General features: G+C 72.4%; 45 protein-coding genes and 1 pseudogene (1 of these 46 running past the window's edge). 29 read left to right on the top strand and 17 right to left on the bottom strand.

All coding sequences use genetic code 11. The annotated features are described in order from the left end of the window. Positions 1-348: 348 nt before the first annotated feature. Genes CU044_RS39995 through CU044_RS04730 form a run of 4 tightly spaced genes read right to left on the bottom strand, consistent with a single transcriptional unit; the run spans position 349 to position 3,002 of the window. Complete coding sequence (locus CU044_RS39995; protein WP_345790117.1) at positions 349-519, bottom strand: DUF6760 family protein; 171 nt, start codon at positions 517-519, stop codon at positions 349-351. Beyond that, entirely contained in the window at positions 516-920 is a 405-nt protein-coding gene (locus tag CU044_RS04720; protein WP_129767172.1) for a hypothetical protein, read from the bottom strand. Before CU044_RS04720 ends, CU044_RS39995 begins: the two co-directional genes overlap by 4 nt. Then, positions 920-1,378 carry a phage tail protein gene (locus CU044_RS04725; RefSeq protein ID WP_129767173.1) on the bottom strand — a complete coding sequence of 153 codons (459 nt, stop codon included), beginning with the start codon at positions 1,376-1,378 and terminating at the stop codon, positions 920-922. Before CU044_RS04725 ends, CU044_RS04720 begins: the two co-directional genes overlap by 1 nt. Before the next feature lie 28 nt (positions 1,379-1,406). Next, on the bottom strand, positions 1,407-3,002 hold the full coding sequence (locus CU044_RS04730; RefSeq protein WP_129767174.1) for a phage tail sheath subtilisin-like domain-containing protein: 1,596 nt from the start codon (positions 3,000-3,002) through the stop codon (positions 1,407-1,409). Positions 3,003-3,177: 175 nt separating this feature from the next. Here CU044_RS04730 and CU044_RS04735 point away from each other — a divergent pair, with 175 nt between their 5' ends. Continuing rightward, on the top strand, positions 3,178-3,918 hold the full coding sequence (locus CU044_RS04735; protein WP_129767175.1) for a Pvc16 family protein: 741 nt from the start codon (positions 3,178-3,180) through the stop codon (positions 3,916-3,918). Here CU044_RS04735 and CU044_RS04740 read toward each other — a convergent pair. Then, complete coding sequence (locus CU044_RS04740) at positions 3,911-4,540, bottom strand: response regulator transcription factor (protein ID WP_129767176.1); 630 nt, start codon at positions 4,538-4,540, stop codon at positions 3,911-3,913. The genes CU044_RS04735 and CU044_RS04740 overlap by 8 nt on opposite strands. Positions 4,541-4,920: 380 nt before the next feature. Here CU044_RS04740 and CU044_RS04745 point away from each other — a divergent pair, with 380 nt between their 5' ends. Continuing rightward, positions 4,921-5,805: an AraC family transcriptional regulator gene (locus CU044_RS04745; RefSeq protein WP_165371778.1), complete on the top strand. Its 885-nt coding sequence runs from the start codon at positions 4,921-4,923 to the stop codon at positions 5,803-5,805. A 23-nt stretch (positions 5,806-5,828) separates the two neighbouring features. After that, complete coding sequence (locus tag CU044_RS04750; protein ID WP_129767178.1) at positions 5,829-6,722, top strand: hypothetical protein; 894 nt, start codon at positions 5,829-5,831, stop codon at positions 6,720-6,722. Between the two features lie 174 nt (positions 6,723-6,896). Here CU044_RS04750 and CU044_RS04755 read toward each other — a convergent pair whose 3' ends face one another. Then, the gene (locus CU044_RS04755) at positions 6,897-10,094 is read right to left on the bottom strand and encodes a choice-of-anchor D domain-containing protein (RefSeq protein WP_129767179.1); all 3,198 of its coding nucleotides are present in this window, start codon (positions 10,092-10,094) and stop codon (positions 6,897-6,899) included. 217 nt (positions 10,095-10,311) lie between these two features. Further along, positions 10,312-12,636 carry an AAA family ATPase gene (locus CU044_RS04760; RefSeq protein ID WP_165371779.1) on the bottom strand — a complete coding sequence of 775 codons (2,325 nt, stop codon included), beginning with the start codon at positions 12,634-12,636 and terminating at the stop codon, positions 10,312-10,314. 566 nt (positions 12,637-13,202) lie between these two features. Between CU044_RS04760 and CU044_RS04765 the strand changes: the two genes are divergently transcribed. From CU044_RS04765 to CU044_RS04775, 3 genes are all read left to right on the top strand, one after another. Then, on the top strand, positions 13,203-14,657 hold the full coding sequence (locus CU044_RS04765; RefSeq protein WP_129767181.1) for a hypothetical protein: 1,455 nt from the start codon (positions 13,203-13,205) through the stop codon (positions 14,655-14,657). Between the two features lie 150 nt (positions 14,658-14,807). Further along, on the top strand, positions 14,808-15,209 hold the full coding sequence (locus CU044_RS04770; protein WP_129767182.1) for a PAAR domain-containing protein: 402 nt from the start codon (positions 14,808-14,810) through the stop codon (positions 15,207-15,209). Positions 15,210-15,308: 99 nt separating this feature from the next. Beyond that, the gene (locus CU044_RS04775; protein WP_129767183.1) at positions 15,309-16,568 is read left to right on the top strand and encodes a cytochrome P450; all 1,260 of its coding nucleotides are present in this window, start codon (positions 15,309-15,311) and stop codon (positions 16,566-16,568) included. A gap of 168 nt (positions 16,569-16,736) precedes the next feature. Here the strand turns inward: CU044_RS04775 and CU044_RS04780 are convergent, their stop codons facing one another. After that, positions 16,737-17,513 (bottom strand): SDR family oxidoreductase, encoded by a 777-nt coding sequence (locus CU044_RS04780; protein WP_129767184.1) that lies wholly within the window; start codon positions 17,511-17,513, stop codon positions 16,737-16,739. A 353-nt stretch (positions 17,514-17,866) separates the two neighbouring features. On the opposite strand from CU044_RS04780, the gene CU044_RS04785 reads away from it, so the two are divergent. The 7 genes from CU044_RS04785 to CU044_RS04815 all read left to right on the top strand — a co-directional run bounded on the left by CU044_RS04785 (position 17,867) and on the right by CU044_RS04815 (position 26,613). Next, positions 17,867-18,805 (top strand): helix-turn-helix transcriptional regulator, encoded by a 939-nt coding sequence (locus CU044_RS04785; protein WP_129767185.1) that lies wholly within the window; start codon positions 17,867-17,869, stop codon positions 18,803-18,805. A gap of 110 nt (positions 18,806-18,915) precedes the next feature. Beyond that, positions 18,916-20,445: an alpha/beta hydrolase gene (locus CU044_RS04790; protein WP_129767186.1), complete on the top strand. Its 1,530-nt coding sequence runs from the start codon at positions 18,916-18,918 to the stop codon at positions 20,443-20,445. A 185-nt stretch (positions 20,446-20,630) separates the two neighbouring features. Then, positions 20,631-22,994, top strand: a complete 2,364-nt coding sequence (locus CU044_RS04795) for a Tox-REase-5 domain-containing protein (protein ID WP_240045344.1) — start codon at positions 20,631-20,633, stop codon at positions 22,992-22,994. Positions 22,995-23,079: 85 nt separating this feature from the next. Next, positions 23,080-23,880, top strand: a complete 801-nt coding sequence (locus CU044_RS04800; RefSeq protein WP_129767188.1) for a hypothetical protein — start codon at positions 23,080-23,082, stop codon at positions 23,878-23,880. Continuing rightward, entirely contained in the window at positions 23,877-24,416 is a 540-nt protein-coding gene (locus tag CU044_RS04805; protein ID WP_129767189.1) for a hypothetical protein, read from the top strand. The genes CU044_RS04800 and CU044_RS04805 overlap by 4 nt, the downstream gene beginning before the upstream one ends. A gap of 251 nt (positions 24,417-24,667) precedes the next feature. Then, the gene (locus CU044_RS04810; protein ID WP_129767190.1) at positions 24,668-25,534 is read left to right on the top strand and encodes an NAD-dependent epimerase/dehydratase family protein; all 867 of its coding nucleotides are present in this window, start codon (positions 24,668-24,670) and stop codon (positions 25,532-25,534) included. 182 nt (positions 25,535-25,716) lie between these two features. Further along, positions 25,717-26,613: a LysR substrate-binding domain-containing protein gene (locus CU044_RS04815; RefSeq protein WP_129767191.1), complete on the top strand. Its 897-nt coding sequence runs from the start codon at positions 25,717-25,719 to the stop codon at positions 26,611-26,613. A 225-nt stretch (positions 26,614-26,838) separates the two neighbouring features. On the opposite strand, the gene CU044_RS40000 is transcribed toward CU044_RS04815, so the two are convergent. Genes CU044_RS40000 through CU044_RS38355 form a run of 3 tightly spaced genes read right to left on the bottom strand, consistent with a single transcriptional unit; the run spans position 26,839 to position 27,571 of the window. Continuing rightward, positions 26,839-26,973, bottom strand: coding sequence for a hypothetical protein (locus CU044_RS40000; protein ID WP_275670174.1), 135 nt, complete (start codon positions 26,971-26,973; stop codon positions 26,839-26,841). Then, on the bottom strand, positions 26,970-27,257 hold the full coding sequence (locus tag CU044_RS04820; RefSeq protein WP_240045345.1) for an SUKH-4 family immunity protein: 288 nt from the start codon (positions 27,255-27,257) through the stop codon (positions 26,970-26,972). The genes CU044_RS40000 and CU044_RS04820 overlap by 4 nt, the downstream gene beginning before the upstream one ends. A gap of 2 nt (positions 27,258-27,259) precedes the next feature. Beyond that, on the bottom strand, positions 27,260-27,571 hold the full coding sequence (locus CU044_RS38355; protein WP_165371781.1) for a hypothetical protein: 312 nt from the start codon (positions 27,569-27,571) through the stop codon (positions 27,260-27,262). 243 nt (positions 27,572-27,814) lie between these two features. Here CU044_RS38355 and CU044_RS04825 point away from each other — a divergent pair. The 5 genes and pseudogenes from CU044_RS04825 (at position 27,815) to CU044_RS04845 (ending at position 36,403) form a co-directional block, all read left to right on the top strand. Continuing rightward, positions 27,815-28,950 (top strand): annotated as a pseudogene (locus tag CU044_RS04825) (abortive phage infection protein). Between the two features lie 904 nt (positions 28,951-29,854). Further along, a complete protein-coding gene (locus CU044_RS04830) occupies positions 29,855-31,333 on the top strand; it encodes an MFS transporter (RefSeq protein WP_129767193.1) in 1,479 nt (492 codons plus the stop codon). Positions 31,334-31,398: 65 nt separating this feature from the next. Further along, positions 31,399-33,384, top strand: coding sequence for an alpha/beta fold hydrolase (locus tag CU044_RS04835; protein ID WP_129767254.1), 1,986 nt, complete (start codon positions 31,399-31,401; stop codon positions 33,382-33,384). 208 nt (positions 33,385-33,592) lie between these two features. Next, on the top strand, positions 33,593-35,566 hold the full coding sequence (locus CU044_RS04840; RefSeq protein ID WP_129767194.1) for a RiPP maturation radical SAM C-methyltransferase: 1,974 nt from the start codon (positions 33,593-33,595) through the stop codon (positions 35,564-35,566). Between the two features lie 138 nt (positions 35,567-35,704). Further along, complete coding sequence (locus CU044_RS04845; protein WP_129767195.1) at positions 35,705-36,403, top strand: DUF5825 family protein; 699 nt, start codon at positions 35,705-35,707, stop codon at positions 36,401-36,403. Positions 36,404-36,539: 136 nt separating this feature from the next. Here CU044_RS04845 and CU044_RS04850 read toward each other — a convergent pair whose 3' ends face one another. After that, positions 36,540-38,639 (bottom strand): VCBS repeat-containing protein, encoded by a 2,100-nt coding sequence (locus tag CU044_RS04850; protein ID WP_240045346.1) that lies wholly within the window; start codon positions 38,637-38,639, stop codon positions 36,540-36,542. A 305-nt stretch (positions 38,640-38,944) separates the two neighbouring features. On the opposite strand from CU044_RS04850, the gene CU044_RS04855 reads away from it, so the two are divergent. From CU044_RS04855 to CU044_RS04880, 6 genes are all read left to right on the top strand, one after another. Continuing rightward, positions 38,945-40,717 carry a hypothetical protein gene (locus tag CU044_RS04855; RefSeq protein ID WP_129767196.1) on the top strand — a complete coding sequence of 591 codons (1,773 nt, stop codon included), beginning with the start codon at positions 38,945-38,947 and terminating at the stop codon, positions 40,715-40,717. Between the two features lie 564 nt (positions 40,718-41,281). Next, positions 41,282-41,674, top strand: a complete 393-nt coding sequence (locus CU044_RS04860; RefSeq protein ID WP_165371782.1) for a helix-turn-helix transcriptional regulator — start codon at positions 41,282-41,284, stop codon at positions 41,672-41,674. 59 nt (positions 41,675-41,733) lie between these two features. Beyond that, entirely contained in the window at positions 41,734-42,240 is a 507-nt protein-coding gene (locus tag CU044_RS04865) for a hypothetical protein (RefSeq protein ID WP_129767198.1), read from the top strand. Continuing rightward, positions 42,233-43,495 (top strand): MAB_1171c family putative transporter, encoded by a 1,263-nt coding sequence (locus tag CU044_RS04870; RefSeq protein ID WP_129767199.1) that lies wholly within the window; start codon positions 42,233-42,235, stop codon positions 43,493-43,495. The genes CU044_RS04865 and CU044_RS04870 overlap by 8 nt, the downstream gene beginning before the upstream one ends. After that, positions 43,492-44,277, top strand: coding sequence for an oxygenase MpaB family protein (locus CU044_RS04875; protein ID WP_129767200.1), 786 nt, complete (start codon positions 43,492-43,494; stop codon positions 44,275-44,277). The genes CU044_RS04870 and CU044_RS04875 overlap by 4 nt, the downstream gene beginning before the upstream one ends. A 76-nt stretch (positions 44,278-44,353) precedes the next feature. Continuing rightward, entirely contained in the window at positions 44,354-44,599 is a 246-nt protein-coding gene (locus tag CU044_RS04880; protein ID WP_240045347.1) for a hypothetical protein, read from the top strand. 69 nt (positions 44,600-44,668) lie between these two features. On the opposite strand, the gene CU044_RS04885 is transcribed toward CU044_RS04880, so the two are convergent. Then, positions 44,669-45,907 (bottom strand): serine hydrolase domain-containing protein, encoded by a 1,239-nt coding sequence (locus CU044_RS04885; RefSeq protein WP_129767202.1) that lies wholly within the window; start codon positions 45,905-45,907, stop codon positions 44,669-44,671. A 270-nt stretch (positions 45,908-46,177) separates the two neighbouring features. Beyond that, positions 46,178-46,999 (bottom strand): hypothetical protein, encoded by an 822-nt coding sequence (locus tag CU044_RS38360; RefSeq protein WP_165371783.1) that lies wholly within the window; start codon positions 46,997-46,999, stop codon positions 46,178-46,180. A gap of 454 nt (positions 47,000-47,453) precedes the next feature. Between CU044_RS38360 and CU044_RS04900 the strand changes: the two genes are divergently transcribed. From CU044_RS04900 to CU044_RS04910, 3 genes are all read left to right on the top strand, one after another. After that, a complete protein-coding gene (locus CU044_RS04900) occupies positions 47,454-49,802 on the top strand; it encodes an esterase-like activity of phytase family protein (protein WP_129767204.1) in 2,349 nt (782 codons plus the stop codon). A 292-nt stretch (positions 49,803-50,094) separates the two neighbouring features. Next, positions 50,095-51,780: an NAD-dependent malic enzyme gene (locus CU044_RS04905; RefSeq protein WP_129767205.1), complete on the top strand. Its 1,686-nt coding sequence runs from the start codon at positions 50,095-50,097 to the stop codon at positions 51,778-51,780. Positions 51,781-51,900: 120 nt separating this feature from the next. Continuing rightward, entirely contained in the window at positions 51,901-52,080 is a 180-nt protein-coding gene (locus CU044_RS04910) for a hypothetical protein (protein WP_165371777.1), read from the top strand. Between the two features lie 162 nt (positions 52,081-52,242). On the opposite strand, the gene CU044_RS39320 is transcribed toward CU044_RS04910, so the two are convergent. Beyond that, positions 52,243-52,677 carry a hypothetical protein gene (locus CU044_RS39320; protein ID WP_240045349.1) on the bottom strand — a complete coding sequence of 145 codons (435 nt, stop codon included), beginning with the start codon at positions 52,675-52,677 and terminating at the stop codon, positions 52,243-52,245. Positions 52,678-53,405: 728 nt separating this feature from the next. Here CU044_RS39320 and CU044_RS04920 point away from each other — a divergent pair. Together CU044_RS04920 and CU044_RS04925 are read left to right on the top strand one after the other, a co-directional pair. Continuing rightward, positions 53,406-54,005 (top strand): hypothetical protein, encoded by a 600-nt coding sequence (locus CU044_RS04920; RefSeq protein WP_129767208.1) that lies wholly within the window; start codon positions 53,406-53,408, stop codon positions 54,003-54,005. 502 nt (positions 54,006-54,507) lie between these two features. Further along, complete coding sequence (locus tag CU044_RS04925) at positions 54,508-55,821, top strand: peptidase (protein ID WP_129767209.1); 1,314 nt, start codon at positions 54,508-54,510, stop codon at positions 55,819-55,821. A gap of 117 nt (positions 55,822-55,938) precedes the next feature. Here the strand turns inward: CU044_RS04925 and CU044_RS04930 are convergent, their stop codons facing one another. Both CU044_RS04930 and CU044_RS04935 read right to left on the bottom strand, forming a co-directional pair. Beyond that, a complete protein-coding gene (locus tag CU044_RS04930) occupies positions 55,939-56,883 on the bottom strand; it encodes a type II CAAX endopeptidase family protein (RefSeq protein WP_129767210.1) in 945 nt (314 codons plus the stop codon). Positions 56,884-57,097: 214 nt separating this feature from the next. Next, positions 57,098-57,671, bottom strand: partial view of a DUF916 domain-containing protein gene (locus CU044_RS04935; RefSeq protein ID WP_129767211.1) — the 3' portion only. Its footprint extends 509 nt past the window's final position; the window shows 574 of its 1,083 coding nt (coding positions 510-1,083); its start codon lies off the right edge, out of view; it ends in the stop codon at positions 57,098-57,100.

The raw sequence follows: 57,671 nt of genomic DNA on the forward strand, positions 1-57,671 counted from the left end.
TCACCACCTTCGGCGGCAAGGGCGCCTTCCCCTGGGAGCATCCGCTCTCGCTCCAGTCCTGGCTGGAGGACCGGCACACCACGGACTTCCTCGAAGACTCACCAGGGGCCGCGTCCCAGCTCGGGCGACGGCGCCGGGGGCGGTGGCCGCGACCGTCCACGGCGTGACCCGCGCCGTGGTGCCGAGCGCGGGCAGCCGCCGCCACGCCCCGGCGGCTCGGAGCGTCGGCGGAGCGTCCCGCGGCGACGCGCCCCGGACCGGGGTGCGGAACCAGGAACGCGCGAACTGCCACGGCCACCGCATGATCGGTCGCCTCCTTCTCGTGTGGGCGTCGGACGCGGACGGCGCTCAGCCGTCCGCCGCGTCGGGATCGGAGATTCTCTTGTTGATCCGGCCGATCTCCTCGATCACCCGCTGACGCGCGGGGTGCTCCAGGTCGAGGACCGAGTCGGCGGACCAGTGCAGGTAGTAGGCGACGTACACGACCTCCTCCCAGAGACGGTCGGACGCGTACGTCAGGATTCCCCCGCGGCCTCCCCGGCCTCCCCGGCCACATCGACCAGGAAGGCGTGGGCGCAGGACGGGCAGGAGACCTCGGTCTCGGTGCGGCCCTCCTGGTTGATCCGCCGGTACAGGTCCTGGAGGAACGCCAGGTCCGACGCGAAGAGGTTCTCGACCGTGTCGGTCCCGACGTCCGTGACAGCGCCCAGGCGCGTGACGGTCCGGCTGAGGAGCTGGATCGTGAGGTAGGCCGGGTTCTGCTGGACCCTGGGGTCGGCCTGCGGGGCGATCTCGTCCCGCGCCGTGGCGAGCCGCATCGACCCCTCGCGGTGCACCCGGCCCGACGCGTCGACGTAGCCGCGCGGCAGGACGAACGGGTACTCCGTCCGCATGGTCTGCCCCGTCGTCTCGCCGCCCATCAGGAGACCAGCGGGATCATCTCGACCCGCTCGCAGGTGAAGGTGACGGTCTCCAGGACGATCTCGGACGCGCCCGCCTTGAGGTTGCCCACCTCGATCTTGCTGGGCCAGGCGCCGAACATCGTGTACGTGGCCTGCACGGCGCCCTCGGCGTTCTGGAGCTGGAGGGTGCCGCTCATGCGGGCCGCCCCCAGCCCCTCGCGGCACATCACGTGCCAGGCGAAGATGGCCCCCGAACCGTCCACGCCCCGCTTGAGGGTGACGGTGGGCGGCTTGGTCTTGCCGAACTGCTTGGTGTGGACGATGGCGCCCGTCCTGGCGTCGGCGGCGATGTACTCGGCCGGCTCCACCTCGGTGGTGATGCCGCTCAGTTCCGAGAAGTACGCGGGGGCGGTGTGGTCGAACGAGACGACGAACCGCGCCGCGGAGATGGCCGAGGGCGCTCCGGTGTTGGACATGAGGGTGCTTCCTTAGGGGTGTGGGTGACTATTCGTCGAGCGCGGAGCCCTGGGAGAACTGCGACAGCCGGAAGACGACGAACTCCGCCGGCTTGACGGGGGCGATGCCGATGTCGATCGTGAGGATCCCGGCGTCCCGGTTCTCGGGCGGGTTGTTCTCCTCGTCGCAGTGCACGAAGAAGGCCTCGGCGGGGCTGCGGCCGAACAGCGCTCCGCTGCGCCAGACCCGGGTGAGGAACATGGTGATGGTCCGGCGCACGCCCTCCCAGAGGTACGGGTCGTTGGGCTCGAAGACCACCCAGTTCGTCCCGTCGAGGATCGACTTCTCCACGAAGTTGAAGAGCCGCCGGACGTTGAGGTAGCGCCACTCGGGATCGCTGGAGAGGGTGCGCGCGCCCCAGACCCGGACGCCCTGGCCGGGGAAGGTCCGCAGGCAGTTGACGCCGACCGGGTTGAGGAGGGCCTGCTCGCCCTTGGTCACCGCGAGGGCGGGGGAGAGCACGCCCCGGATGACCTCGTTGGCCGGGGCCTTGTGCACGCCCCGGGTGTCGTCGTTGCGGGCCCACACGCCGGCGACGTGACCGCTCGGGGGCAGCAGTTCCGCCCTCTTCTCCACCGTGTTCATGACCTTGATCCAGGGCCAGTACAGCGCGGCGTACTTCGAGTCGAAGGCCGAGAACTCCTGCCGCCACTCGTGGACCCGCTGGGCGTTGAGGTCGGGCAGCGGGTCGAGCACCGCGACCCGGTCGCCCATCAGCTCGCAGTGCGCGATGAGGGAGGTCTGCACGGCCTTGACGCCCTCGGCGTCGATGGCGCCGCGCTGATAGGCCGCCATCAGGTCGGGCACAGCGACCATGGTCACGTCGTCCAGCGCCTCCAGGCCCGCGAGCCCCGTACGGGCCGCCGTGTCGCCGATGTACAGACCGGGCGACAAGCCGGGCGACAGGCTGTCCTCCACCGCGGCCGGCGCGTTCGCGGACCGGGCGGGGGCCAGGGACGCCTTCGCGCCCTTGGCGGGGCGGGTCGGGCCGGCGCCCTTGATCTCCTCCAAGGTGATCAGGGATGACTGCCGGACGAGGGTGGCGGCGTGTGCCGGGCCCTTCCTCATGGAGAGGTTGTCGTGGACCTCGGCCACCTTGCCGTCGCGGCGCACGACCAGTTTGAAGGTCTCCTCGCCGCCGTCGGTGGCGTCCTCCACCTCGACGGTGACCGGTGTGCCGCCCTCCCCGGCGGCGTCCGGGACGAGGCCGACGGCCAGGGCCGGGCGGGCGCCTTTGTGGCCCGCCAGCTCGACGCGGTCCGCGGCGGGCGCGGCGGGCTCGGCGGGGGTGTTCCCGGCCGCCGGCTCCGCCTCGGTCGCCCCGGTGCCGAGGCTCACGATGTAGGCGTTGCCGCCCCCGTTGAGGAAGTAGCCGTAGACCGCCTGGGGCAGGTAGGCGCCGCTGACGAACTCCCCGAAGACGTTGGTGTACTGCGTCCAACTGGTCACCAGGAAGGCCGTGTTGAAGGGCCCCTTCGCGGTGAACCCGACGAAGGCCGCGGTCGCCGTCCCCACGCCCTGGATCGGCTTGATTCCCGAGGAGGTCTCCTCGACGTAGACGCCCGGAGTCAGATAACTGGGCACGCGTTCCTCACTTTCCTGTGTGACGCCTCATCGTTGTCGGACTCCACCGCCCGCCGGAGTCGCGTCGAGACAGCGGTTCAGCCCTCCGGCGCTGCCTCTTGGGGCACCGGACGGGGGATCTTCGCCCCGCTGCACGGCCGTTCGCGGCGCCCGCCGCCGTTGCGACGATGGGCGCATGCTGGACGCCGTCACGCTCTCCCTGGAGTCCTGGCTGCGGCACTGCCTCCCGGGAACGAGGCTGTGTGCCGAGGCCCCCGACGACCCTCCCGACGACCCCCCCGCCGCCCCCGGTGCCCCGCCCGCGTCACCCGCCCCGGAGGGCTCCGGGGCGGGCGGGGGCGGGCTGCTGCGCATCCGTCTGTACGACGTCCGTGAGGAGGAGCGGAGCCGCAGCGGGCAGATGGTGGCGCGTGGCCCCGACCGCGCCGTCGTCGCCCGGATGCAGCCGGTGCGGGTGTTCCAGTTCTCCTACCGTCTGACCGCGCACGGCGCCGGCTGGCGGGAGGGGCAGCGCCTGCTGGGGGAGGTGCTGCGAGCCGGTGCCGAACACCCGGCGCTGCCCGCCCGCTTCGTCCACGCCTCCCTGTCGGGCGTGGGCGGTGATGTCCCGGTCCCGCTCGTCGTCGCCCCGCCCGACCCGGTGCCGTTCCCCTGGACCGGTCTCGGGCCGCAGCCTCTGCCGGCCCTGCACCTGGTGCTGCTGGCCCCGCTGCACCCGTCCGCCGACACGGAGCTGGAGAAGGCCCCCGGCCGTATCGATCTCGGCGCCTCGCGCACCGACGGGTCCCGGGGGACGTCGCGGCGGTCCGCGGCGCCGCCGCGGAACCGCATCGAGGAGCGGACGCGCGCGGAGAGCGGGGGAGCGACGGGCGGGGGGAGCGGGGGAGCGACGGGCGGGGAGGCGGGGTTCAGATGAGGCCCTCGCGGATCGCGTAGGCCACCGCGTGCGAGCGGTTGCGCAGGTGGAAGCGGTGGGTGACATCGTGCAGCACGTTCTTCACGGTCCGCTCCGAGTACGCGAGCCGGCCGGCGATCTCCCTGGTTCCCAGGCCGGCGGCCACCAGCTTCAGCACCTCGCCCTCGCGGTCGGTCAGCCCGCTGAAGTGCAGGCCCCGGGGGGCGAGGACGTCCCGCTGCACCTGCGAGACCTGCTTGAGCAGCCGTCCCAGCAGATCCGGCGGCACCACGCCGGCTCCCCGCTGCACCGACCCGATGACCTGGACCAGGCGGTCGGCCGTGGCCTCCCGTCGGCGCACCAGCCCCGCGACGCCGGACTCCACGGCGGTCATCAGGCCGGCGTCGTCCAGCTCCGACACCACGGCGACGGCCTGCCGCGCCCCCTTGCTCCGCGCCGCCCGGAGCAGCCGCAGAGCCTCCTCGTCCATCTCGTCGGCGACGACGAGGGCCACCGTGGTGGGCGTTACCTGGTTCTCGTCCGCGATCCACACCCCTGCCCGGGACTTGAGGGCCGCCACGATCCCCGCTTCGGAGATGGGGTCGGACGCGCTCACGTGCACGAACGTGCGGTCAGCTGACATGCTCTTCTCTTCTCGCCTTCATGGCCCCGCTCCCCTCCGACCACGTTGTCGTCGAAGGGCGGTGCGAACATCTGTGCCATAGGTAAGTTTCCGTATCCCGCAGTGGCCGGGCCATGGTCCGGAGCGGCTACTTGCTGTACCGAACCGGTGTTACTGGCCGTAATCAATGCCCGTCTTTGGTGAGATTTGAGCTTACCGAGCGGTAGGCGGCTGCCCGTGCTCCTTCGATTCGCCGGGCCCTTGACGCCGGGTGGCACTCCCCGGCACCATCGCCACCGTCACATTCGGTGATCGGTCATCACCCTTCGGCGGGGCCGCCGGCCTTCCGCCGGTGCTTCTAGGGATTTTCCCTTATGCGCCGCCGCGCCCGGCCTCGCACCATGTCCGCTGAGATGTTGACGAAGATCCCGAAGCCGCCGTCGCCCGTCGTCACGGACCCGGACCACGGGCCGCCCGGATGCGGCGAGGAGGCGGACGCCGCGCGGTGGCTCGGCCGGCTGACGGCGCGCCGGATGCTCGCGCCGGAGCGGCCGGGGCCGTACACCCTGGGGGCGGGCCGGAGCATCGACGTCCCGGCCGGTTCGGCCGAGCACCTGCTCTATCTGGTGGTCAGCGGCGGTTGCGCAGTCGACACCGGGCCCAGGCGCCTGACGCTGGACCCGGGGACCCTGCTGTGGGTCAGGCCGGGCACCCTCTTCTCCCTGACCGCGCCGAGCGGACGACCGACCGTCCTCCACCCGTTACGACTGGCCGGCGACCCGGAGACCGACCGCGACCTCGCCCCCGTCGTGCTGGTCCGGGACGCGTGGGAGCTGCGCTGGCTCGTCGAGGCGCTGCCCGCGGAGCTCGCCTCGGCCCTGCCTCACCGGAAGGAGCGGTTACGGGGCATGCTGCTCGTGCTCTTCTCCTCACTGCTGCGCAGGGCGGAGATGGGTGACGAACCCGGTGTCCTCGGCGCGTCGGCGCGCCGGGCCGTCGAGCGGTTCGTCGACGAGCACATCTCCGGACGTCCGCGCGCGGCGGACCTCGCCCGGGTCGCCGGCCTGTCGCCCGACTACTTCACCCGGATGTTCCGCCGGACCTACGGCATGCCGCCGCGGGAGTGGATCATCCACCGCAGGATCCAGCACGCGGCGACCCACCTGGACCGCACCACGTCGATCGGGCAGGTCGCGGCCCGCTACGGCTACGCGGACGGCTTCCTGTTCAGCAGGCAGTTCAAGGCCGTCATGGGCGTCTCGCCCCAGCTCTACCGTTCCCGCTGAAACCGTTCCGGAGTGTGGTGCACGTGGCAGTCGAAGAAGAAGCGTTCCCCGCGGCCGAGGAGTTCCGCGCCGGCCTGCTCCGGGCGGTCGAACGGACCGCCGTCTCGTGCCGGAGCGCCGGCGACGAGAGCGAGGAGACCATGGCCAGGCTGCTGGCCGAGGCACTGGCGGCCGAGCCCGTATGGGGGAGCGGGAGCGGCCGGCGGGTGATCGAGGAGCACGGACCGCTGATCCGCGAGGCGGTGACCGTACTGCTGCGCGCCGGCGTCGGCGGCGTCGACCGGGGGACGGCCGAGGAGTGGGTGCGCCGGGCGGCCGGCTTCCTCGCCGGGGCGGCGGCCGGCCCGGCGGCGGTCGGGTCGGCGGCGGCCCGCCCGGCGGCGGGGCACGGATATGTGTCCCCCGCGCTGGGCGGTCCTGCGCACACCGGTTCCGGCCTGGTCGTCCACCGGGACGCGGCGGACCGGCTCCCCGCCGGTCCTGTGCGCGACGGCGACCCCCGGGCAGCCGCCCACCGGCGGGCCCGGCGCTCCGAACGCGCCCTGCGGGACGCCCGGCGCATCCTCGACGGCCTCGACCGCACGGCGATCGACGCGGCCAACGCCCGCCTGATGAGATCGCTGGGCGCGGGCGAACGGGTCCGGCTGGTCTGGGTCGGCTCCCGGGAGCTGCTGCTGCTCGGCGGGCGCGGTCCCGCCTTCGCGGATGTCGCCGCCCTGCACGGGATGCCGGAGGCGCGGATCTCGGTCGGCTTCCTGCAACTGCTGCGGCGGCCGGGGCCGTTCGGCAGGTTCGGACGCCCCGGCCAGGTGGAGGTCATGGGGGTGCCGGAGGACGAGGAGGAACCGCTCCGCGACGCGTTCCGGCGCCACCGGACCGGCGTCGCCCTCGTCCCGGCCTCCCGCTGGGCGGACTGAGCCGGACCGGGTCCGCCTTGCCCCCGGCCCGGGTCCGCCTTGCCCCCGGGCCGGTGGTCGCCGTACCCACCCGTCCCCAGGGCCAGCCGCGTCCGGCTCCTTCCCGGGTCGCGGCGGCGGTCCCTCGGCGTGCCCGATCGGCGGCCGGCCGCCGCCCGCCCGGAGCCCGGCGGCTCAGGAGCGCCGTTCGAGGAACGGCGGTTGCACGGACGGCAGTCCGACCAGGAACCGGGCGGCGGCCAGGAGCCGGCCGCCCGCGGTGGCGGTGATCTCACCGCGGCCCTGCCCGGCGCCGTCGGCGACCGGCAGGTACGCCGTGAACGTCCCCCGCGCGGAGGCGGTGACCTGCCGGACCGGTCCCGTGGTGCCCCAGGTGAGATGGATCCGCGCCCCGGCGGCGAAGCCGCTGCCGTACACCTGGGAGACCCTGCCGGGGTGGGCGACGGTGGGCGACAGCCGCAGCACCCCGCCCGCGCCCGGCGGTGGCAGCTCCGGCGCGGGGGAGGGACCCGGCGGGGGCTCCGGTGCGCCGGAGGGGCGCGGCGGGGGCTCCCGGTGCCCTCCGCCGTTCCCGCCACCGGAGGGCGACGGCCCCGGCCCGTCCGCGTCGGTGGGCGGCCGTGAGGGGCCGGGCGCGGGGCCGCCGGACGGCGAGTCGGACGGCGGGTCGGACGGCGCGGACGGGCCGGGTTCCGGCGCGGCGGGACGGTCCACGACGGCCCGCAGTCCGGCGGCCCCGCGCTGCTGCCGCCGGTCGGACCCGGTGGCCGCCACCACGTCCACGGTGCCCTCGTACCGGCCCGCGGCGGACGGAGTGAAGGAGACCACGCCGGTGCAGCTCTCACCGGCGTCCAGCGTCCTGCCCACGCAGGCGCTCCGGAAGCCGAACGAGGCGGAGGGCGTCGCACCGGTGACGGTGAGCGGGCCCGGTCCGGAGTTGCCGACGGTCAGCGGCATGCCCCGGCCGGTGCCCGACGGCCGGTCGAAGGTGCCGAAGTCGATCCGCGCGGGGGTGACGGTCAGCCGCCCCGGCAGCGCCCAGGTGTAGACGTCGGGCTGCTGGTTGTGGTCGTCCCGGTGCAGCGACTCCGGCGTGCTGAGGGCGACGCGGACCCCGCGGGCGTCGAACGACACGGCGGGCCCGGACGCGCGCTCCGCGGGGTCCAGGGCGGCGAGCCGGGTCGGGTACGCGCCGGAGGCCACCGTCCGCGCGTACAGCTGCGGTCCGGCCGGCGGCGGATCGGCCGTCAGATCGGTGGCGGTCGAGGCGAAGCCGACCACTCGGCCGTCGGGGGACAGCGCGGGCCGGCCGCTGTCCCCGTTCCCCGGGCGCCCCGACGCGCCGGCGGACACCGTCCTCGGCTCGCCGCCCCGTCTGTCGGCGACCACGACCTGGGCGGGCCGGCGGGGCGCCGACGGGCCGGGGGCGCTGACGTACGCCACCGTGCTGCCGTCCGCCGACACCGCCGGAGCGGACGCGGCCGTCTCCCCACCGGACGCGCCGGGGACCGCGGTCGCGGGGCCGTACCGTCCGCCCGTGCCCGTGCCCGTGCCGGTGCCGGTGCCGGTGCCGGTATCGGTGCCTGTGCCTGTGCCCGTGCCGGTGCCGGTATCGGTATCGGCGGAGGCAGCCAGGACCGTGCTGGAGTGCGGCGGGGTTCCCGGCAGTCCGCGGGAGGTGAAGACCAGGGTCCGGCCGTCCTCGGAGAGGGCGGGCTGCCCTCCGTCGACGACGACCGGCGCCGCGCCGCCCGCGCCGCCCCGCCGGCCGGCGATCCCGGCGGGCCCGGGTTCGAACCCGCCCCCCGGCCGCAGATCGCGCCGTACCTCGACCACCTGGCGCTCGGCGCGGACGGTGACGGAGAAGCCGCCCTGTGGATCGCCCGTACCGGCGGCGCGGTCGAGCGTGACCTGGGCGGCATAGGCCTGGGCGCCGCCCGGGGGGAACGGCCGGTCAGGACCCGTCGGCTGCCGGTCCGGTCCCGGTGCCGGGTTGACCAGGAAGTACAGGGTGTCCGCGCCGGACGTCCCGTCGAGCACGTCCCCGGGACGTCCCGGAAGGAGCGCCCCGGGGTGCGACGCGCCCTGCCGACGGGCCGCTTCGCGGACCTCCGGCCCCGGGTCCACCAGGCTGATCGCCGCGCAGTCCTGAGTGAACAGGCCCAGCCGGCCGCGCATTCCGTCGGCGGGCACCCAGACCAGGAGGGGCCGGCCCGGCTGGACCGGCGGCAGATCCAGGCGCGTTCCGACGACGCCGCCGGCCGCGGGCACCCCGCGGCGCAGCGGGAGTTCCGCCATCTCCCGCTCGGACGGACCGGAAGCCCGTTCGCAGGTGGCCTCGGGCGCGGGACGGGCGCAGGACGCCAGCAGCACGACGCTCGCCTGCCCGTAACTGGTGGGGCCATTGGTGGACAACCGGTCGGTGACGGCCGGTTGTCCGGCGCACCCGGCCGGCCGGAAGGTGACGGCGACCCGGCAGAAGCCCTCGGCCGTGCACTGCTTGGGCGCGATGGAGAAGTCCCCGCCCTCCTGGGTCCCGGTGCTCTGGAGGACGGGCTGACCCGTGATATCGGCGTCCCGGAGCTCCGGGACCAGGGATTTGGTCCCGAGGGTGACGGTGACCGGTGCGTCCGTCGCCGAGAACCCCTCCGGCCGGTTCCCGAAGACGCCGAAGTCGATCGTGGCGCCGACCAGGATGTCGAAGGTCGCGTTGGTGCCCGCCGTGAGCACGAGGCCGGGGGACACCGGCGACAGCACACTGGGGTAGGCGACCACCGAACCGTCCCCCGAGATCCGAGGACCGCAGTCCTCTCCGCACCGGCCCGGGAAGGACGACGGGACGGGGCCGGGCGCGGCGCCGAGGTCGGACGCCTTCGTGGTGCCGGGCCGGTCCAGCGCACCGACGCCGGTGGTGTCCCGGTCCACGGCCACGATGGAGGTGCGGCGGGACTGGTCCAGCAGCCGGCCGCCGCTGCGGTACACCACCGTCCGCCCGTCCCGGGAGACCTGCGGCTCGGTCGCGTCCACGTCCGGGTCGCTCAGCAGGGTGAGCGCCCCCGTCTCCAGGTCTCGGCCGTAGACCCGCCAGGAGGAGCCGCCCGACCGTGGGAACAGCGGTGTCGCCGCCGACAGGTCCCGCCGGCTCTGGAAGACCACGTGCCGGCCGTCGGCGGAGACCTGGGCGCCGCTGCCGCCGGCCGCCTCGTCCTCGCCCCGGCCGATCGAGACCAGCTCGGCGCCGGTGTCCGGCGCGGCGTCGGCGGCCCACCAGGTGGACGCCAGGCCGCCGGCGACCACCGGCACCACCAGGGCCAGGACGATGAGCAAGGACAGCGGTCCCGCACGCCTCTTGTGCTTCCTCCCGTACGTCATGACCCGATCGAAACAGTCCGGGGCTCCCGTGCGACCCGCCGCGGGGGAGCCCTTTCGGGGCCTGCCGCCTGCCCGTTGGGGCGCGCCCGACCCGCCGGGCGCCCGGCGGGAGTCCGGCGGGAGTCCGCCCGTCTCGGGGCCGCGCGCTTCAAAATCACGTGTCAGGGCCGTGTGCCAGGACCGTGTGTGTCAGGACCGTATGCGTCAGGGCCGTGTGTCAGGACCACCCGTGGATGTGCGACTGGACCAGGTCGCGCAGTCTGCGCCGGTCCGCGACGCCCAGCTTGGCGTAAACGTTGGCCAAGTGGTACTCCACCGTCTTCACGCTCAGGTACTGCTCGGCGGCGATCTCACGGTTGGTCCAGCCCCGCGCCACCAGCCCGGCGATGTTCCGTTCCCGTTCGGACAGGGTGCCCCAGATCTCCCGCACGGTCTCCCTCGGGCACGCCGGCTGGGGTGCCTCGCTCAGCAGCGAGCGGCACCGCTCCCGGAACGGCTCGGCGCCCATCCCCGCGAACCGGCGCTCCGCCGCCCGCAGATGCCGGCGCGCCCGGACGGTGTCGCCGGTGGCGAGGTGAAGAGCCCCCAGGTCCTGCTCGACCAGCGCCTTGTGCAGGACGGGCTCGCCGCCGTCGGGCGGCACGGCCAGCGCGGCCCGGTAGGCGCCCACCGCGCCCTGGGTGTCCCCGGAGCGTGCCGCCATCGCTCCCCTGAGCCACAGCACCGAGACCGGTAACAGCGCGCCCAGCTCCTCGAAGGACTCCAGCACACGCAGCGCCGAGCGTGCCCCGGCGAGGTCGCCGAGCCGCACGTGGGAGACGCCGAGCAGGGGCACGTAACGGGAGGCGTAGAGCCGGCTCCGGACATCGCGGGCCGGCGCGTTGGCGCCGTCCAGCAGCTCCACCACGCGCGCGTGGTCCCCCGCCGGGAACTCCACCAGCGCCTCCGCGACGGCGAGGAACAGCTGCGGACTGCTGGAGTCCGCCCACGAGCCCAGCCCGTGCGCCGCCGCGAACTCGGCCCGCGCGTCGCCGAACCGGCCGCCGAAGGCGTGCAGCGCCGCCCCGGCACAGTGCAGCGCGAAGGCGTCGGCAGGCCGGCCCATCGTGCGGGCGGTGTCGTGTGCGACGGCGAGCGTACGGAAGGCGCGCTGCCGGTCACCGAGGAAGAAGTGGCACCACACGCTGTGCGCCAGGGCGGAGACGGTGCCCATGCGCGGCGCCCCCGACATGCGCCGCCTGGCGGCGGCGTCGAGATCGGTGAGCGCTCCGGTCAGGTCGCCCGCCAGGCTGCGCAGCATGCCGCGCTGGATCAGCAGGTCGGTGTACGCCGCGGGCGCCGACGCGGGGGTGCGGGGCAGCTCGTCGAGGTGCCGCAGTCCCTTCGCCGGGCCGCCGTCGAGCGCGTGCCCGTGGGCCAGGTTGGCCAGTGCTCGGGCCCTCTTGGCCTCGTCGCCCGCGTGCCGCATGGCGAACAGGGAGGAGTCGACCGCCTCCCGCGCCAGCCCGAGCGCCGACTCCACGACACCCACATCGCAGGCCACGTCGCCGGCGCGGTGCAGTTCCCCGGCGGCCTCGAAGCCCTCGCGGGCGCGCCGCAGATACACCCGTGCGCGCTCGTCGCGCGCCTCGGCGAGACTGAGCAGCCCCAGCGCCTCGTCCCGGTCCGGCCCGTAGGGCAGCAGCAGCGCCTGCCCGAACAGCCGCAGGGCCTCGCGCCCCCGGCCGTCCGCGACCAGCCGCCGGATCTCCCCGGCCACGCTGCACGGCTCCCGGGGCTCGGCGCCGGGTTCGGTCCTGGGCTCGGTCCTGGGTCCGGCGCCGGGTTCGGCGCCGGGTTCGGCGCTGGGTTCGGCCCTGGGTTCGGTCCTGGGTCCGGCAAGACGCCCGCGGCCCGGCGCCGGGCGTTCCTGCGCACCCGCGGGGGGCCGCTCACCCTGCCGCGCGTGCGGCGCCGGGCACCCGTAGGCGCCTGCCGCGCGGAGGGCGGACGTTGGCCGTGCCGCCAGCTCGACGCGTTCGACCTCCGGTGCCAGGAACGCCAGCCCGGTGTCCCACACCGTCCGCTCCGCGTCCCTGGTGCAGATCACCGTCAGGACGCGCTCGGTGTACTGGCGCAGCAGCGTGAAACCGAGGGCGCGCAGCGACTCCAGGTCCGCCGCGTGGGCGTCGTCGATCCACAGCAGCACCGGGCGCTCGTCCTGGAGGCGGCCGAGCAGCGAGGCCAGCTCCGCCCCGGCGGCCAGCGTGGACCTCGTACGGTCGCCGAAGGGCCGGTCGGTCGGCCCGCTCGCACCGGCGGCCAGTACCTGCCCGGTCAGGGCGAACGGACGCGGGGGAGGCGACGGGGCGACGCGCAGCACGGTGAACGCGTCCCGGACCGTCCTCGCCAGGTGGTCGACCAGCACCGTCTTGCCCGCCCCCGCCGGACCGGAGACCAGCACGACCCGGGACACCCCGCGGCCCGCGGCGTGCACCGCGCTGCGGAGGGTGGCCAGTTCCGCGCTCCGCCCCGGCAGGGGCGGGTCGGGTAAGCCGGGCACGCCCGTCCTCGTCACGGTCGCGGGCGGCGGGCACCGGCGTACGACCGCCGCCCGGCCCGCCGCATCGCGGCGCCATCCGCCGGACGGCCGGGGTACGTGACCGGTCGGCCGGGGCACATGGCCGGACGGCCGGGGTACGTGACCGGACGGCCGGGGCACAGGGGACGCGGGCGTCCGGACCGTCGGTCCGGCGGGTCACCCGCCCGTTCCTCGGGGAACTCCATCGATGCGCCGCCCCACAACCCGCCTGCACTGGATCGAATACTTCCGGCCCGCGGCCGGGCCGCGCCGGCCGCGGAGCCCACCGGCCCCGGACAGGACCCGGGCCCTGTCCGGCACATCCCGCCCGGAGGGCGGCCCTGGGCATCGCGGTGGTGACGCGCCTTGACACCGACCCTAAGCGGGCGGCTCCGCACCCGGACGCCGTCGGGGCCAATCGCTCAGGGGCGATAAGCGGTCGGACGGCCGGTTGCCCGACCTGCGGGCCGTTCGCGCAGTGCGCCCGGCACCGATCGCCGGCCCGGTGACCCTGCGGGAGGCGGGTCCCGCGCGCCGATGCTGGCCGGGTGGGAGCAACCGTAGTGATACCGGACACCGACACCCTTGCCGTTCCCGGTGAGGAGGTGCGGCGGACCGTGCAGGTCCGGAACACCGGGACGGTCGTCGACCGTTTCGAGCTGGACGTCCTCGGCGAGGCCAAGGACTGGATCGCGGTGGAGCCCGCCCAGGTCAACGTCTTCCCCGACCAGTCGGTCGAAGTGCGGCTGGTGTTCACGCCGCCGCGCTCCCCCGACCTGTCGGCCGGCGAGGTGGTCTACGGGCTGCGCGTGATGTCCCACGAGGACATCGAGGGCTCCGTCGTGGAGGAGTCCACGGTCACGGTCGGCGCCTTCACCGACCACGGCGTCACCCTGCTGCCCACCACCCGGCGGGCCAGGCTCTCCGGTCGCTTCAACGCGATCGTCGACAACCGCGGCAACGCGCCCCTGCGGGCACAGCTCTTCGCCTCCGACCCCGACGCCAAGCTGGACTTCGCCTTCCGCTACGACGAGGTGGAGGTGGCGCACGGCAAGAGCGCCGTCGTCCCCCTCAAGGTCAAGCCCAAGGCGCGGATGTGGCGCGGCCCCGACGCCCCGCTGCCGTTCCAGGTGCTCTGCGTGGACGAGGCGGATGAAGCGGACGAGACGGAGCAGACGGCGGACGGGGCGCTGGTCCAGGCGGCGATCGTCTCCGACGGGGTGGCGAAGTTCGCGCTGGCGGTCGCCGCGGCCGTGGCCGCCCTGCTGGCCCTGTGGTTCTTCGTGCTCCAGCCCAGTGTCGAGTCGGAGGCCCGCAAGCAGGTCGCCGCGGCGACCGGTCAGGACCCCGACGCGCCCGGTGCCGGGGGCGGGGCGGGCGCCGGAAAGGGCGGCGGCGCGACGGCCGGAGCCGGCGAACCGGGCGCCACCGCCGGAGCCGGGACGTCCGCCGGCACGGGGGGCTCGGACCAGAGCCGCTTCCCCGCCCTCGGCGGCCCGGCCGGCGGCACCGGCGGTGAAGACGGCACGGGCGGCGAAGACGGCGCCGACGGTGAGGACGACAGCGGCGGCAAGGGCGGCAAGGGCGGCGAGGACGCGAAGAGCGGCCAGGACGGCACCGGCCGGGGCGGCATCGCCGGTCAAGTGCGGGCGGTGGACTTCCGTATCCCGGTGGACGCCGAGAAGTCGGACGCTTTCGTCACCGCGAGGTTCACCGTCCCCGAGGACCAGACGTACTACGTCACCGACATCATGTTCGAGAACACCTCGGGTGACATGGGGGTCCTGCGCCTCCAGCGCGGCGATTCCGTCCTGCGGGAGATGAGCCTGGACACCTTCCGGGACCGCGACGACCACTACGCCGAGCCCATCGAGTTCGGTCCGGGCACGGACGTGGTGCTCGCCGTCCGCTGCGACATGCCCGGCGGCCTGACGACGGGCACCGCGGCCTCCTGCACTCCCGCGGCCTTCTTCTCCGCCCGCGCCGTGACCACCCGGAGCTGACACCTGGCATCGACCGCGACTGCGCGGCGACTCCGCGACTCCGAAGTACCGCAGCATCGAAGCACCGCGACTTCGAAGTACCGCAGCACCGAAGCCCTGCGATATCGAGGCCCTGTGGCACAGGACCACCGGAACACCGAAAGGACGGTCATGGCCGGAGCACCCGCCGCGGCGATGGGCGACAAGGTCGTGGGTGTGGACACCCACGTCGTGATGGTCCCCTCCCCCACCGGCCCCGTGGAGACGCCCACGGCGCTGCCCTTCAACGGCGTCATCACCGACGGCTGCTGCCGCACGGTCCTCATCGGCGGCAAGCCCGCGGCCACCGTCGACAGCACCGCCGTCAACACCCCGCCCCACCTGCCGGTACCGCCGGTCGGCGTCTTCAAGTCGCCACCGGGCAACAAGGGGACCGTCTCCCGCGGCAGCACGTCCGTCCTCATCGGCGGCAAGGCCGCCGCCCGCACCGGCGACCCCGCCACCACCTGCAACGAACCCGCCGTACAACACACCGCTCAGGTGGTCGCGGTGTCCAACGTCCTCATCGGCTAAACCCTGCACGGGGGTCGAAGCGTGGAGCTGTCCCCGGTTCTTGGTAGGCTCGGTGGGAGAGGAAACGGGGAGTTGTCCCCGATTATCCAGGGAGTCACCATGCGCGCAGACCACCTCACCGAACTCACCTCCGCCGCCCCGGACTTCTTCGCCGACCCCTATCCCGCCTATCAGGCGCTCCGCGCCGAAGGCCACGTCCGCCGCATACGGATGCCCGGCGGCGAGGCGGTCTGGCTGGTCCTCGGGTACGACGCCGTCCGCGCCGCGCTCGGGGACGCGCGGCTGCGCAACGACATCCGGCATTCCTCGGAGTTCGACAGCGACGGCGGTTACGCGATCGGCCGCAACATGCTCCAGGTCGACCCGCCCGACCACACCCGGCTCCGCGCGCTCGTGTCACGGCAGTTCACCGCTCGCCGCATCGCCGGGCTGGAACCGCGCGTCCGGCACATCTCCGCCGAGCTTCTCGACGCCATGGCCCCGGCCGGCGGCGGCGATCTCGTCGACGCGTACGCCTTTCCGCTGCCGATCACCGTCATCTGCGAACTCCTCGGCGTCCCGGCCGCCGACCGCGACGCGTTCCACCGCTGGTCGAGCGCGATCGTCGCCGTCACCGACGCCGAGGCGGCGATGGCCGGTGCGACCGCGATGACCGAGTACCTCACCGGGCTCATCGAGGAGAAGCGTCACCTCGCCCCGGGGGAGGACGCCGACCTCCTGCACGCCCTCGTCCGTACGCACGACTCGGGTGGTGGGGACGATGGCGACGGCGGTGACGGCCGTGACGGCGGCGACGGCGGCGACGGCGGCGACCATCTCGCGCCCGACGAACTCCTCGGCATGGCCTTCCTGCTGCTCGTCGCCGGGCACGAGACGACCGTCAACCTCATCTCCAGCGCCATCCATCTGCTGCTCCGTCACCCGGACCAGCTGGCCGCCCTGCGGGCCGATCCCGGGCTGCTGGAGGGCACCATCGAGGAGACGCTGCGCTACGAGCCGTCGGGGCAGATCGCCGCGTACCGCTACACCGCCGAGCCCGTGACGCTGGCCGGTACGCGGATACCGCAGGGTGAGCGCGTCGTGCTCTCCCTCGCCGCCGCCAACCGCGACCCGGCGCGCTTCGCGGACCCCGAGCGCTTCGACATCCGCCGTGATCCCGTCGCGAACCGCGCCCAGCTCGCCTTCAGCCACGGCATCCACCACTGCCTCGGCGCGCCGCTCGCCCGGCTCGAAGCGTCCGTCGCGCTGCCGGCGCTGCTGGAGCGCTTCCCGGACCTCGCCCTCGCCGACGCGTCCGCCGCCCCCGAGTGGCGGCCGAGCCTGCTGCGCGGGCTGCGTACGCTCCCCGTGCGCTGGTGATCGCCCGCTGATCGCCCGCTGATCGCCCGAGGGTCCGCCGGACCGGACCTCGGCGGGGGCCTGACCTCGGCGGGGGCGGACCTCGGCGGGACCGGACCTCGACGGGGGCGGAGGTCCGGTCCGTGCGGGGCGTCCGTGCGGGGCGTCCGCGCGTCGCGTCCGGGCGGGTCAGCTGGCCTGGCCGGTGGGCATGATGGTGACCTGCTGGAGGTTGGCCCGGGGCGGGAGCGTCGCGATGAAACCGATGGTCCGCGCGATGTCCTCCGGGGTGAGCCACTCCATGGACTCCTTGGAGCCCTCCAGCCAGTCCAGGGCGCCGTCGTCGGTGACGTGATCCTGCAACTCCGTTCCCACGATGCCGGGCTCGATGGCGGAGACGCGGACGTTCTTCGGACCGAGTTCGACGCGCAGGTGCCGGGACAGGTGCGTGACGTACGCCTTGGTGCCGGAGTAGACGGCGAAGTTGGGGAAGATGTTCTGTGCCGCGATGGAGGCGGTGTTGATCAGGTCGGCCACACCGCGTTCGCCGGCCGACTTCACCAGCTGGGGGACGAACGCGCCGATGACGTTCATCAGACCGCTGATGTTGAGGTCGATCTGCTGCCGCCACTGGTCGGTGCGCCGCTCCTCGATCGGGGCGGGGAGCATGACGCCGGCGTTGTTGAACAGCAGGTCGGCGCCGCCCAGCTCGGCGTCGACCCGGTCGGCGGCGGCCTGGACCGCGGCGGGGTCGGTCACGTCGGCGGCGATCGCCACCGCCGTGCCGCCGTCCTTGTCGATCCGGGCGACCAGATCGTCCAGGCGCTCGGCGCGGCGCGCCAGAACCACGACGGTGGCGCCCAGCGCGGCGAGGTGCTCGGCGGAGGCCTCGCCGATGCCGCTGGAGGCACCGGTGATGACCGCGGTACGGCCGGTCAGGGGCTTGGCGGAGGTTGCGGTGGACATGAGGCGCACCTTCCAGGAGTAAACGGAAATGAACAGGATCGAACGGGGCGGAGGGGGCGCCGACCAGGGAGGCCGGCGGCCCGGAGCGCGGCCCGGACGGCGGCCCGGAGACCGGATGGCCGGGGGCCAAAGGGTCTGGGACCAAAGGGTCTGGGACCGGAAGCCCAGGGACCGGAAGGCCGAGAGGCCGGGACCGGAAGGCCGGGGACCGAAGGCCAAGGGCTGCCCTCTCCTCTTCCAGGACACCACCGCACCGGCCATCCGGCAGCCCGGTAGCGGGCCCTGCGAAGGCAGGTACCGGCAGGACCACCCGCAGCCGCCTGCCGCCCGCACCGACTGGTCACACTGGGTTCATGGACCGAAGCCGCGAGATCGCCGACTTCCTGCGCGGCCGGCGCGCCCGGGTCACTCCCGGCCAGGCCGGACTGCCCAGCGACCCCCGTGGGCGACGCGTGCCGGGTCTGCGCCGCGAGGAGGCCGCCCGCCTGGCCGGGGTGAGCACCGAGTACTACACCCGCCTGGAGCAGGGCCGTGCCACCAATCCCTCGCCCGAGGTCGTCGAGGCGCTCTGTGAGGCCCTCCGGCTCGACGCGTCGGAACGTGAACACCTCACGGACCTCCTCGCGCGCCCCACGGCCGCCCGGCGTCCCCCCGCCCGCCCGCAGCGCGTCCGGCCCGGCCTGCATCTGATGCTCCGGACCCTGGAGCACGTGCCCGCCTTCGTCCTCGGCCGGCGTACCGACGTCCTGGCCGCGAACCGGCTGGCCCGCACGGTCCTCACCGACTTCGACGCCCTGCCGGTCCGGCAGCGCAACCTCGCCCGCTACTACCTCCTGGACCCGGTGGCCCGCGAACGCACCGGCGACTGGGAGCGCATCGCCGCGGAAACCGTCGCCACCCTCCGCCTCCAAGCCGGCCGCTATCCGCACGACCGTCAGCTCGCCGATCTCGTCAGCGAACTCACCCTGCACTCACCGGAGTTCACCACCTGGTGGAACGACCACCGGGTGCTGCGCCGTACGCACGGCAGCAAGCACTACCGCCATCCCCTGGTCGGGGACCTCCACTTCTCCTACGAATCGCTCCAGCCTCCCGGTGACGGCGACCAGACCCTGTGCGTCTACAACGTCGAACCGGGTTCACCCACGCACCAGTCCCTCCAGCTCCTCAGCAGCTGGACCGCCGCACAGGCTGAGCCGGCCCCGCACCAGCCGGCCCCGCACCAGCCGGCCCCGCACCAGTCGGCCGCTCACCAGTCGGCACCCGGTAGCAGGGGCGTGCCGGACAGCTGACCCGTTGCGAGGCGTGTGTGTGTCCATACGGTCCGTCCGGGGGCTACCCCCAGCAGTGTTGTCATGCCTGCCGCATGGGCAGCGCGCCCCGGCTCAACAACCCTTGTGCCATGACGACTTACTCCCGCAGAGCCCTTGTTCTCGCCCTCTCGGCCGCAGGCGTCGCCGCGACCCTGACCGCCGTGGTCACGCCGGAGGCCGCCTATGCCGGAGCCGGGGCCGTACCCGCTCTCGACTGGCGCCCTTGCGCCACTGCCGCTTCCGGTGTGGCCGCTTCCGCGCCCGCTCAGGAGTGCGCCGAGCTGCCCGTACCGCTCGACTACCGCGACCCGTACGGCCCTCAGCTCACCCTCGCCGTGTCCCGCCTCCGCAGCGAGCGGCCCGAGGCGCGGCGCGGGACGCTGCTGTACATCCCCGGCGGGCCCGGCGGGTCCGGGGTGCGGCAGCTCGCGCAGAAGGGGGACGCGCTGCGGAAGGCGATGGCCGGCGCGTACGACCTCGTCAGCTTCGACCCGCGCGGGGTCGGCGGCAGTACGAAGGCGAGCTGCGACCTCGACGCGGAGGACCGGGACCTGGTGAACCTGCGCCCCTGGCCGGGGCCGGACGGCGATATCACCGCGAGCGTCGCCCGGTCCCGCCGTATCGCCGACGCCTGTGCCCGTAACGGCGGACCCGTGCTGCGCAGCCTCACCACGGCGAACGAGGCGCGCGACATCGACCGCTTCCGGCAGGCGCTGGGCGAGGAGAAGCTGTCCGCCTGGGGGGTCTCGTACGGGACGTACGTCGGGGCCGTGTACGCGCAGAAGTACCCGCGGCACACGGACCGCTGGGTACTGGACAGCAGCGGCGACCCGGACCCGGCCCGGGTCGCGCGGGGCTGGGCGGCGAACATGGCGGTGGGCGCGGACGACCGGTTCCCCGACTTCGCGGCCTGGGCGGCGGATCCGGCCCGCGAGGACGAAGAGCCGGGGCTTCGGCTGGCCGAACGAGCCGAGGACGTACGGCCGCTGTTCCTCGCGCTCGCGGCGAAGCTGGACCGCGAACCGAAGGAGTCGACCACGCCGGGCACCCCGCTGACCGGCAACCGACTGCGGCAGGCGCTCCAGAACGCCCTCTACAGCGACGCCTCCTTCCCCCAACTGGCGCGGATCATCCGGGCGGCGATGGACCCGGCCGGAAAGCCGGTCCTGCCCCCCGACCTGGCGCAGCCGCTGCGGGACGAGGACGCGGCGGTGACGGCCGCGGTCATCTGCAACGACGTGCGCTGGCCCGGTTCCGTCCCCGCGTACGAGCGCGCCGTGACCGCCGACCGCGTCCGGCACCCGCTCACGGCCGGGATGCCGGCGAACGCCTTCGCCTGCTCCTTCTGGAAGGACGCGCCGGCGGAGAAGCCCACCCGGATCACCGCCGAGGGCCCGTCCAACATCCTGATGATCCAGAACCTCCGTGACCCGTCGACCCCGTACTCCGGCGCCCTGAAGATGCGCGAGGCCCTGGGCGACCGCGCCAGGCTCGTGACGCTCGACCACGGCGGGCACAGCGTGTACCTGGGCAACGGCAACGCCTGCGGCGACCGTACGGTCACCGAGTACCTCACCACGGGCCGGCGCCCGGCGCGGGACACGTACTGCGCGGACTGAGCGGACCGAGCGGACTGAGCGGACCGAGCGGGTCGAGCGGGCCGAGCGGATACGCGGGGGAAGGCACGGGAGCACCCCCGCGTGCGCGGGCCCATGACGGTAAGCGCGCCCTGCCGTAGAGTGAGTGCCTTTCATCGCGCTTATGGGCAACGCTGGTTGGGGGACGCGTGTCTGGGTTCGGTGGCGTGCCCGCGTACGGGGGGTCGGCTTCGGCGCCCGGCGGGGGACGGCGGGAGTTGCCGCGGGCGCTCGGTGCGGCGCGGTCGCTGGTGTATGTCCTCTTCGGGGCCACGGTGCTGGGCGGGCTCGGACTCTTCGGGTCTGCCATCGCCGCCGACGCGCTGGGCGGGGAACTCCTCGGCCTCGCGCTGTACGCCGCCGCGCCCGGGGTCGTGGGCTGGCTGCTCGCGCGGCGTGTCCTGAGCGGTGGCGTCAGAGTGTGGGGCGGCCTCGTCGCCGTACAGCTGTGGCTGATCCTCGGTGGGCTGACGAACGTCGGTGACGGGTCGGGACACGGCTTCACCCAGTTGTTCCTGCCGGTGCTGATCCTGTGGTTCCTCACGCGGGCGGAGAGCCGCGAATGGTTCCGGCTGCCGGACCGGGAACGGGATCAACATCGGCAGGACAGGCCCACGTTCTCTCTTTCCCGCCTGATCACCCGGCGGCGGGACCGGGGGCAGTCGGCCCTGGAGTACGCGGGGCTCATCACGCTCGTGGCGGGGATCATCCTGGCGCTGGTACTGGGCGGCATCAGCGGGCGCATCGCGGGTGGTCTCCAGTCCGCCGTCTGCTCCATCACGGGTACGGCGTGTCCGTCTCCCGGTGACGCCGGTGAAAGCGTCGACGCCGCCACGGGCGATACGGGCGGCTCCACGGGCGGTTCCGCAGGCTCCACGGGCGGGACGACTGGCGGCTCCGGCGGCTCCAGCGGAGGCACAGACGGCTCCGACGGCTCCGACGGCGGCGGGTCGACCGGAGGGTCCACCGGCGGGTCCTGGTACCCCGCGACCGACGGGCCCGGCCGCGCGGGCGACACCTACCCCGAGTCCGGCGCCGAGCCCGAGGCCGAGTACGACGTCCCCGCCGTCGCCGCGGCCCCCGATGCCGCCGGCTCCGGTGACGCCGACGCGAACGGAGAAGACGACGGCAAGGAAGAGGACTGCGGCGGCTGGGGCTTCTTCGGCTGCGCCTGGGACCGCGGCACCCAGGTCGTCAAGGGCGTCTTCGTCGACGGTGTCTGGGGCGACCTCACCGGCATCGGCGACCTCTTCAAAGCCGAAACCTGGTCCGGCATGGCCGACTACGGCCGTCAGCTCGGCGATCAGTGGCTCCAGGACTCCGAGGACGCCACCGACAAGTGGAAGGACGGCGACTACCTCGGCGCGCTCGCCGACTGGGGCGGCGCCTCGCTCGACACCGGACTGACGGTCGGCGACGACATCTTCGTCGGTGACGAGGTGCGCGAGCGCTGGAACAACGGGGAGAAGACACGCGCCGTCACGGACGTCGTCTGGAACGTCGGTTCCCTCTTCATCCCCGGCTACGACGTCGCGAAGGTCGTCGGCAAGGTCGGCAAGCTGGGCAAGCTGGGCAAGGTCGCCGAGGACGTGGCCAAGGCCGCCTCGGACGCGGGTGACGCGGCGCGCCGCGCCCGTAAGGCCGCCGAGGCCGGGGATGTCGAGGGCGCCCGTAAGGCGGCGAAGGAAGCCGACGAGGCGGCGGACGCGGCCGAGGACCAGGCACGGAAGACCGGCTGCGTCATCGCCTCGGGGCCCTGGTTCCCCCGGCCGCTGTACGGGTTCAACGGTGTGGCCGGATCCGGCACCGGCGTGCTCGCCGGGAGCGGCACGCACCGCGTGATCCTCGCCGAGGCCGGCTGCGACGAGGAGGCCAAGGCCAAGGCGAAGGAGGCCCGCGAACAGGAACGGGCCGCCCACCTGGCCCAGAAGCGGGCCGAGGAGCCCGAGCGCGCGGCCAAGGCCGAGCTGGAGAAGAAGAAGTGGCCCGAGCCCGCGCACGGCGATACGTCCGACCCGCGCAACTACAACCCGCCGGACTGGGCCGGGAATCTGAAGTCCCCTGACCTCGGCTCCGCCGACAAGGGCGACGGCTTCTGGGCGAGCCGCGACCGTAACCCCAAGCCCAACTGGAAGAACGAGTCCTGGCTGCGCTACCAGGAACAGATCACCGGTACCGCACGCGGCAAGGAGTACGTCGTCCCGCACCCCAAGGAGGGCAAGCCGGCGGTGGAGTACGACGGCTGGGACTCCGGCAGGCAGACCTTCCTGGAGGCCAAGAACGGCTACGACAGCTACCTCTCCAAGACCGACAAGGGCACGCTCACCGAGTCCGGCAAGCAGAAGTTCCTGGCCGAGGCGCGGGGGCAGGTCGAGGCGTCCGGCGGCCGGCCCGTCGAGTGGCACTTCTCCGATCCGGACGTCGCCAAGGCCGCCCGCAAGGCGTTCCGGGAGGAAGGGCTGCCGATCAAGGTCGTCCACACGGGACAGAAGCCGGCCGGCGGCCCCAGGAAACCCGAGGAGTTCGGCTAGCTTGGCCGGGCGAGGCCGGGCGAGGCCAGGTGAGGCCGGGCTGGTGGGGCCGGTCCGGCGAACGGGAAGCTACGGAGGGCAGGACATGCGACGTGTGGTGCGGGGCTTCTGGGGCCCCCGTGAGGAGTCGGCGGAGGCGCTGGCCGGACGGTGGAAGCTGACGCTGGACCGGCTTGCCGGACTGCTCCCGGTCGCGGGGTCCGACTCTGACTCCGGCTCCCGCGCCTCTGGCGCCCGTCCCTCTGCCTTCCGCGACCCTGGCTCCCGCTCCGGCGCGGACGTACCACTGACGTCCCCGTGGACGTGGCGTAACGTCACCGCCTCCGGGCCCGCCGCCGAGCTCCGGCCGGACGAGGCGTCGCTGCTCGCCGCCCTGCGCGCGGCACAGGCGGCCGACGGCTGGTCGGACCGTACCGGCTGCGCCCTGCGCCTCGTCGCCGAGGGCGCGCCGGGCTGGAAGATCGAGGTCAGCGGCCTGGCGGGCGGCACGCCCGAGTTCCTGCTCCAGTCGATGGTGATCGGCGTCAGCTCTCCGGACGAGGCCGAGACCCCCGACGCCGAACTCCTCTCCACCGTGGCGGAGTTGTGGGAGCCTGACTTCGGCGGCGTCACCGATGACGACGTGCTCGACGCCCTGGAGGACGACGCCGGCTTCGCCCCCGACGAGCCTTCGGTCGGCTGGATCGGCTATCTCTCCCCGGGGCGCGCCGCTCTGCTGCCCGAGGACCTGGCGGCGGCGGCCCGCGAGGACGTAAGTGGCGGAGGCGCGCTGCTCGTCCTCGCGGCACGTGACGACACCGAGGATGTACTCCGTGCCAACCTGTGGCTGCGGGAAGCCGGGGCGCTGCGACCGCTGCCCCGCCCCATGGACCGGGCCGCACTGTGACCGCACGGGCCGGAGAGGTGTTCGAGACGGGCCGTGCGGTGTCCGACGTCGAGGCGCTGCTCGTCGCGCCCGTACCGACTGCCGGGCTGACGACCGACGGGACGGAAGTCGAGGGGGATCCGGCCACGGGGGAGTGGACCGCGACCAGCGGGGCGGGGTTTCGGATCGTTCCGCTCTGGGAGAGCGGGGACCTCGTCGGGGTGTACGGGCCCGAGTGGAACGAGGCGGAGGAGGCGGCCGAAGAGCAACTGGCGCGGCTCGTCGCGGAATTGGACCGGCGGTGGGGTGCTCACCGGCGGGTGTCCATGCGGGTGCCGCTGTTCCGGAAGCAGGCGGGCGAACCCATGCCCGCGCTGTTCCAGGCGCTGTGCGACGCGGACTGTTACGGCGATCTGACCGTATGGGGACCGCTCTCCGCGGACCCCCGGTGGATCGCGGTCTCCGTCAACCAGAGCGACGGCGACGCCCCGATGATCATGACGGCCGCCGTCAGCGACCGGCCGATCACGGAGCTGGACGATCAGCCGATCACCTGATCCGTCGCCCGATCCGTGTCGGTGTGCCGGACCCCCGGGCGATCGCCCGATCGCCTGATCACCCGATCATCGATCACTCGGTCGGCCGAACCCGCACGCACCGTCTGAGCTGGTCTGATACCCGCCGGGTATGACAGACGGCGCACCAGGTCTTGGACTGTCGGACCCCTTCGCGAGCAGAGTCGGTAGTGCCGGGTTCACCCCCGGGCAAGTTCACCACCGCGGGTTCAGCACCCAGGAAGGGAGCGATCATGAAGGTCTTCGTGACAGGAGGTTCCGGCTACATCGGCCGGGCGACGATCGAGGCACTGGTCCGGCGGGGAAGCGAGGTCGCGGCGCTCGTCCGCAGCGATGCCTCCGAGCGGGTCGTGACCGGTCTGGGCGCGAGCGCGGTCCGTGGCGAGCTGACCGACGTGTCCGTACTGCGCGAGGCGGCGCGGGCGGCGGACGGTGTTCTGCACCTGGGCCAGCACGCCGGTGCGGACTCCGCCGAGGTCGACCGCGCGGCCGCCGAGGCGATGCAGGACGGCGCGGGGCCCCGCCCGTACGTGCACACCGGTGGGGTGTGGGTGTACGGCGACACCGACGGGATCGTCGACGAGGACGCGCCGCTGAAGCCGCCGAGGCTGACGGCGTGGCGCGTGGACAACGAGAAGCACGTTCTCGCGCGGGCGGCCACGGGCGAGCGGCCCGTGGTGGTGATGCCGGGGCTGGTGTACGGCCGGTCGGCCGGGCTGGTCGAGACGTTCTACGCGGCTCCCGGGCGGGAGACGGGCGCTGTCCCGTGTGTGGGCGACGGGTCCAACCACTGGTCGCTGGTGCATGTCGAGGACCTCGCCGAGCTGTACGTGCTGGCGCTGGCGGCCCCCGCCGGATCCGTCTACGCGGGCGTCAGCGACCAGAACCCCACCGCGCTCCAGGTCTCCGAGGCGGTCAGCCGGGCCATCGGGCGGCCGGGCGCGATCCGGCATCTGACCATCGACGAGGCGACGGAGCAGATGGGGCCGGTCGCCGAGGCTTTCGCGCTGGACCAGCGGCTCACGGGCGCCCGCGCGCGCCGGGAGCTGGGCTGGAAGCCCGTACGGCTGGATGCGCTGACGGAGCTGGCCGGCTCCTGACGGAACTGGGCGTGGGCCGGCCGGCCTGAGCACTCGGCCGGCCTGAGCACTCGTCGCCGCCCGGCTCCCCCCGCCCGCCGCCCGGACCACCGCCCGCCGGCCCCGAGCACCGTCGCGCACCGCTGGCTACGCTCGGATGACGGAGCGACGGAGCGGCCGACGCGACGCGGAAGGAGCGGCCCGTGGCCCTCGATCTCGATCTCCGTAAGCTGCGGTACTTCGTCGCGGTGGCCGAGGAACTGCACTTCGGACGGGCCGCCGAGAGACTGCACATCGCACAGCCGGTGCTCTCCCGGCAGATCAAGGCGCTGGAGAGCGAACTGAAGGTCCAGCTCTTCGCCCGCGACAAGCGTGCCACCGAGCTGACCTTCGCCGGCCGGCAACTCCTCTCCGACGCCGTGCCGCTGCTGGCGGCGGCGGAGGCCGCCCGCCGACGCCTGGCCCGCGCGGCCGGGGGGACGGAGACGTTCGCCATCGGGTTCATGCCCGGACTGATCGTCACCGGTGCCGTACGGGAACTCTCCCGCCGCTATCCCGACCTCTCGGTCGAGGTGGTCAGGACCGGCTGGGGCGATCAGGCAGAGGTGATCCACGATGGGCGCGTCGACGTCGGCTACGTACGCATGCCTCTGGACCGGCACGGCCTGCGCACGCGGAACCTGCTGACGGAACCCCGGGTGGCGGTGCTCCCCGCGGACCACCCCTACACGCACAAGGGCGTCCTGAGCGTCAACGACCTCGCGGACGAGCACCTGTTGCAGGATCCGGACGCCGTACCGGAGTGGCGCGACATCGCCACGGAGCTGTCCACCGAGGCCCCCGCGGACCGGCGGACGACGCCACCGCCGACCGTGACGGTCGAGGAGAAGCTGGAGAACGTCGCGGCCGGACGCGGTGTGGTCATCCTGCCCCTGTCGACCGCGACGTACTACACGCGCCCCGACGTCACCCACGTCGAGATCTCCGACATCGCCCCCAGCCAGGTCTGCCTGGCCTGGGAGAGCAGCCGACGCAGCCCGCTGATCCACGAGTTCGCCGCCATCGCCGCGGAGCACGACGCCACGGGACACCGCCAGTGACAGGTGGCATCGGCGCCCGTCCGCGGTCCGCAGCCGCTCACCTCAAGACGACACACCCACGCTGCGCCAACGCGTCGAGCAGCCGGGGCCGGGGCTCGATGTCGTTCCAGCGCGGATCCAGGGCGCGCGTTTCCTCCGGAGCAGACAGGTCGCCGATGAGGCGGCTCTCGCCGATGTTGGGATAACGCGACGCGGTGAGCCGCCCCAGCGACCGGGGAAGCTCTGTCAGCCGATTGTGTCGTGCAGGCAGAGGCAATCGCTGAGCGACATCAGATCGCCCAACTCCTCCGGCACCTTCCCGAGCCCCTGCCGCCAGAGATCGAGCATCGCCGTCATGCCCTCGGCCGCTGCTTTCGTCAAAAGATTCCGTCCACGACCTCCTCGTACATGCGGTTCCACTCCGATGCCTCTTCGGAGAAGGGAAGCCGGTCGAAGGAATCGACCCTTGTGCGCAATTCCTCTGGTGACAGGTCCTCGTTCTCCTCCCGCTCTTCACAGAAGTGCTTGAGCGTGATGAGGGATCGAACGAGCGACTCAAGGTCACGATGAATCAGGATGGGCTTACCGTCACCGTCGTAGGAGAAGGAGTAGACGTGATCATCCGCAGGATTCAGTGCCGCGGCCGCGCAGGGGAAGTGCCCCACGATCAACCATGACCTGCATGCCTCCGGCACGTCGAACCGAGATCCTCGTCGGCAGCCCATGAGCCGACGCACACGGACTCCTCGGCCGCCTCCCCGTCCTCCTCGGGACCGCCTCTGGAGATGAAGAAGTAGTCGTTCGGGACCCCGACGCGACTCAGAAAGGACGACGCCCGAACAGACAGCGGTGAGGACTCCGTCTCCGCGTACGGGAAGAGCACGACGCCCTCCAGACCGAATGCCGCAATCACGTCGCCCGCACCGATGGATTCGCTGCTCATTATTCCCTGTCCCCTGCTCGGGCCGCTACTTGCCATGATTTTTCTTCAACCCCGACGTGTAGTACGGCACCGTCAAGACGTAGATGCGCGCCTGGCCGGACCGGGCCACCGACCAAAGTCGCACCCGGCCGCGCGGGGTGTCATACCCGGGGCCCGGGGCGTAGACCATCGGCCGACCGCGTGGGGTGTCGTGGCTCGGCAGGGTGGGGGTGGGGACGCGGAGCGCCGCGTTCTTGGTCGCTGTACGGACGTACGGATACGGATGCCTGGGGAGGCACGGTGCGCGACGAGGGGATCAGTCGGGGGCGGTTTCTGGCTGGGGCCGCGGGGGTTGGGGGCGTGGTGGCCGCGGGCGTGCTGCCGACCGCCGGGGCGGCCTCGGCCGAGGGCGGGGCGGCGCGGCGGCGTGGGCTGGCGTATCGCGGGGTGTGTTACGCCGTGGGGGACGGGGAGACCCCCGCGACGGGTGGGACGCCGGGCGGATGCGCGCCGACATCCGGGCCGTCAAGGACGACCTGCACGCGAGTTCGGTGTCGGTCTTCGGTGACGGCGTCGAGCGGCTCGCGGCCACGGCGCCGGAGGCGGCGGAGCGCGGGCTGCACGTCTGGCTCCAGCCGCGGCTGGGGGACCGTCCCGAGAGGGAGATCCTCGAACATCTCGCGGAGACCGGCAGGCACGCCGAGCGCCTGCGGCGCCAGGGCGCCCGCGTTCATCTCAGTGTCGGCTGCGAGTTCGTGCTGTACGTGCCGGGCATCGTGCCGGGCGCCGACGTCATGGAACGTATCGAGAGCCTTCTCAACGGCACGTTCGACCCGGTGCGGATGACGCGCCGGCTCACCTCGTTCATCGCGCGGTCCGCGGCGGTCGGCAGGTCCGTCTTCGGCGGCCCGATGACGTACGGCGCGGCGCAGGAGGACGAGGTCGACTGGGAGCTGTTCGACATCGTCAGCGTCAACTACTACGCGTATCACGCCCGCAGGGAGGAGTACGTACGTGAGCTGTCGGCGTACCGGCGCTGGGGCAAGCCCGTGGCGATCTCCGAGTTCGGCTCCTGTACGTACCTGGGCGCCCCGGAGCCGGGCGGCATGGGCTGGAACGTCATCGACCACACCAAGCGGCCGGAAGAGATCATCGGTGACCTGGTGCGCGGCGAGCGGAGTCAGGCCGCGTACATCACCGACGTACTCGGCGTCTTCGAGTCGATGGGTCTGTACGCGGCGCTGGTCTACGAATTCGTCACCCCGGACGCCCCGCACCGCCCCGAGCCGCGCTACGACCTCGACATGGCGAGCTACAGCGTCGTGAAGACGATCCGGGAACGGCCCGACGATCCGGCGTCGGCCTGGCGCTGGGAGCCGAAGCAGGCGTTTCACGCGCTGGCCAGGCATTACGGCCGGCGTGGGGCCAAGCGCTGAACTGCCCGCTGTACCCGGTCCGTTCAGTGGGGCGGACGGTGCCACCGGGCGGGGGTGTGTTCGGGGAAGCGGGCGTCATGCGGCGACGACATCGTGCTCCGCGCTCCGGGCTCCGTGCTCCGGATTTCCTATTCCGTCTGTCTTCTTTTCGCTTGTCTCCTGTACGTTTCCGGCCAATAAGTTGAGCCGGCACCGTCGGCCGGGCGATATCCGGGGAGTGGGATTCCGGATATCGCGCGGGCCCGCGCGCTTCCGCCGGGCCCCTTTCCTCCGTCGAGGCGCGCGGCGTACGGCGCGTTGGCGGCGGGGGCCGCGTTTACCACCGGGAAGCCTCCGTACGCCGTCGGTGGCCGGTGTGACGGTGGTGTACGGCTGTGTACGGCGGCCGTCGCGGAGCGTCGCTGTGTGCTTGCGGTCCGTACGGATGGCGGCGTTCCGCTCTGTTCCCCGCGCTGTTCAGATGGCCTGCCTCGCGCGGAGTGGTGAATTCCGGCTTATGTCCGGTCCGTTGGCGGCGATCTGGACGATCTCCAGGGGTCTTCGCTCGCCCGGACGGCGCATTCGGCGCCGCGAATGCCAAAGCGAAGCGGGAATCCCGGGTGCCGCGCCGTCGTGACCCGAATCCGCCACCCCTGACGCGGTGATCGCGGGCGACGGACGCGGTAAGAACCGACCGTCCCGATGCTGCTGTACGGAGGCCCCGGCGCGCCCCGTGGCGTCCGCGCGAAAACGAAACCGCCCTCGTTCCGGCGTCCTTGTCCTCCACGACGACGCCTGGTTAAGCTCCCGAGCGTTTCAATTCCTGCACGTTTTCTCCGCATCTTTGCTGGATGCGGCGCTACTTCGCATGCGATCTCGCAAGTGACTTCGAGTCTGACGACGGCGGAAACGGGGTGGGCTGCGCGTGGGATCTTCTCTTCCCGAAACGGGAGCCTCGCGCGTCGAGGCCGTACCTCCGGTCCAGAGCGACGACACCGCGCACGCCGAGCGCACCACGCACGCCGAGCCCAACGAGCACGCCACCCGCGACATCCGGCTCTTCTGGTGTGCGAACGCCGCCGACTCCCTCGGCAGCCAGGCATCCGGCGTCGTCCTGCCGCTGTTGCTTCTCGGGCTCGGCTACTCGCCGGCGGTGGTGGGGCTGGTCGCGGGGGTGTCCACGGCGACCGGGCTGGTACTCGGCCCGCTGGTCGCCGTACCCGCCGACCGGGGCGCGCGAAAGCGGGTGATGTTCTGGTCGGCGGTGGTCTCGGCGCTCGCGATGGGCTCCGTGGCCGTGGCCCTGGCCGTCGTGGAAGGACGGCCGCCGCTGCTCCATCTGCTCGCCGCGGTGCTCGTGGAACGTACCGCCACCGCCTGCTACGAGGCCGCGGCCCGCGGCACGGTGGCCCTGATCTCCACGCCCGGGAACCTCCCACGTGTGGTGGCCGGGCTGGAGGCGGGTGACCGGGGCGCCCTGGTCGCCGGACCCGCCCTGGGCGGCATGCTGTACCAGGCCTCGCGCGCGCTGCCCTTCGTGCTGGACGCCGTCTCGTACGTCGTCACGGCCGTGTGCGTCCGCGCCATGCGCTCGGACCTGCGGGCGGACCGGACTGACCGGGCGGATGGTGCTGACCGGGCGGATGGTGCTGACCGGCCGGACGGTGTGGACCCTGCGGACCGGGCCGACCGGGCCGACCGGGCCGCCCCGGCCGACGGCGCGGACCCGGCCGCGCGGCCCGCGCCGCCCGCGCGTCGCTCCGTGCGCGGCACCTGGTCCGCACTGGCCGCCGAGGCCACCGCCGGATTCCGGCTCGTCCGGTCAACACCCCTGCTGCGTCTGGTACTTGTGTGGACCACCACCGTCAACGGCGTACTGGCCGCGCTGTACTACGACGCCGTCTTCACCTTGCAGGAGAGCGGCCACGGCGGCACACCCATGGGTCTGGTCCTGGCACTGTCCGGCGCTGCGGGACTCGCCGGTTCGCTCGCCGCGCCCCGGCTCGTGCGCGGGCTCAGCCCCGTACGGGCGGTCGTGGCGGTGTCGTGGCTCATGGTCCCGCTCGCCGCCGCGCTCGCGACGGCCGGGGGACCGTGGACGTACGGGGCGCTGTTCGGCGGGTTCTGCCTGATCATGCCGCTCGCCACCGTGATCCTCCAGGCTCGCGCCATCCAGGGGACCCCGCCCGAACTCCAGGCCCGCGCGGGCTCCGTGCTCGCCACCGCCGCGGGCGGCGCCGCCGCCATGGCGCCCGCGCTGTCCGGGCTGCTGACGGCTCACGCGGGGGCCGCCGTGCCCGCGCTCGCGTGCGCCGGGGTACTGGTCCTGCTCGCTCTGCACACGACCTTCGGGGCCACACGCGTGCTGACGACGGGCGTACCGGAGAGGGGGCGAGGCGCGTGACCGGCTCCCGCTATCAGGTCTACCTCGCCGCCCTGCCCGAGGTCTGCGCCGCCGATCCCGCGCTCATGGCGTTCACCGCCGACGCGGACGGCCGGTGCGAGGTGTTCGCCTGGGACGCCGCGACGGGCCGTGCCCGCCAGGTCACCGACCGGCCGCGCGGCACGCTGCACGGAACGATCGACCGGGACGCGAACGTGTGGTGGTTCGACGAGGACGCGCACGGCGCGGGCCGCTGGCTGTTCCAGCCCTTCCGCGGCGGACCCGACCTCCCCGGGCTGACCGGCGTGCCCACGGGGACCCCGCGCGGCCTGGCCGTGAGCGACGACGGGACCGTCGCCATGGGGCTGGGGGACGGCCGTACGACCACCGTCCACCTGGGCCGGCGCGGCGGTTCCGCACGCGAGGTGACGCGCGTCGACCGGCACGCCACGCTGTCCGGGATCACCGCCGCGGCCGGCCTGCTGGCGATCAGCGGCCCCGCCGGTTCCGCGCACGCCGTGACCGTCCTGGCCGCTGACGGCACACCGCGCGCCGTGCTCTCCGGCGCCGGGGAACACGGCAGACTCTGGTCGCTCGGCTTCGCGCCCACCGCGGAACGGGACGAACTGCTGCTGGTACGCGAGGACGACGACCGCTATCTGCTGGCCAGTTGGCGTCCGGAGACCGGGATCCGAACGTACCCGTGGTGCGCGTTCGACAGTGAGATCACCGCCCGCTGGTATCCGGATGGGGGTGAGGGCGGGGACGAGGGGCGCACCGTCCTGATCCGGGAGGACCGCCACGGCCGCAGCACCCTGCACCGGGCCTGTCTGGACACCGGCACCCTCACGCCCGTGCCGACGCCGCCCGGCAGCCTGCTGGACGCGGCGCCGCGCGCCGGTGGTGGCGCCGGTGGTGATGTGCACTACCTGTGGACGGACACGGCCCATCCGCCGCGTATGCACTCCACCGCCGGTACCGCGCTGCCGGCCCTCGGCACCGTGCCGGGGCGCGTACCGGGCGACCACCGCGATCTGTGGACGCCGACCCCGGACGGCCCCGTGCACACGTGGCTCAGTCTCCCGGAAGGCCACGGTCTTCCGGAGAGGCAAGCCCCGGAGAGGCAAGCCCCGGAGAGGCAAGCCCCGGAGAGCCAAGCCCCCGAACGCCGGAGCGCGCCGCCGCCCGTCGTCTTCCTCGTGCACGGCGGTCCCGCCGACCACGACCGCGACGCCTACGACGGCGTGGTGCACTCGCTCGTGGCCTCGGGTTTCGCCGTCGCGCGCGTCAACTACCGCGGCTCCACCGGCTACGGTCCGCGCTGGCGCCGGGCCTTCGGGGCGGGCGTGGGGCTCACCCAGGTCGAGGACCTGGTGGCGGTCCGCGCCGATCTGATCGGCCGCGGGCTGGTGCGCCCCGACGCCGTCGGACTGTGGGGCACCTCGTGGGGCGGCTACCTCGCCCTGCTGGCCCTCGGCACCCATCCCGGGCTGTGGCAGGCGGGCGTCGCCGTCAAGCCCGTCGCCGACGGTGTCGCCGCCTACCGCACCACCACCTCCGCGCTGCGCGCCCTGGACGAGCGCCTGTACGGAGGCACGCCCGACGACGTGCCCGAGGCGTACGCCCGCAGCTCGCCGATCCAGTACGCCTCGCACGTCCGCGCGCCGCTGCTGGTCGTGGCCGCCACCCGGGACGCCAAGTGCCCGCCCGGCCAGGTACGCGGCTACCTCGCCGCGCTCCGCGCCGCCGGAGCCCGCCACGAGTCGATGTGGCTCGACAGCGGGCACGACGGCTACGAGGGCGGCGACCACGTCGCCGTACTGCGCCGCGCCGTCGTCTTCCTCGACCGCGAGCTGCGCGGCACGCAGGGCGGGCGCGGTACGCAGGGCGGGCGCGGCACGAACGGCGCGTACGGCCCGCACCGCGACCCCAAGACGCCCCCCGCCGACCGGAGGGGGGATTCCGGCCGCGTCCGTACCACGGCGGCGGCCGGGACAGGTACCGCCGAACACACCGAGAGGAGAACCGCCCATGCAGAAGGACATCATCCACAACGACCCGCTCGAGGGTGACGAGGAGAACCGGAAGCCGAGCGTCGGCGTCACGGTCACCATCCCGTTCCGCAACGCGGAAGACGCGGACGAGGACTGATCTGATCCGCGCCGGCCGGCCCGGCGGCCACCGATGCCGGGCCGGCCGGTCGTCCCGCCCACGACCGGGCACGACCGCGGTCGGTTTGCCCGTACCGACCTACCTCCGTACGTCCCTCGAGGAGCCGACATGCGCGTACTGCTGGTCAACATGCCCTGGTCGCCCATCGACCTTCCGTCGCTGGCCCTGGGAATCCTCAAGCGGAGTGTGGACGAGCACGTGCCGGACGGCAGTGCCGAAGTCCTCCACGCCAACCTCGAATTCACCGACTGGATCACCCGGCGCATGGAATTCACCGCCGAGGACTACGAGTACTACGCGCTGGCCTCCTACTTCATGGGCTGCGGCGACTGGGTCTTCTCCTCCGCGCTCTACGACGACCCCGCCTGGCGGGACGACGAGTTCGCCGCCGCGATGAAGGGGAAGCTCGGCGCCTCCCGGATGCGGATGACCCGCGAACTGCACCGGCTGGTACCGGAGTTCGTGTCGGAGATCGCCCAGCGGATCGTCGACGACGCACCCGATGTCGTCGGTTTCACCTCCACCTTCCAGCAGAACACCGCCGCGCTCGCCGCCGCCCGCCAGGTCAAGCGGCTCGCGCCGCACATCGTGACCGTCATCGGCGGCGCCAACTGCGACGGTGAGCAGGGCGCGACGGTCCATCGCAACTTCCCGTTCGTGGATTACGTGATACGGGGCGAGGGCGAGGCCGCGTTTCCGCGGCTGCTGGCCGCGCTCGGCGAGGAACAGCCGGACCTCTCCACCGTCACCGGGCTGTGCCACCGCGGTCCGGACGGCGTGAGCACCGCCAACGCGATGGCCACCAGCCCGCTGCCGCCCGCCACCATCCTGCCGCCCGACTACAGCGGCTACTTCGAACGCCTCGGCGCCTCCGTGGCCCGCAACTGGGTCGAGCCCAAACTCGTCGTCGAGGGCGCCAGAGGCTGCTGGTGGGGCGAGAAGCACCACTGCACGTTCTGCGGGCTCAACGGTTCCTTCATGCAGTTCCGCAGCAAGAGCCCGGACACCTTCTACGACGAGATCATGGATCTCGCCCGCCGCCACCGCGTGCTGGACATGTACGTGGTCGACAACATCCTCGACATGGGCTACCTCTCCACCGTCCTGCCCCGGATCATCGAGAGCGGCTACGACCTGCGGCTGCACATCGAGATCAAGGCCAATATGCGCCGCGCCCACCTCCGTACGCTCTCCGACGCGGGCCTGATCTACGTACAGCCGGGCATCGAGAGCCTGAACAGCCGTGTACTGGATCTGATGGACAAGGGTGTCAGCGGCTGCCAGAACGTACGCATGCTCCGCGACGGCGCCGAGACCGGCCTGTCGGTCTCCTGGAACTATCTGCACGGCTTCCCCGGGGAGAGCGCGGAGGACTACGACCCGGTCATCGCGCAGATACCGGCGCTGGAACACCTCAATCCGCCGGTCGACCTCTCCGCCCGTATCGCCATCGAACGGTTCAGCCCCTACTTCAACCGGCCCGAACTGGGCTTCTCAGGGCTGCGTCCCGAGGCGCACTACCGCTTCACCTACGACCTGCCGGAAGAGGAGCTCTACGGCCTCGCCTATGTCTTCGAGGCGCCGGAGCGCGGTATCGGCAAACCCACGGTCACCGCGCTCAACGCCGCGCTCGCCGCCTGGCGCAAGCACCACGCCGACGCGCGTCTCACGCAGGCCGATCTGGGCGACCGTATCGTCCTGGTCAGCAAGCGCCGGGCGTTCGAGTGGCGGGCGATGGAGCTGACCGACCCGTACGAGATCGCCGCGTTCCGGCTGCTGGACCAGCCGCACACGCCGTCGGCCCTCACCCGCAAGGCCGCGGGCCGGGTGCCGGGCGGGGCGCTCCAGGAGGACGAGGTACAGGATCTGCTCGACCGCTGGGTGGGGCTCGGGCTGGTCTTCACCGACAACGGGCAGTACGTGCATATCGCGCCCTCGGCGGTGAACGAGGACCTGCTGCGGCTGGACTTCATGCGGCACAGGCACGCGCCTCGGGTGGAGGCGCCCGTACCCGACCCCGTACCGGGCCCCGCCCCCGTACCGGCCTCCGCGTCGGCCGAACCGCACATGACCGGGGTCTGACCCGTCTCCCGATCTTCCACCAGCCCTCGTCCGACCGCCGTCCGACTTCCACCAGCCCTCGTCCGACCGCCGTCCGACTTCCACCAGCCCTCGTCCGACCGCCGTCCGACCGTTCAGGCGCACCAGGAGGCCAGCCCGATGAGTTCCGGTTCCAGCTCCACGCTCACTCCGTCCGCCGCCGCCTGGCGCGACTACGATCCCGTCGCCTGCGCGCTGCCGGGGATGTTCCTCGGCGACCTCGCACTGACCGGTTCCGTCCCCGAGGAGTGCGACCGGCTGTGGGAACTGGGCGCGCGCCGTGTCCGGCTCTCCGGCGTCGTGGATCTCGCGGACACGGGAACGCCGGACGCGGCGGCCCGTACCGTACGTACCCTCAGCCTGGTCAGAGACCTGACGGCCCGCGCGGTACTCGTCGAGTGGGACCTGCGCCCGGATCCCGGCCGGGGCCCGACGGCCGCCGAGGACATCAGCCGCCTCCTGAGCCACCTCCAGCCGCCGCAGCGGATCGAGGGGGAGGGAGTGGACGAGTCGGCCGCGGCCGACGCGCTGCGGACCTGGCGCAACGGCCACTACCTCGGCAAGTGCCTCTGGCGGCAGGGGCCGGGCTTCGTCCAGATCCGCGACCGCCGCTGGGGAGATCTCCGCCGGTTCACGGTGGACGAGCCGCACTACCAGGAGGCGATCGAACGCCTGGCGTACGGGGCTCCCGCGGAGTCGGTGCCGGCGGACGCGCTCGCCGACTTCCGCGAGGAGCGTCTCGTCCTCGCGGTCGGCGGACTGGAGTGGTGGCTGCCGTACCGCGTCAACCGCTGGATACAGGAGGCGATGACGATCTGAGGCGGGCCTGTCCCGGGGCCGGTCCGCCTCCCCGGCGGGCCGGATCTCCGCCGGGTCCGCACCCCGGCCCCGGGCCGCACCCCCGGCGGTTCACACCCCGTGCGGTCCACACCCCGGCCCCGGGAAAACCGGCCGCTCAGAAGACGCCCTTGTACCCCTGCCAGCCGGTGGCGATCCTCGTCCGCGAGGTGAAGGAGCCGTTGCCCTTCCCGTCGTTGCGGTAGAGGTTGCCGGCCTTGTCCCGGATCACCAGGTCGTTCCGGCCGTCGCCGGTGATGTCACCGACGCCGACGATGGTGTTGTACGAGGCGCCCCAGGCGGTGAACACCGTCACGCGCTCCCGCAGCGTGCCCTTGCCGGTGCCGTCGTACCGGTACAGGGTCCCGTTCTTCCCCCGGGCCAGTACGTCGCCGATGCCGTCCCCGTTCAGATCACCGGCACCGACGACATGCGTGTAACCCGTCCAGCCGGAACGGATCTTCTTCCCGGCGGCGAGCTTGCCGTTGCCCAGATCGGCGAAGAGGTAGAGGTCGCTCGTCGACGCCTTGCGGGCGAGCAGATCGGTACGTCCGTCGCCGGTCAGATCGCCGGGCGCGGTCAGGACGTTGTACGCGTTCCAGCCGGTGCCGAGCGAGGTGTGACTGCCGGCCGGCTTGTACGTACCGCCGCACGTGCCCGCATAGCGGCGCAGCTCGCCGCCCGGCATCCGTACGAGCATCTCGGCGCACCGGTCACTGCCCATGTCGCCGAACGGAACGGCGACGGACCCGGCGGGCCAGCCGGAGCCCGACCGCTTCCAGTCGAAGACGCCCTTGCCCTCGGTGTAGTGCAGGGTCAGGTCTCCCAGGGAGTTGAGTGTGACCAACTCGCCGTAGCCGTTCCCGCCCTGGTCGTGGTGGCCCGGCAGACCACCGCTCACGCCGAGCTTCCCGCTGGTGGTGTACGTCCCCGTGCCTTCGGCGGCCTTGGCCGACAGGGTCCAGGTGTGCGGGCCGTTGGAGGGGTACGCACCCGCGTCGGTCCTCCCGTTCCAGGAGACGTCGGCCTCCGGGCCGCCCTTCCCGGTGAGCGTACGCACGGTGCGCCCGCGGGCGTCCTTGGCCGTGAAGGTCCAGGTCACCGGCTTGCTGAACTGCCACGTGCTGCTCCACGCGGAGGTCTTGACGTCCAGGGACGCGGCGTCGTCCACCTCGGACTCGATCTTCGCGAGGGACTGCGACGGAACACCGCTGGGGACGACGCGCAGGGCGTTGTCGGTGCCGACGTACGCGAGGTCACCACCGAACTTGTCCACGGCCCAGGTGAGCCGGCGCTGGTCGGCGGTGTCGCCGGCGGGCAGTTCGGCGACCGGGCGGGGCGCCGCGCTCTGCCCGGTGTGGAAGTCGGTGAGCACCAGCTTCCCCGCGGTCCTGTCATGCCGTACGAGATAACCGTCGCCGACCATGGCGGGGCCGGACGGGACGGCGAAGCCCTTCTTCGCCGTGCGGTCGTAGACTCCGGCGCGGCCGGTGGGGCCGCAGTTCCAGTAGATCCAGCGGCCGACGGCCTGCAACTCCTTGATCGCGCACGCCGATCCGGTGGAGACGGTCTCGACGGCCTTCTTCGTCTCGATGTCGGTGACGGCGACGGCCCCGGTGGTGGAGGTCGTGGTCCACAGCTGGGAGCCCCACACGGAGGCGGCGGTGCGGGAACGGGTCATCCGCACGTCGGTCGTGCGGTACGGCTGGACGTCGTCGATGTACTGCTTACCGGTCGACTGCGCGTCGTAGACGAAGAAACGGCCGGTGAAGTCCACGATCCTGGCGCCGGTGACGGCGGGTTCCGTGCCGTTGAGTTCGTCGGGACCGAGCCGGATCTGGACGCTTTCCCGTCCGTCCTGCACGAACACATAGCCCACCTCGCCATTGCCGGAACCGACGATGGGCACGCACGAGCCCGCGTCGCACGGCACGTACTTGACGTGCGCGCCATTGGCGTACGTACCGGCGTACGCCAGGGGTACCCGGGCGGAAGCCGTCGACCCGTCGGCGGAGACCCGCCGCGCCATCACATACGGATCGCCGTTGGCCGCGCGCTCCACGGTGCTCAGGGTGCCACCGGCGAAGTCGATCCCCTGGACACCGTCGGTCCGCAACGGAAACCCCACGTCGGCGGCGACCGCGCCACCCGTACCCGTCACGGCGACGAACCCGGCGACGACGGCGACGACGGCGGCCAGAGCGGTGGTGCGTCTCAAAGGGTCTCCCAGCACGGCGGTGCCGCCGCGACGGCGGCGACATGGACGAACGAAGTCCTCGGGTGTGGGGCCCTGAATTCCCTCGCGAGTGGATCGCCTCGCGAGCACGACGGACGGAGCCTAGCAAGCGGGAGGGGAGCGGCTAACCGGAATACGGGGAGGGGGACTTCGGGGGATCGGCGGTGCCCCGTCGAGCGGTGTCCCGTTGAACGGAGTGTTCACCTCCGCACAACCATTCACCAGGCCCATCTGTCGCACAGGACATCTGGAAGCCAACGTCCGGTAAACGGAAAGGTATCCGCGAGATGTCTCTACTCAGCCGACACCTCAGCCAACGCCGCTGGCCGGCCGCCCCGGCCGCCGTCGCGGCCGTTCTCCTCGGCGCCGTGCTCGTCGGTACCCCGGCCCAGGCGGACCCGGCGCGTGCGTCGCGGCCCGCCCAGGCGGACGGTTCGCAGCCCGCCAAGGCGGAGGGTTCGCAGGCCGCCAAGGCGGACGGTTCGAAACCGGACAAGGCCGCCGGTCCCGTCCTGAAGTTCCACGTCGTCCAGAACGAGGTCGGCCTGCCACAGCCCGCCGAGAGCGATCCGCCGCTGATCAACTGGGGCGTCCCGGGCGACCCCGACGGCGGCACCGCCAAGGACGTGGTCGTCAAGATCGACGTGTCCGGCATCTCCGCCTTCACCGAGGTCCGCGGCCCCAGCGGCTGCCCGGACGACGTGTGCGCGTGGCCCGTCACGGACATCGCGCCGGACGGTTACTCGGGCGGGCTCCTCGAAATGAGCGCCAAGCCGGGCGCCGCGCTCGGTACGACGGGCACCGCCCGGGTCTACGCCACGTCCACCAACGCGACCGTCATCGACACGACCGTGAAGGTCACCGTCGGCGCGGTGGCGCTGGTCGTGAGCCGGCTCCCCGATACGGAGACCGCCGAGCCCGGCAGCACGCTCGACGCCCCGATCACCGTCGCCAACACGGGGTCGCTGACGGCTCAGGGCGTGGAACTGCGGCTCGGCACCTCCCACGAACTCGGCTTCGCACAGCGGTTCTCGAACTGCGTGTACGGCACGACCGACCCTCCGTCCGGCGCCGGGCGCCCGCTGCCCGAGGCGGTGTGCCGTATCAGCACGCCCGTCGAACCGGGCAAGCGCTACCGGCTGTCCACGTCCGTGGGTTTCGACGTCAAGAAGACGGCGCTCTTCGAGTTCGTGGACTTCGAGGCGACGCCCCTCGCCGCCACCGTGCCGACGAGCGCGAAGAACGCGAAGAGCGGCAGCGGCTCCGGGGCAGGGCCCGTGCTCGCGCTCGTTCCGGACGGCAGTGCTCCGCCCAGCGAGTCCTTGACGGACCGCTGGCGATGGATCGTCAACGCGGCCAACACCGCCGACCTCGACGTCACCGGGGACACCGTCACCGCCGATCCCGGCGACACCGTCACTCTGGCGGCGAAGATCCGCAACGACGGCCCCGCCTCCGTCGACCTCATCACCGCCGACGGTCAGATCTCGCTGCTGGTCGAGATCCCCAAGGGCACGACCGTGGTGAAGATGCCGGAGCGCTGCCGCGTCTGGAAGGGCGACGGCGGGAGCGACCCCGACCCCGACGTGCCCGCCTACCTCTGCCGGATCGGCTCGCCGTTCCCCGTGGGCAAGGTCGCGACGGTGCCGTTCGTGCTGAAGGTCGGCGAGGACGCGCCGGCGACGACCCGCGGCGTCGTACGTCATATGTCCGAGTGGGGAGCGGAGTTGGCGTACGACACCAACAAGGCGAACAACAAGGCGTTCTTCACGGTGCAGGTGACGGACGCGGCCGGCACCGGTGGTTCGACGGGCGGTTCGGAGGGTGGTTCGGCGGGCGGCTCGGGCGGCAACCAGCCCCAGCCCCAGACCATCGCACCGCCGACCGCCACCGCGGGGACGACAGGCGCGGCGGGCACCACGGGCGGCACCGGCGCCCTGGCCCGGACCGGTAGCGGCGGTATGTCGGCGATCGCCTGGGCGAGCGCGACCGTACTCGCGGCGGGCGGCGCGCTGGTGGTCGTCGCCCGCAGGGCGGCCCGTAGGCCCGTAGGCGCGTAAGTTCGTCGGCCCGTCGGCCCGCCGGCCCGTCAGCACGTAAGCCCGTAAGGACACTGAGGCCCTCATGGCCGCCCGCCCGGCACAGCCGTGGCGAGCGCGTCATGAGGGCCTCAGTGCTTCAGGGCCCGTCCGGTGGACAGGTCCGGACGCCGGGCGCTGTTGCCCACCCCCGTGGGGCAGCGGCGCCCGGCGCCCGCAGAGCGAGGTCCCGCTGGGGGACTCTCATGACGTGCACGCGCCAGCGTCGTCGATCCTGCTACTTGCGCCGAGGAGAAGTCAACTATTGTTGATTGCACGGCGGGTGGTCGACGGCGATTCCGTGCGTGGTGCGTCTTTTGGCCTGCTTATTCGCAACGATCGTGTAAATCGGTACGGCAGTGTGATCCCCGCCGTCGGCCGAAGAGTTCTATGATCCGGCACATGGCCACGGATTCTCCACGCTCAGAAGCGTCGGCTCTTCGATCTGGCGACACTGGCGACACTGGCGACGGCGGGAACAGTGGGAACCGTGGAGAGCCGTCGGAACCTCTGGACTTCGCGGCCCGCTTCCGGCGGGTGATCTCGGTGATCTACCCCAAGGATCTGGGCCGCCCCTGGCGCGACTCGGAGATCGCCGAGGGGACCGGCCTGAGCGGCACCTACATCGGCAACCTCCGCAAGGGCACGCAGAAACCCAGCCTGGAGAACGCGGTGAAGATCGCCAAGTTCTTCGGCATCCCGCTGGACTACTTCAGCGACTCCGCCACCGCCCAGGCCGTCGAGCGGGACCTGCGGAAGATCGAGGCGCTGCGGGACGCCCGGGTGGAACGTATCGCCATGCGGGCCGCCGGCCTTCCCCCGGAAATGCAGGACGCCGCCCTCACTGTTGTGGAACAACTGAGGAAGGCCGTCGGACTGCCCGACGGCCGCTCCGAGGGCCGTTCCGACGGTCGGTCCGACGGTCGCTCCGAGGCGTGACCGACTACCGGCAGACGCCGTTGGGGCACTGGCGGCTGGCCGACGCTGATGGGGAGAACGTGCGAGATCTTGGACGTACCCGCCGCCGGATGCGGGCCATGGTCAGAGAGCTGGATCTGCCGCAGCTGAGCACGGTCGAAGAGCTGTGCGCCGCGGTCGCCGACCGGTCGGGGCGTCCCGTACGGCTCGTTCCGCGCCGGATGCGGGTGGACGAGCCGTCGGGGTTCGTCGAACGCCGCGCGGAATCCGACGTCATCTACTTCGAGCAGGAGACCTCGGACCTGCACCAGGCGCACATCATCTGCCACGAACTCGCGCATCTCCTCTGCGGGCACCTCGCCGAGGCCCCGGCGGCCGACGAGGACACGGCCCATGTGGAACTGCCCACGATCGACGCCGACATGATCCGGCTGGTGCTCGGCCGTTCGCACTACGATGGTGCCGCGGAAGAGGAAGCGGAGATCCTGGGGGCCGAGTTGACGCGCATTCTCGTGCTGGCGCCCGGGGCCGGGACGACGTCCCAGCTGGCGCCCGCGCTGGAGCATCGCAAGGGACAGCATGTCTGAAGGCGGTGCGTCCGGCATGTCCGAGGCGCCGTTCAACGTGGTCTACCTCGGCATCGGTACGGTCGCCTGGGTCGTGGCCGTACTGAAGTTCCGGGCGTGGCGCCGGGATCCGTCCCCCGGTCTGCTCGTCGTCGCCCTGACGGTCGCGGCCCCCTCGACCGCGTTCGTGGTGGCGGCCCCGGTGCTGTACCGGCTGATCGACGGCCTCACGGGCCGCGGCAACCTGGCGACGCTGTTCGTCTATCTCGGCATCACGGGTTTCTCCGCCTCCGTCGTGGTGCTGGCCCGGATGTGGACCCCGCCGAAGAGGCGCACCAACGCCCAGGTGTGGGAAGGGGTGACGGGCGACACCTGGCGGCAGGCGCGGCGCCGGCTCGCGGTGTTCGCGGTCCTGGTGCCGACGATGATCGTCCTGTTCCTCACCGGGGGAGCGGACAGCCCGGAGACCCCCCTCACGTTCGACACCACCTTCGCGACCAGTCCGCGGATCGCGGTCTTCCTCGTCATCTACCAGGTGCTGTTCGGCTTCGCGCTGATCGACATCAGCCGGGTGTGCTCCGGGCACGCCGCCGGGCTGCCGTACGGCTGGCTGCGCCGCGGCATCCGGCTGATCGCCGTCGGCGGGCTCGTGGCCTGCGGCTATGTCGTGTGCAAGCTCATCGCGATCGGCGCGGCCTTCGCGGAGGTCGCCGGGGTGGAGTGGCTGAGTACGGCCGTGGGCCCCGCGTTCGCCGCGCTCGGAGCCGTACTCATCACCGCGGGGTTCGCCGGACCGGCCGTCGCCGCCTGGACGCTCCGCCGCCGCGACTACCAGGCCCTGCGCCCGCTGTGGGATCTGGTGTACCGCGCGGACCGCCGGCTGGCCCTGGAGGCGCCTCCATCGCCGTGGACCGAGCGGCTGGCGTTCCGGGACCTGGAGTGGCGTACCGCCAGGCGTGGACTGGAGATACGCGACGGCCAGTTGACGCTGCGGCCGTGGGTCGATCCCGCGGTGGTCGCCGCGGCCACCGGCGTCGCCGAACGGGCCGGTCTGGACGACGGTGACCGGGCGGCCCTGATCGTCGCCGCCGCGCTGCGCGCCGCGGGCGAGGCGCTGAACGCCGGGACCCCGCCGCGCCCGCGCGAGGACCAGGCTCCGCTGCCCGGCCTGGACGCGGAACCGGCCGAGGAGCGCGCACACCTGGTACGGGTCGCCCGCTCTCTGTACGCCCCCCTGACCGGCGAGGCGCTGGCCGTCGCCACCGCGGCCGAATGACCGCCGGAACGCGCGGCGCGTACCGCGCCTACGCGCGCCTCGTCCTGGAGACGATGCCGGAGGAGTCCCGGGTCGGACTCACCCTCGGCTTCGTCCGTACCTTCGGCATCCCGGACATCGCCCGGGTGCTGGCCGCCACCGGCCGGATGACCAACGAGCCGCGCGGCCGGGCCAAGGCGACCGGGGTGGCCATGTTCACCCTGATCGGAAAGGGCCTGGACAGCGAGGACGGCCGTCGGGTCGTCGACGGTCTGCGCCGGGTCCACGACCGGCCCGGCATCACGCCGGAGCTGATGCACTACGTACTGGCCTGCTTCACCGTGTGCCCACTGCGGTTCATCGACGCCCACGGCCACCGGCCCGTCACCGAGGCGGAGCGGGACGCGGCGTACGTCTTCCACCTGTCGCTCGCGGACGCCCTCGGCATGCCCGAACTCCCGCGCCTGAAGGGCGAATCGGCGGGCGAGGCGACTAGCGAGGCGACCGGCGGCGTGGCCGGGGCCGGTGGTCTGGCCGGTGTGGAGCGCTGGATGCGCGCGTACGAGACACGCCACTTCGCCCCCACGGAGGCGGGCCGCGCGCTCTGGGCCGCCACCAGCAAGGGCCTGCTCGCGGCCCGGCTGCCCGCCCCACTGGCCCCACTGGCCTCGGCGTTCGCCGCCTCGCTCCTGGACCGGCCGCTCCGCGAGGCCCTGACCGTACGCCGCCCACCCGCCCCGGTCCGCGCCCTGGTCACGTACGCGCTGCGAGCCCGCGCCCGCGCGCGACGGCGTGCCGCGTGACGCGGCACCCGCGACGCGACACCCCTCAACCACCGAGGACCTGGGCTGTCTGCGATGGGTCCTGGCCGTCCCGCTCGTGCTTCTCCATCTGATCGCCGCCGGGTGCTGCTCCATGGCGCTGGCCATCCGGCCGTCGGGCACCTGGGACGACGACGCGCGCGCCGGAATCGTTCTGGCGTGCGCTCTCACCCTCGCGACGAGCGCCCTGGCCCTGCTGATCACGGTCGCACCCTCGGTGCGGCGAGCCATGGGACCGTGGTGGCTGGCGCCGCCCCTGATCCTCGGCGTGGTCGCGGCGGTCCGTTGGGCCCTGGTGGACTAGAGCCTTTCGTTTGGATCCGGCATGATCCACACGAGAGGCCCTGGGAAGCGCCGCGACCGGCCGGGTGTGTCAGCGGCACAGCGCCGCGTCCACCGCCTTCTCCACCTCCATCACCTCGTCCAGTGCGCCCGGCAGGACGGTGACCGTGACGTTGACGGAGCGGCCGGACTCCGTGACGCCGCCGCGGGTCTCGTAGCCGGGGATGTCGCCGCCGTGGCCCCAGGCGACGCCGCCGCAGGACAGCGGCCTGCTCATCAGCCCGAGTCCGTAACGGGAGCCGGCGACGGGGTCCTCGGCCGGGACCGTGGTGCGCATCTCCTTGAGCTGGGCCGGCTTGAGCAGACGGCCGTCGAGGAGCGCGGTGAAGAAGCGGTTGACATCGCTGTTGGTGGAGATCATGGCCCCGGCCGCCCAGCCCCAGGAGGGGTCCTGGACCGTGACGTCGCGCAGCGGGGCGCCGGGCTTCTCGGCGAAGTAGCCCTTGGGGTGCTTCTCGCGGATCGTCATGTCACCGGCCTGCGGGAAGTACGTGTGCCGGAGCCCGATCCGTTCGACGACCCGCTTGTTGATCTCCTCGGCGAGCGGGCGGCCGGTGATCTTCTGGACGAGCAGCCCCGCGACGACGTAATTGGTGTTGCTGTACTCCCACTTGGCGCCCGGGGGGAATGACGCCTTGCCCTTCAGGGCGCGGTCGAGCAGCTCCCGCGGTTCGGCGTAGCGGTGCTGGAACTCCGTGAAGTTCTCGGCCACGGCCTGGGTGTACTCGGGCAGCCCGCTGGTGTGCTGGAGCAACTGCCGTACGGTGATGCGACGGCCGTCGACGCCCTCACCGCGGATGAGGTCCGGCAGGTAGGTCTCGATCGGCGCGTCGAGGTCGATCTTTCCCTCACCGACGAGTTGCAGCACCACGACCGCGGTGAAGGTCTTGGTGTTGCTGCCGATGCGCACCTGACCGTCGGCCGGCACCGGGGCGCCCGTCGCCAGGTCGGCGACGCCCGCGGTGTACGTACGCGTACGGCCGTCCCGCTCCCGGGTACTGGCGAGCGCGGCGGGACGCTTGCCGTCGCTCACGAGGCCGTCGACTATCTTCCGCAGGTCCGTCCGCGCGCCCTTGTGCCCGCCCGCCTCGCTGGTCCGCGTGCTCTCGTCGGCGTAGGCCGTGCTGTAGGCGGCGGGCAGCCCCAGTCCGGCCACCAGCGTGAGGGCGATCAGGGTCGCCCCCCTCCGTCGAGGGCCCCTCCGGCGGGTGGAGGCACCGGACACGGACGCACCGGAAGCGGAAGCCGGGGTGAGGGCGTTGTCGGACATGCGGAAGCTCCTTCAGGACTGACCGGACGGGCCGGTCGGGCCGTGGACGGGCCGGTTGCGTGCGCACCGGCATGTCCTCAGCTTGTCCGTGTCGGGCATGCCGCCGGAATGCTGCCTGCTCCCGGAACGGGGGTGGGGCAAGGTCCACCCCCCTGGGGGGTGCGGCCCCCAGGGGGCCTTCCCAACGGTCTTCCCAACGGCCTTCCCCGGCGCGGTGATCAGGCCTTCGCCGTCACGCCTTCAGACCGGCTACGGGGCGGGAGCGCGCGATCAGCCGATGCACAGGACAAGCAGGCAGAGCCGGTCCGGTGGCGGTGCCGGTGTGGCGCTCGGCGGCGGAGTGTCCGGTGTGGAGTCGTCGGCGGGCGGCGGCGGGGGCGGAGGAGGAGGCGTGGTCGGCTGTGCGGCCGGGGGACGGGTGGTGGGCGCATCGTCGGCCGCCGCGGGCGGAGTGGTCTGCGGCCGCGGGCTCGTCGTCGCGGTGGGGCGGGTGGCGACCGTGGTCTGCCGCGGGTTCTTCGCCGCGGTCCTGGTCACCACGGTGGTGGACTTCCGCGGCGGGCTGGTGATCGCGGGCGGCTGAGCGTCGCCGCCGGAATCCCGCGGATCGCGGGTGCTCGGCCGTACGGACGACGAGTCGGTGTCGGTGGCGTCCGCGCCCGTCGTGGCCGTGGCTTTCGGCTCCGGTGTCGCCGATGCCTGCGTGTCCTGGCCGGTGGACGGCCGGGACGGCAGCACGGCGAGGGTCAGACCGCCCCCGACGAGTGCGACGGTCGACGCGACCACGGCCCTGCGTCGCTGCTTCTTCCAGCGCGCCAGCTGGCGGCGCCGCGCCGCGCGGCCCGGCGTCACCGGCGCGGTCTCCTCGGAGCCGCTCGACGTCCCGGCGTCGGACGCGTCCGCCACGGTGTCCATCACCTCGTCCATCACCGCGTCCTCGGAAGCGCCGTGGGCGCCGTAAGAGCCGTAAGCGCCGGAGGGCCCGGAAGCGGTCGGCTCGGGACCGGAGTGAGGCGCGCCGTAGTAGTCCGCCGAAGCCGGGAACTCCCGCGTCCGCCACGCCTCCGCCGCCGTCACGGTGGTGGGTGCCACGTCGTGAGGGCGGTGGCCAGGAGGGGCGATGTCCGGTGCGTACGCGCCACACCCGGGGCACACGAGCGCCCCGTTGAGGGTCCGACGGCACGAGGAGCAGTAGTCCATCCGCGATCTTTCTGTGCTGACTGCGCCACCAGAAACTCCGGCGACCTTTTCAAGTTCGCACTCACGATCGAGCGGGAACAACGTAACGGCACCTGCGGGAGGCCGTGCGTAGCCCGTGTGTTGCTCTCGCGAAGATTGTTCGCCGACGGTCGGCCCGTACGCGGTCTTGGCGGGCGGGGCGGCCACGGACAACACTGAGCCCGTGCGGCGGCCTCGCGCGGCCTCGCGGCGGCGGTGCCCCTCGTCGGCTGTTCACCCGGGCGCCGTCTTGTGCTTGCTCGCAGGTGGGACGATCGCGCTCCCCCACTGCCTTCACTGCCCTTCACTGTCGTGCAACGGAGAAACGATGTCCCCGAAGAGAACCTGCGCCGCGCTCGTAGCCGTGGCTGCCGCCGCCGGCCTGCTGGCCGGGACGGGCGCGGCGAGCGCGCATCAGGAGTCGTGGCGGCCGGCCGCCTTCGACCGCACCGCCACCTACCCGGTCTTCCAGAACCGGCCGGCCGGCGAGGACCCGGCCTCGCCGACCGTCGCCGAGATCTCGGCGGCCAGTGAGGACGGCCGGACCCTGGTCTACACCGACGCGGTGGCGCGGCGGATCGGCTTCCTCGACATCAGCAAGCCCGACAACCCGCGGGGACTCGGAACGCTGTCGCTGGCGGAACTCGGCAACGCCGAGGACGAGCCGACCTCGGTGGCGGTGGTCGGCCAGTACGTCCTGGTGGTGGTGAACACCAGCGCCGGCTACGCCGACCCGTCCGGCCGGCTCGACATCATCTCGCTGCGCGACCGCAAGCGGGTGGCGAGCCATGACCTCGGCGGACAGCCCGACTCCATCGCGATCAGCAAGGACAAGCGGTACGCCGCCATCGCGATCGAGAACGAGCGTGACGAGGAGGCCACCCCGCCCGGAGGCGAGGAGGGCGACCTGCCCCAGGCTCCGGCCGGCTTCGTGCAGATCGTCGACCTCAAGGGTGACAAGCCGGACCGGTGGCGTACCCGCGCCGTGCCGCTGACCCAGTCGAACGGCAAGGCGCTGCCCGCCCTGGTCGCCGCCGGGATCACCGAGCCGACCGACCCGGAGCCGGAGTACGTCTCCATCAACCGCCGCGACCAGCTCGTGGTGACCCTCCAGGAGAACAACGGCGTCGTCCTGCTGGATCTGCCGACGGGCAAGATCACCAAGGCCTTCAGCGCCGGTACGGCGTCGGTCGACGGCATCGACACGGTCGAGGACGGCGAGATCGACCTGACCGGCTCGATCACCGACGTACCGCGCGAGCCCGACTCGGTCGGCTGGATCGACGACCGCTACCTGGCGACCGCCAACGAGGGCGACTGGCGCGGCGGCACCCGGGGCTGGTCCATCTTCGACAGCCGGACCGGCAAGGTCGTCTGGGACGCGGGCAGCAGCTTCGAGGCCATCGCCGCGCGCTACGGGCTGCACAACGAAGGCCGGGCCGAGAAGAAGGGCACCGAGCCGGAGGGCCTGGCGATCGCCGAGTTCGACGGCGTGCGCTACGCCTTCGTCGGCTCGGAGCGGAGCAACTTCGTCGCCGTCTACGACCTGAGCCGGCCGACCGCCCCGGTCTTCCGTCAGGTGCTGGCCACCACCAACGGCCCGGAGGGGCTGCTGCCGATCCCGTCGCGCGACCTGCTCACGGTCTCCAGCGAGGAGGACGACGCCTCGGTCAACGTGCGGTCCTCGGTGAGCGTCTTCCGCCTGGGCAAGAGCAGCCTGGGCAAGAGCAGTCCGGGCAAGGGCAACCCGGGCCAGGGCACCCCCGCGTTCCCGGGCATCGTCTCGGGCCCGGACTCCACCGGCGCGCCGATCGGCTGGGGCGCGCTCGGCGCGCTCTCCGCCGTACCCGGCGAGCGGCACCAGCTCTACAGCGTCACCGACGCCGCGTACTCCACCACCAAGATCCTGACCATCGACGCGGCGCGGCGTCCGGCGGTCATCACCCGGTCGCTGAACGTCAAGGGAACCGACGGCCGGCCGGTCGGCTATGACGCCGAGGGCATCTACGCCCGGCCGCAGGGCGGCTTCTGGCTCGCCGTCGAGGGCGCGACCGGCGCGGACAACAAGCTGGTCCGGCTCGACAGCGCCGGACGTACCCGGCAGACCGTCCCGCTGCCGGCCGACGTCGCCGCGGGCCTCGGTGGACAGGGCTTCGAGGGGGTCACCGCGACCACCGACCGCCGCGGTCACGAGGTGGTCTGGGCCACGCTGCAGCGTGAGGTCAAGACCGACCCGGCCGGGATCGTCCGGCTCGGCCGGTATGACGTCACGGCAGGCACCTGGAGCTGGTACGGCTACCGCATCGGCGGCACCACCACCCCGGGTGACTGGATCGGCCTCTCCGAGATCACCGTGGTCGGCGACAAGCTCGCCGTCATCGAGCGGGACAAGCTGAACGGCCCGTCCGCGAAGATCAAGCGGGTGTACACGGTCGACCTGCCGAAGTCCGCGGCGCCGTCGGGCGGGCTGCCCGTACTGCCGAAGAAGCTCGCCCACGACGTGCTGCCCGACCTGCGCGCGACGAACGGCTGGACCCAGGAGAAGCTGGAAGGGCTGACCGTGGGCGGCGACGGTGAGGTCTACGCCGTGACCGACAACGACGCCCTGGACGACTCCACGGGCGAGACGGTCTTCCTGCGCCTCGGCTCCAGCAAGAAGATCTTCGGACGCGACTGACCGGACCGACCCGGACCGACCCGGACCGACCCGGACCGACCCGGACCGACCCGGGCTGACCCACCGCGGCGCCGCACCTGCGCCGCGGTGGACGGTCTCGGACGGTCTCGTACAACGGAATCCAGAACGGCCGCCGGCACCTCGCCGGCGGCCGTTCTCGCTGCTCAACGACCCGGTTTCCGCCCTGCCGGGCCCGGTAGCGCCGAACGGAGAACAGGTCGAGCATGGAAAGCGGGTTGGACCGGAAGACGGGTGGCTTGACCGCTGGAATCATCTCCATAGAGGGGTTCTCATGCCGATACACATGCCTTCTGTCCTGCTGGACCCGCTGAGCGACCGGGGGACCGCTTTCACGGCCGAGGAGAGGGAACGCCTCGGGCTGTCGGGCCGGTTGCCGGACGCGGTGCTCACCCTCGACCAGCAGGCGGCCCGCGCCTACGAGCAGATGCGGCAGGAGCCGACCGATCTGGCGAAGTTCATCAATCTTGAGCAGCTGCGCGACCGCAACGAGGTGCTGTACTACCGGCTGCTCCAAGATCACCTCGCCGAGTTGCTGCCGATCGTCTACGACCCGACCGTGGGCGAGGCGATCAGGCGGTACAGCCACGAGTACCGGCGCCCGCGCGGGGTGTTCCTGTCGATCGAGCGGCCGCAGGATGTACGCCGTTCCTTCGAGGCACTCCAGCTCCACCGGGACGAGGTCGATCTCGTGGTGGTCTCCGATGCCGAGGAGATCCTGGGTATCGGCGACTGGGGGGTGCAGGGCGTGCAGATCTCGGTGGGCAAGCTCGCCGTCTACACCGCCGCCGCCGGGCTGCACCCCGGCCGCTGTGTGCCGGTGGTCATGGACGTCGGTACCGACAACGAGAACCTGCTGAACGATCCGCTGTATCTGGGCGTGCGCCACAGCCGGGTCCGCGGGAAGCGGTACGACGCGTTCATCGAGCACTACCTGGAGACGCTCTCGGAGCTGTATCCCAACGCCCTGCTGCACTTCGAGGACTTCGGGCCGGGCAACGCCCGCCGCATCCTGGAGACTTACGGCGACCGCTACCGCATGTTCAACGACGACATGCAGGGCACCGGCGCCATCACGCTGGCCGCCGTGGTGTCGGCCTTGAAGATCACCGGGCAGCCCTTCCGCGACCAGCGCGTCGTCATCTTCGGCGCGGGCACGGCCGGGGTGGGCAATGCCGACCAGCTGCGCGACGCGATGGTGCGCGACGGCCTGGATCCCAAGGAGGCAACCCGCCGGGTGTGGCTGGTCGACCAGCAGGGACTGCTGCTGGAAGGAATGCGGGACCTGCGCGACTACCAGGCCCCCTACGCGCGGCCTGCCTCGGAGGTGCGGGACTGGGCGGACGGGAGGATCGACCTGCTGACCACCGTCCGGCACGTCCGGCCCACCATGCTGATCGGCACCTCGACCTCGCCGGGCGCCTTCGACAAGGCGGTGGTCACCGCGATGGCCGAGCACGTCGACCGGCCGGTCGTCTTCCCGCTGTCCAACCCCACCGAGAAGATCGAGGCCATGCCGGCCGACCTCCTCGCCTGGACCGACGGCAGGGTCCTGACGGCGACGGGTATCCCCGTCGACCCGGTCGAGTACGGCGGAGTGCGCCATGTCATCGGGCAGGCCAACAACGCCCTGCTCTACCCCGGCCTGGGGCTGGGCACCATCGTCGCCGGGGCTTCACGGCTCACGGCCGGGATGCTGCTCGCCGCCGCGGAGGCGGTGGCAGGGCAGGTCGACGCACGGGCCCCCGGCGCGCCACTGCTGCCGCCGGTGGGGAACCTGCGCGCTTCGTCGGCGACGGTGGCGGTGGCGGTGGTGCGCGCGGCCGTCGCGGACAAGGTCGCCACCCGTCAGCCGGCCGATCTGGTCCAGGCGGTGCAGGACGCCATGTGGCAGCCGGTCTACGGACCGCTGTCCGAGAAGGACGAGCAGGTGACGCCGGAGAACGAGGCGTCGCCGTGACCGCCGCGCCGAACGGGGCGTCGCCCGTGACCACCCGGCAGCTGTGACCGAGCGGATCGATGGGCCTTGCTGCGGCGTGTACGGATGATGTGCCTGCCTTCACCGCTCCAACGTGGGGCGGTGAAGGCATATACGCCTGCGGCCGGGACGGCCGTGATGGCGGCCGGCATCCTCTCCGTCGGGCTGGACCTGACGGGTTACACGGCACTGTCCGTGATCGCGCTCGTGCTCGCCTGCGTGCTGTGGGCGGCTTTCGCCATGACGTTCGCCGTGCGCCTGCTGTCCGTCCGTTGTTCCTGAACGGAATGCTCAGGCTGGGGGAGAAGGGTCAGCACCACCGTGGCGCTGCCCGACTATCCGGCGCACCTCAGCCGCCTCAGCCGCTGATCGGCTACCGCGCCGACGCCGTGGGACGTGGCGCGTTCAGACGGGCCCACGGCGACGGGCGGCCGGAACCGTACTTCACGGGGCGGGCGGGGCGTCGTCGTCCAGGTCGCCGCGGAGGGCGGCGACGGCGAAGCCCACCATGGAGGCCAGGAGGAGCAGCGCGAGCGGCCCCCAGAGCGCCGGGATCGCCCACATCGGCCACTCGTTGGCCCCTTGCACCCAGAGCGCCAGGATGGCGGTGGCACCGATACCGACGCCGTGCCACCGCACCATCGTCGCGGCCTTCGCGTGACGCCGGCTGCGGCGTGCGAAGAGCGGCCACAGGCTCCCGACGAGGGCGGTCAGGCCGAAGGAGACGAAGGCGAGTGCGCCGCCGAGGCGGTCCTCGGGCCACCCCAGCGGCCCGTCGGATGTCTGCTGCCGCTGTCCGTCGGCGTCCCGTATCTCGATGACCTGCCCGTGCCAGATCAAGCCGACGACATTGTCGCCCGGCCCCATTCCCGACATCACCGGATCAGTTTGCCGGAACGTTACTTCCCATGGCTCGCCGGATGGGAGCGACAATTCCGCTTCCGCCGCTTCATTCCTCTCGCCGCGGTGCGCGTCGGCACTCCGAACGGTGAATTCCTGTTCCCACAGGCATCCCGACGCCTTCACCGGGACGGAGGCACACGTCGGCGCGGCACGGAACTTCCGTTCCCGCTCCAGCGCATCGCGGACCTCGAAGGCCATCACCACCCCCGCAACGAGAGCCACGACCGCGATGAGCAGCCATACCACGGCCCGTACCACCCTGAGCTGCGCCGACCCCATATTTTCCCCCACCCTTTTCACGAGTCCCCCGTACACGCGGATACACACGTATACAGGCGTATAGGAACACGCCGGCCGAACGGCCGCCCATGCCCGCCACCGGCAGCGCTCGACCCGCCAGGCTTGCCGGGCCGAGGCAGCGACGATCGTGCCCGTGCAGCGCGTACGGGCGCGGAGCGCGGGATGGACCCGGCACGTCGATTTCCAGCGCCACTCCCTCCGGGCAGCCCTATTTACCGCCGAAGGGAATTACTCGTCTCACGGGTGCGAGCGGATTCCCGTTCGCCGTTCTGCCGGAAGGAATTACGTGGAGAGTTGATCGGCGCTGTCGTGACCGGTAAGACATGAGCGGCGGAAACTGGCCGGTCGTTTTCGTGGTAGAGTTTCGATGAATTCACAGGACGCCACGAAAAAAGGGGAATGGCGTGAATACCGAGAAGGTTACGGCTCGACGTCTTACGGCCGGCGAGGTTTCGGAGTTGGGCCTCCAGGACGGAATCTTCGTCTCGGCAGAGACGGATGACCTTCCTCTCGACTGCTATGCCCCGGCTTTCCTTACGGAGCCGGGTAAGAATTTTGAGGGAGGGTCCTTCACTGCGAGGACGATCTTCGGTGAGGAAATCCATGTCCTCCCGGACAACGCGGAAGAGCGTGGGATCTGGGTCGCCGACAAGGCGGGGGAGGAAATCGAGGTTCTCCAGAGTGCCGGTGTCCTCCTGAACCTCGCACTCTTCGTTCCCAACGGGAACAAGGAATCCCTGGAGTCGCTCTACTCCGCCGCGCGGGACGCGTTCGGCGCGGGGATCGTTCAGCGCTGGAGCGAGGAAGTCGCTTCGGTGCCGGACGTCAAGGTCGACCTGTTCGAGGAGCCGACCCGGGGGCGGAAGAACACGAGCAGCCAGAACCGCGACCGCCGCGCCCTGGACATCTACCCGACCCGCGTGCGGTTCATGGAGCCCAGCGACGGCTGGAGGTTCATCGTCGAACCGCACAAGGAGATCGTCGACGACACACCGACGATCTGACCTGAGAGCGGGTTAGTGGCCACGCCAGAGGCCACGTCGGCGGCATAAAGCCCCTCCCGGTGGCGAATCCAAGGGGGCGCAACAACCTGCTGGTCGAGCGACTGTTGTCGGCGCGGCTCAGCCAGACGCCCGGCTGGGGTCTCCCAGCCGGGCGTTTCGCGTGCGCGGGCGTCGGGTGCGCGGGCGCAGGGTTCCGCGGCGACGGGCTCCACGCGCTCGCCGCCGTGGGCTCGATTCACGCCCTCACGCAATGACATGGATCACTAAAGTGACCCATACAGGGAAAGCAACTATCCCCTTATGAGGCAATTGCCCGCCGTGTGAGAGTCCTGTGCGGCACTCGTCTCCTTCTTAACGCGCTTCCGACAACGGTGTTTCCGGTCATACGATCACCGGCGAAGCCCTGCGTGAGTGCCGCCGCGGCGGTCGTCCCACCACTTTTTCTCACCCGCTTTGCACACCCGCTTTCCACACCCGTTTTTCGGACCCGCGAAGGACTCCGTTGAAGATTCGCCGCATTCTTGCCACGGCCGTCGCCGCCGCCGTGACCACCCCCGTCGTCCTGCTCTCCGTCACCCCCGCGCTCGCCGACGCCAAGCCGTCCGCCGCCTCGCGGGCGCAGCAGCAGGGTGAGCAGGGCAAGCCTTCCATCGAGGAACTTGAGAAGGCCGCCGAGAAGGCGCAGAAGGCGTACGACGACGCCGTCGCCGCGGCCAAGGCCGCGCGGGCTGTCCTTGAAGTCGCCCTCTCCGACGACGCGCCCCTCACCGTCGCCGCGAAGGCCGCCGGGAAAGAGGCGGCCGATGCCGCCACCGCCAAGGAGAACGCCGACAAGGCGCTCACGGACGCCAAGGCCGCACGTGCCGCGCTGCCCGAGACCGCCACCCCCGAGGAGCAGGCGGCCGCGGAGAAGGCCGTCACCGACGCCGCGACCGCTGTCCTGTCCGCAGAGGGCGCCAAGGCCACCGCCGACGCCAAGGCCGCGACAGCCGACCAGGCCGCCGATGATGCCCGCGTCGCCGCCGTTCGGGCCTATTCCGTGGTCCAGAACGCCGAGAAGGAGGCCCGCAAAGCGAAGAAGGCCGCCGACAAGGCACTCGCGGACGCCAAGGAGGAGGAGACGGAGCCGGGTGAGCCGGAGTGCGTCTTCGAGAGCCAGTTGCGCACCGTCGTCACCGGCCTGCCGTCCAAGATTGTCGCGGGCTCGACGACCGACTTCTTGTTCCGCGTGACCAACGGCACGGACAAGACGCTGGACGAGGTCTCCCCGCGCGTCTACTTCCACGCGACGGACAAGAGCGGCTACAACGTCATCGACGACGCCTTCCACCTCCAGTGGTCGACCACCGCGTCCCCGGCCTGGAAGAACGTGCAGGGCAGTGACGCCGGCTCCATCGGTCCGCTGAAGGCCGGCGCCCACGCCGAGGTGAAGCTGCGTCTGAAGGTCGACGCCAAGGCCCCGGCCGGGGACGGCCTCGCCTTCGTCGCCGGTGACTACCTCAACGACGACGAGTCCTGCGGCGGCAACTTCGCCACCGAGTACGGCTTCGAGCTCCTCGCCGCAGGCAGCGTCCCCGACGACGTCGAGGACGCCGAGCCCGGCAAGACCACGCCGCGAACCCCGGACACCAAGCCGCAGGGCGGCACGTCCACCACCCCGGTGGACTCCGGCAACTCCGCGGCCACCGGCTCTCTCGCCAGCACCGGCTCCCCCTCGGCCCTCCCGGGGTTCGCCGGGGCGGCCGGCGCGGCCGTGGCCCTCGGCGCCGTCGCGGTCGTCGTCGGCCGTCGCCGCAGGGCGGGCTCCGCCTCCTGACGGCCCGTCAGGACCTTCTGACGCGGGCTCAGCCAACCGCGCGATGAGACGCGATGAGAACAGGGCGCCCCCTTCCCCGGGGGCGCCCTTTCTTCACCACGCGGGCCAGGACTTGACCTAGCCCCGAGCCGGACTGACCTGCCGCGCCGCGTCGGTGACGAACTGCTGCGGGAGGAGGACCGCCTGCGCGGGCGGGTCCGTCCGGCGGTCGCGCCCCGTGGCGAGCAGAGCCACCGCGAGGACGACCTGCACCGCCAGGACGAACGCCTGCGTGACGGGCGAGTCGACGGTCAGCACGGCCATGGTCGCGTTGAAGCCGAAGTGAACCGCGATCGACGCCACGACTCCGGCACGCTCGTAGGCGTAACCGGTCAGCAGTGTCACCGGGACGACACTGAGCGAGAACATCAGGCCACTCCAGCTGATCAGACCGAACTCGGCCTGGACCGTCCCGTCGATGAAGAACAGCGGCAGATGCCACACCGCCCAGACGGCACCCAGCAGGAGGCCGGCCTGAAGACGGCTCATGGACGCGCGCAGGCGGGGATACGCCGTGCCGCGCCAGCCGGGCTCCTCGGACAACGGACCGGCGATCAGCATGCTGACGAAGAACGGGACGACTCCACCGACGGTCGAGATCAGTTCCCTGCCCTCGGCCGGACTCACCTCGGCACCCCCCGCGAAGTCCGCGAGCAGCGCGCCCGCCACCACGGTCGCCGAGGCCGCCACCAGCAGGGGCAGTGCCCAGAACAGCCGTATGCCCTGCCGGACTTTCACCGTACGAGCGGGTACGGGCCCCCGGCGGCGGGTGCGGCGCACGCGGACCGCGATCGCGCCGAACACCGGGCCGAAGCCGCCGAGCAGATAGGGAACGGCGGTGGGGGAACTGGTCGGCGATCCGCCGAGTGCGATCGCGGTCAGCCAGCAGGCCCAGGTCGTGGTGAAGGTGACAGCGAAGAAGAGAGCGAGACCGCTGTCCCGGCCGCCGGTGCCGCCGGCCCCGACCCGCCGCGGCGCTCCGCCGCTCTCGGTGGGGCCGGTCCCGCTCTTCCGCTGGAACATGTCCGCCGTCCTTTCCGCTGAGACGCTCTCCGCGCCATGTCCATGACGCTACGGACGACGGGAGCCCGGCACACTGGGCGTACGGCCCGGCCGGGGTGGTGGTGCTGAGTACACCCCGCCGACCGGCCACAGGGCGTACGGGCCCGGCGCGGTCGACGCGGCGGCGGACCGTCTCCCCGCGGCGAGTCGGCGAGCAGTAGTCCGGCCGCCCCGGTCAGTTCTGCCCGCTCCGTTCCTTGTCGCGGAGCGCCTGCTCGACGGCGTTCTGAACGCGGGCGTCCTCACGTACCTTGCGCCGTGCGCGGGTGCGGCGGGTGAGGATGAACGCGCCGACGACGGCCGCGAGCAGTACGACGATCAGCAGCAACAGCGTCCATGGGACGGCCCAGCCGTGCGCGGTGGCCTCGACCGGCTTGAGCGAGGTGGTGGAGCCCGACGCGTCGGTGAGCAGGGGCGTGAGGGTCGCCGTCGCGGCCACGCTGACTCCGGGCGCCACGCCGTGAACGGGCACCTTCGTCTTCCAGCTCTCCCCCGGAAGCAGCTCCGGCGGCGCGGCGATGTCGCCCGCTTCGGTCCGCAGCCATCCGAACGGGCCCGAGACCGACACCGTCTGCCGGGCCGACAGAAGGGCGTTGCCGGTGTTGTGGATCGTGTACGTGACGGTGGCGTCGCCCTTGGCGAACGGGTTGGCCGAGCCGGTGTAGTCGACGTGCAGGTCCTCCACGGCGAGCTTCGGCTTCAGCTCGCCACTGACCCGCAGCTTGAGCCGGATGCCGAGGCGCCGGTCG

This window comes from Streptomyces sp. L-9-10 (genome assembly GCF_004151105.1).
GTDB lineage: Bacteria > Actinomycetota > Actinomycetes > Streptomycetales > Streptomycetaceae > Streptomyces.

Bases quoted from the DNA above. Each gene is read 5' to 3' on its own strand.
- CU044_RS04785 (WP_129767185.1), top strand. From the start codon at position 17,867: ATGGACCGAAGCCGCGAGATCGCCGACTTCCTGCGCGGCCGGCGCGCC.
- CU044_RS04845 (WP_129767195.1), top strand. From the start codon at position 35,705: ATGAGTTCCGGTTCCAGCTCCACGCTCACTCCGTCCGCCGCCGCCTGG.
- CU044_RS04885 (WP_129767202.1), bottom strand. From the start codon at position 45,907: ATGTCCGACAACGCCCTCACCCCGGCTTCCGCTTCCGGTGCGTCCGTG.
- CU044_RS04930 (WP_129767210.1), bottom strand. From the start codon at position 56,883: ATGTTCCAGCGGAAGAGCGGGACCGGCCCCACCGAGAGCGGCGGAGCG.
- CU044_RS04840 (WP_129767194.1), top strand. From the start codon at position 33,593: ATGCGCGTACTGCTGGTCAACATGCCCTGGTCGCCCATCGACCTTCCG.
- CU044_RS04735 (WP_129767175.1), top strand. From the start codon at position 3,178: ATGCTGGACGCCGTCACGCTCTCCCTGGAGTCCTGGCTGCGGCACTGC.
- CU044_RS04870 (WP_129767199.1), top strand. From the start codon at position 42,233: ATGTCTGAAGGCGGTGCGTCCGGCATGTCCGAGGCGCCGTTCAACGTG.
- CU044_RS04780 (WP_129767184.1), bottom strand. From the start codon at position 17,513: ATGTCCACCGCAACCTCCGCCAAGCCCCTGACCGGCCGTACCGCGGTC.
- CU044_RS04855 (WP_129767196.1), top strand. From the start codon at position 38,945: ATGTCTCTACTCAGCCGACACCTCAGCCAACGCCGCTGGCCGGCCGCC.
- CU044_RS04745 (WP_165371778.1), top strand. From the start codon at position 4,921: ATGTCCGCTGAGATGTTGACGAAGATCCCGAAGCCGCCGTCGCCCGTC.
- CU044_RS04800 (WP_129767188.1), top strand. From the start codon at position 23,080: ATGCGACGTGTGGTGCGGGGCTTCTGGGGCCCCCGTGAGGAGTCGGCG.
- CU044_RS04875 (WP_129767200.1), top strand. From the start codon at position 43,492: ATGACCGCCGGAACGCGCGGCGCGTACCGCGCCTACGCGCGCCTCGTC.
- CU044_RS04770 (WP_129767182.1), top strand. From the start codon at position 14,808: ATGGCCGGAGCACCCGCCGCGGCGATGGGCGACAAGGTCGTGGGTGTG.
- CU044_RS04775 (WP_129767183.1), top strand. From the start codon at position 15,309: ATGCGCGCAGACCACCTCACCGAACTCACCTCCGCCGCCCCGGACTTC.
- CU044_RS04905 (WP_129767205.1), top strand. From the start codon at position 50,095: ATGCCGATACACATGCCTTCTGTCCTGCTGGACCCGCTGAGCGACCGG.
- CU044_RS04740 (WP_129767176.1), bottom strand. From the start codon at position 4,540: ATGTCAGCTGACCGCACGTTCGTGCACGTGAGCGCGTCCGACCCCATC.
- CU044_RS04810 (WP_129767190.1), top strand. From the start codon at position 24,668: ATGAAGGTCTTCGTGACAGGAGGTTCCGGCTACATCGGCCGGGCGACG.
- CU044_RS04725 (WP_129767173.1), bottom strand. From the start codon at position 1,378: ATGTCCAACACCGGAGCGCCCTCGGCCATCTCCGCGGCGCGGTTCGTC.
- CU044_RS04755 (WP_129767179.1), bottom strand. From the start codon at position 10,094: ATGACGTACGGGAGGAAGCACAAGAGGCGTGCGGGACCGCTGTCCTTG.
- CU044_RS04790 (WP_129767186.1), top strand. From the start codon at position 18,916: ATGACGACTTACTCCCGCAGAGCCCTTGTTCTCGCCCTCTCGGCCGCA.
- CU044_RS04720 (WP_129767172.1), bottom strand. From the start codon at position 920: ATGGGCGGCGAGACGACGGGGCAGACCATGCGGACGGAGTACCCGTTC.
- CU044_RS04900 (WP_129767204.1), top strand. From the start codon at position 47,454: ATGTCCCCGAAGAGAACCTGCGCCGCGCTCGTAGCCGTGGCTGCCGCC.
- CU044_RS38355 (WP_165371781.1), bottom strand. From the start codon at position 27,571: ATGGCAAGTAGCGGCCCGAGCAGGGGACAGGGAATAATGAGCAGCGAA.
- CU044_RS04835 (WP_129767254.1), top strand. From the start codon at position 31,399: ATGGCGTTCACCGCCGACGCGGACGGCCGGTGCGAGGTGTTCGCCTGG.